The sequence below is a fragment of the Agrobacterium burrii genome (assembly GCF_017313405.1).
GTDB lineage: Bacteria > Pseudomonadota > Alphaproteobacteria > Rhizobiales > Rhizobiaceae > Agrobacterium > Agrobacterium burrii.
The window spans coordinates 343,292-398,203 of the sequence record NZ_JAFLNA010000002.1 but is presented as its reverse complement, the minus strand read 5'-3'; the positions used below and the strand labels follow the sequence as shown (position 1 = coordinate 398,203).

Annotated in this window: 59 protein-coding genes (2 of these 59 only partly in view); 29 read left to right on the top strand and 30 right to left on the bottom strand. The window is 59.8% G+C overall.

Annotation, left to right across the window (positions count from 1 at the left end; translation table 11 throughout):
• Window positions 1-183, bottom strand: the 5' end (the start) of a protein-coding gene (gene xylF, locus JZX89_RS05380) for a D-xylose ABC transporter substrate-binding protein (protein WP_149899414.1). Its footprint begins 858 nt before the window's first position; 183 of the gene's 1,041 nt are visible here — the first part of the coding sequence; the start codon lies at window positions 181-183; its stop codon lies off the left edge, out of view.
• A gap of 241 nt (window positions 184-424) precedes the next feature.
• Here xylF and JZX89_RS05375 point away from each other — a divergent pair, with 241 nt between their 5' ends.
• The gene (locus tag JZX89_RS05375; protein ID WP_207133320.1) at window positions 425-1,663 is read left to right on the top strand and encodes an ROK family transcriptional regulator; all 1,239 of its coding nucleotides are present in this window, start codon (window positions 425-427) and stop codon (window positions 1,661-1,663) included.
• A 42-nt stretch (window positions 1,664-1,705) separates the two neighbouring features.
• Here JZX89_RS05375 and JZX89_RS05370 read toward each other — a convergent pair whose 3' ends face one another.
• Entirely contained in the window at window positions 1,706-2,602 is an 897-nt protein-coding gene (locus JZX89_RS05370) for an acyl-CoA desaturase (RefSeq protein ID WP_207133319.1), read from the bottom strand.
• Between the two features lie 190 nt (window positions 2,603-2,792).
• Here JZX89_RS05370 and JZX89_RS05365 point away from each other — a divergent pair, with 190 nt between their 5' ends.
• Complete coding sequence (locus tag JZX89_RS05365; protein WP_236776607.1) at window positions 2,793-3,143, top strand: metalloregulator ArsR/SmtB family transcription factor; 351 nt, start codon at window positions 2,793-2,795, stop codon at window positions 3,141-3,143.
• A 78-nt stretch (window positions 3,144-3,221) separates the two neighbouring features.
• Here JZX89_RS05365 and JZX89_RS05360 read toward each other — a convergent pair whose 3' ends face one another.
• The 9 genes from JZX89_RS05360 to JZX89_RS05320 all read right to left on the bottom strand — a co-directional run bounded on the left by JZX89_RS05360 (window position 3,222) and on the right by JZX89_RS05320 (window position 13,692).
• A complete protein-coding gene (locus tag JZX89_RS05360) occupies window positions 3,222-4,766 on the bottom strand; it encodes a glycerol-3-phosphate dehydrogenase (protein WP_207133318.1) in 1,545 nt (514 codons plus the stop codon).
• A gap of 171 nt (window positions 4,767-4,937) precedes the next feature.
• The gene (mce, locus tag JZX89_RS05355; RefSeq protein WP_207133317.1) at window positions 4,938-5,354 is read right to left on the bottom strand and encodes a methylmalonyl-CoA epimerase; all 417 of its coding nucleotides are present in this window, start codon (window positions 5,352-5,354) and stop codon (window positions 4,938-4,940) included.
• 13 nt (window positions 5,355-5,367) lie between these two features.
• Window positions 5,368-7,509, bottom strand: a complete 2,142-nt coding sequence (scpA, locus tag JZX89_RS05350; RefSeq protein ID WP_207133316.1) for a methylmalonyl-CoA mutase — start codon at window positions 7,507-7,509, stop codon at window positions 5,368-5,370.
• Between the two features lie 133 nt (window positions 7,510-7,642).
• On the bottom strand, window positions 7,643-9,646 hold the full coding sequence (locus JZX89_RS05345) for an acetyl-CoA carboxylase biotin carboxylase subunit (RefSeq protein WP_207133315.1): 2,004 nt from the start codon (window positions 9,644-9,646) through the stop codon (window positions 7,643-7,645).
• A 4-nt stretch (window positions 9,647-9,650) separates the two neighbouring features.
• Window positions 9,651-10,052 carry a hypothetical protein gene (locus JZX89_RS05340; protein ID WP_207133314.1) on the bottom strand — a complete coding sequence of 134 codons (402 nt, stop codon included), beginning with the start codon at window positions 10,050-10,052 and terminating at the stop codon, window positions 9,651-9,653.
• Window positions 10,053-10,087: 35 nt separating this feature from the next.
• Window positions 10,088-10,648 (bottom strand): RNA 2'-phosphotransferase, encoded by a 561-nt coding sequence (locus tag JZX89_RS05335; RefSeq protein WP_207133313.1) that lies wholly within the window; start codon window positions 10,646-10,648, stop codon window positions 10,088-10,090.
• A 35-nt stretch (window positions 10,649-10,683) separates the two neighbouring features.
• Window positions 10,684-11,061 (bottom strand): hypothetical protein, encoded by a 378-nt coding sequence (locus JZX89_RS05330; protein ID WP_149899423.1) that lies wholly within the window; start codon window positions 11,059-11,061, stop codon window positions 10,684-10,686.
• Between the two features lie 99 nt (window positions 11,062-11,160).
• Complete coding sequence (gene yghU / locus JZX89_RS05325; protein ID WP_207133312.1) at window positions 11,161-12,057, bottom strand: glutathione-dependent disulfide-bond oxidoreductase; 897 nt, start codon at window positions 12,055-12,057, stop codon at window positions 11,161-11,163.
• A 102-nt stretch (window positions 12,058-12,159) separates the two neighbouring features.
• A complete protein-coding gene (locus tag JZX89_RS05320; protein WP_207133311.1) occupies window positions 12,160-13,692 on the bottom strand; it encodes an acyl-CoA carboxylase subunit beta in 1,533 nt (510 codons plus the stop codon).
• A 119-nt stretch (window positions 13,693-13,811) separates the two neighbouring features.
• Between JZX89_RS05320 and JZX89_RS05315 the strand changes: the two genes are divergently transcribed.
• On the top strand, window positions 13,812-15,230 hold the full coding sequence (locus JZX89_RS05315) for a helix-turn-helix domain-containing protein (RefSeq protein WP_207133310.1): 1,419 nt from the start codon (window positions 13,812-13,814) through the stop codon (window positions 15,228-15,230).
• Between the two features lie 14 nt (window positions 15,231-15,244).
• Here JZX89_RS05315 and JZX89_RS05310 read toward each other — a convergent pair whose 3' ends face one another.
• Window positions 15,245-15,892, bottom strand: a complete 648-nt coding sequence (locus JZX89_RS05310; protein ID WP_207133309.1) for a DNA-3-methyladenine glycosylase family protein — start codon at window positions 15,890-15,892, stop codon at window positions 15,245-15,247.
• A gap of 54 nt (window positions 15,893-15,946) precedes the next feature.
• Here JZX89_RS05310 and gluQRS point away from each other — a divergent pair, with 54 nt between their 5' ends.
• Complete coding sequence (gene gluQRS, locus JZX89_RS05305) at window positions 15,947-16,846, top strand: tRNA glutamyl-Q(34) synthetase GluQRS (RefSeq protein ID WP_207133308.1); 900 nt, start codon at window positions 15,947-15,949, stop codon at window positions 16,844-16,846.
• Here gluQRS and JZX89_RS05300 read toward each other — a convergent pair.
• Entirely contained in the window at window positions 16,814-17,731 is a 918-nt protein-coding gene (locus tag JZX89_RS05300) for a YihY/virulence factor BrkB family protein (RefSeq protein WP_149899427.1), read from the bottom strand. The two genes, gluQRS and JZX89_RS05300, sit on opposite strands and share 33 nt — an antisense overlap.
• 180 nt (window positions 17,732-17,911) lie before the next feature.
• On the opposite strand from JZX89_RS05300, the gene JZX89_RS05295 reads away from it, so the two are divergent.
• The 7 genes from JZX89_RS05295 to JZX89_RS05265 all read left to right on the top strand — a co-directional run bounded on the left by JZX89_RS05295 (window position 17,912) and on the right by JZX89_RS05265 (window position 23,221).
• Window positions 17,912-18,745, top strand: a complete 834-nt coding sequence (locus tag JZX89_RS05295; protein WP_207133307.1) for an SDR family oxidoreductase — start codon at window positions 17,912-17,914, stop codon at window positions 18,743-18,745.
• Window positions 18,746-18,762: 17 nt separating this feature from the next.
• Window positions 18,763-18,960, top strand: coding sequence for a twin transmembrane helix small protein (locus JZX89_RS05290; RefSeq protein ID WP_046799819.1), 198 nt, complete (start codon window positions 18,763-18,765; stop codon window positions 18,958-18,960).
• A 1-nt stretch (window position 18,961) separates the two neighbouring features.
• Complete coding sequence (locus tag JZX89_RS05285) at window positions 18,962-19,540, top strand: cob(I)yrinic acid a,c-diamide adenosyltransferase (RefSeq protein WP_207133306.1); 579 nt, start codon at window positions 18,962-18,964, stop codon at window positions 19,538-19,540.
• Window positions 19,541-19,565: 25 nt separating this feature from the next.
• Window positions 19,566-20,339 carry a rhomboid family intramembrane serine protease gene (locus JZX89_RS05280; RefSeq protein ID WP_207133305.1) on the top strand — a complete coding sequence of 258 codons (774 nt, stop codon included), beginning with the start codon at window positions 19,566-19,568 and terminating at the stop codon, window positions 20,337-20,339.
• A 183-nt stretch (window positions 20,340-20,522) separates the two neighbouring features.
• The gene (locus tag JZX89_RS05275) at window positions 20,523-21,269 is read left to right on the top strand and encodes an electron transfer flavoprotein subunit beta/FixA family protein (RefSeq protein ID WP_149899431.1); all 747 of its coding nucleotides are present in this window, start codon (window positions 20,523-20,525) and stop codon (window positions 21,267-21,269) included.
• A gap of 25 nt (window positions 21,270-21,294) precedes the next feature.
• Window positions 21,295-22,224 carry an electron transfer flavoprotein subunit alpha/FixB family protein gene (locus JZX89_RS05270; protein WP_174373805.1) on the top strand — a complete coding sequence of 310 codons (930 nt, stop codon included), beginning with the start codon at window positions 21,295-21,297 and terminating at the stop codon, window positions 22,222-22,224.
• A 115-nt stretch (window positions 22,225-22,339) separates the two neighbouring features.
• A complete protein-coding gene (locus JZX89_RS05265) occupies window positions 22,340-23,221 on the top strand; it encodes a 3-hydroxybutyryl-CoA dehydrogenase (RefSeq protein WP_207133304.1) in 882 nt (293 codons plus the stop codon).
• Between the two features lie 60 nt (window positions 23,222-23,281).
• On the opposite strand, the gene tlpA is transcribed toward JZX89_RS05265, so the two are convergent.
• Window positions 23,282-23,950 carry a thiol:disulfide interchange protein TlpA gene (gene tlpA, locus JZX89_RS05260; protein ID WP_207133303.1) on the bottom strand — a complete coding sequence of 223 codons (669 nt, stop codon included), beginning with the start codon at window positions 23,948-23,950 and terminating at the stop codon, window positions 23,282-23,284.
• 24 nt (window positions 23,951-23,974) lie between these two features.
• Between tlpA and argH the strand changes: the two genes are divergently transcribed.
• The 4 genes from argH to JZX89_RS05240 all read left to right on the top strand — a co-directional run bounded on the left by argH (window position 23,975) and on the right by JZX89_RS05240 (window position 29,834).
• Window positions 23,975-25,375, top strand: a complete 1,401-nt coding sequence (gene argH / locus JZX89_RS05255) for an argininosuccinate lyase (RefSeq protein ID WP_174010063.1) — start codon at window positions 23,975-23,977, stop codon at window positions 25,373-25,375.
• Window positions 25,376-25,469: 94 nt separating this feature from the next.
• Entirely contained in the window at window positions 25,470-25,673 is a 204-nt protein-coding gene (gene lptM, locus JZX89_RS05250; RefSeq protein ID WP_207133302.1) for an LPS translocon maturation chaperone LptM, read from the top strand.
• A 13-nt stretch (window positions 25,674-25,686) separates the two neighbouring features.
• Window positions 25,687-26,955: a diaminopimelate decarboxylase gene (gene lysA, locus JZX89_RS05245; protein ID WP_207133301.1), complete on the top strand. Its 1,269-nt coding sequence runs from the start codon at window positions 25,687-25,689 to the stop codon at window positions 26,953-26,955.
• A gap of 179 nt (window positions 26,956-27,134) precedes the next feature.
• Entirely contained in the window at window positions 27,135-29,834 is a 2,700-nt protein-coding gene (locus tag JZX89_RS05240) for a TIGR02302 family protein (RefSeq protein WP_207133300.1), read from the top strand.
• Between the two features lie 267 nt (window positions 29,835-30,101).
• On the opposite strand, the gene JZX89_RS05235 is transcribed toward JZX89_RS05240, so the two are convergent.
• From JZX89_RS05235 to JZX89_RS05225, 3 genes are all read right to left on the bottom strand, one after another.
• On the bottom strand, window positions 30,102-30,461 hold the full coding sequence (locus tag JZX89_RS05235; protein WP_046799828.1) for a response regulator: 360 nt from the start codon (window positions 30,459-30,461) through the stop codon (window positions 30,102-30,104).
• A gap of 141 nt (window positions 30,462-30,602) precedes the next feature.
• Entirely contained in the window at window positions 30,603-31,145 is a 543-nt protein-coding gene (hpt, locus tag JZX89_RS05230; protein WP_080813768.1) for a hypoxanthine phosphoribosyltransferase, read from the bottom strand.
• 70 nt (window positions 31,146-31,215) lie between these two features.
• Window positions 31,216-31,884 (bottom strand): DUF3426 domain-containing protein, encoded by a 669-nt coding sequence (locus JZX89_RS05225; protein WP_149899439.1) that lies wholly within the window; start codon window positions 31,882-31,884, stop codon window positions 31,216-31,218.
• Window positions 31,885-32,085: 201 nt separating this feature from the next.
• Between JZX89_RS05225 and ftsE the strand changes: the two genes are divergently transcribed.
• From ftsE to JZX89_RS05205, 4 genes are all read left to right on the top strand, one after another.
• Window positions 32,086-32,745: a cell division ATP-binding protein FtsE gene (gene ftsE / locus JZX89_RS05220; RefSeq protein WP_006310381.1), complete on the top strand. Its 660-nt coding sequence runs from the start codon at window positions 32,086-32,088 to the stop codon at window positions 32,743-32,745.
• Complete coding sequence (locus tag JZX89_RS05215) at window positions 32,738-33,745, top strand: cell division protein FtsX (RefSeq protein WP_174373812.1); 1,008 nt, start codon at window positions 32,738-32,740, stop codon at window positions 33,743-33,745. The genes ftsE and JZX89_RS05215 overlap by 8 nt, the downstream gene beginning before the upstream one ends.
• Window positions 33,746-33,857: 112 nt before the next feature.
• A complete protein-coding gene (locus JZX89_RS05210; protein ID WP_153514474.1) occupies window positions 33,858-34,589 on the top strand; it encodes a YdcF family protein in 732 nt (243 codons plus the stop codon).
• A 114-nt stretch (window positions 34,590-34,703) separates the two neighbouring features.
• Window positions 34,704-35,504, top strand: a complete 801-nt coding sequence (locus JZX89_RS05205) for a lysophospholipid acyltransferase family protein (protein ID WP_174373814.1) — start codon at window positions 34,704-34,706, stop codon at window positions 35,502-35,504.
• Here the strand turns inward: JZX89_RS05205 and JZX89_RS05200 are convergent.
• Complete coding sequence (locus tag JZX89_RS05200) at window positions 35,501-36,028, bottom strand: gamma-glutamylcyclotransferase (protein ID WP_207133299.1); 528 nt, start codon at window positions 36,026-36,028, stop codon at window positions 35,501-35,503. The genes JZX89_RS05205 and JZX89_RS05200 overlap by 4 nt on opposite strands.
• Before the next feature lie 49 nt (window positions 36,029-36,077).
• Here JZX89_RS05200 and JZX89_RS05195 point away from each other — a divergent pair, with 49 nt between their 5' ends.
• Window positions 36,078-37,079, top strand: coding sequence for a DUF2125 domain-containing protein (locus JZX89_RS05195; RefSeq protein WP_149899444.1), 1,002 nt, complete (start codon window positions 36,078-36,080; stop codon window positions 37,077-37,079).
• On the opposite strand, the gene JZX89_RS05190 is transcribed toward JZX89_RS05195, so the two are convergent.
• From JZX89_RS05190 to JZX89_RS05170, 5 genes are all read right to left on the bottom strand, one after another.
• Window positions 37,076-37,495: a GNAT family N-acetyltransferase gene (locus tag JZX89_RS05190; RefSeq protein WP_149899731.1), complete on the bottom strand. Its 420-nt coding sequence runs from the start codon at window positions 37,493-37,495 to the stop codon at window positions 37,076-37,078. The two genes, JZX89_RS05195 and JZX89_RS05190, sit on opposite strands and share 4 nt — an antisense overlap.
• Window positions 37,496-37,504: 9 nt before the next feature.
• A complete protein-coding gene (locus tag JZX89_RS05185; protein ID WP_207133298.1) occupies window positions 37,505-38,434 on the bottom strand; it encodes a prephenate/arogenate dehydrogenase family protein in 930 nt (309 codons plus the stop codon).
• Window positions 38,434-39,540, bottom strand: a complete 1,107-nt coding sequence (gene hisC / locus JZX89_RS05180; RefSeq protein WP_207133297.1) for a histidinol-phosphate transaminase — start codon at window positions 39,538-39,540, stop codon at window positions 38,434-38,436. Before hisC (JZX89_RS05180) ends, JZX89_RS05185 begins: the two co-directional genes overlap by 1 nt.
• A 151-nt stretch (window positions 39,541-39,691) precedes the next feature.
• On the bottom strand, window positions 39,692-40,798 hold the full coding sequence (gene hisC / locus JZX89_RS05175) for a histidinol-phosphate transaminase (RefSeq protein WP_207133296.1): 1,107 nt from the start codon (window positions 40,796-40,798) through the stop codon (window positions 39,692-39,694).
• 85 nt (window positions 40,799-40,883) lie between these two features.
• Window positions 40,884-41,645, bottom strand: coding sequence for a class I SAM-dependent methyltransferase (locus JZX89_RS05170; RefSeq protein ID WP_153514469.1), 762 nt, complete (start codon window positions 41,643-41,645; stop codon window positions 40,884-40,886).
• 119 nt (window positions 41,646-41,764) lie between these two features.
• Here JZX89_RS05170 and gloB point away from each other — a divergent pair, with 119 nt between their 5' ends.
• Together gloB and JZX89_RS05160 are read left to right on the top strand one after the other, a co-directional pair.
• Window positions 41,765-42,535: a hydroxyacylglutathione hydrolase gene (gene gloB / locus JZX89_RS05165; protein ID WP_207133546.1), complete on the top strand. Its 771-nt coding sequence runs from the start codon at window positions 41,765-41,767 to the stop codon at window positions 42,533-42,535.
• Window positions 42,535-42,975: a cupin domain-containing protein gene (locus JZX89_RS05160; protein ID WP_207133295.1), complete on the top strand. Its 441-nt coding sequence runs from the start codon at window positions 42,535-42,537 to the stop codon at window positions 42,973-42,975. Before gloB ends, JZX89_RS05160 begins: the two co-directional genes overlap by 1 nt.
• A gap of 194 nt (window positions 42,976-43,169) precedes the next feature.
• Here the strand turns inward: JZX89_RS05160 and JZX89_RS05155 are convergent, their stop codons facing one another.
• The gene (locus JZX89_RS05155; protein WP_207133294.1) at window positions 43,170-43,943 is read right to left on the bottom strand and encodes a DUF3108 domain-containing protein; all 774 of its coding nucleotides are present in this window, start codon (window positions 43,941-43,943) and stop codon (window positions 43,170-43,172) included.
• A gap of 251 nt (window positions 43,944-44,194) precedes the next feature.
• Between JZX89_RS05155 and rpmB the strand changes: the two genes are divergently transcribed.
• The 3 genes from rpmB to JZX89_RS05140 all read left to right on the top strand — a co-directional run bounded on the left by rpmB (window position 44,195) and on the right by JZX89_RS05140 (window position 45,682).
• On the top strand, window positions 44,195-44,485 hold the full coding sequence (gene rpmB / locus JZX89_RS05150) for a 50S ribosomal protein L28 (RefSeq protein WP_149899450.1): 291 nt from the start codon (window positions 44,195-44,197) through the stop codon (window positions 44,483-44,485).
• Window positions 44,486-44,594: 109 nt separating this feature from the next.
• Window positions 44,595-45,233 carry a queuosine precursor transporter gene (locus JZX89_RS05145; RefSeq protein WP_149899451.1) on the top strand — a complete coding sequence of 213 codons (639 nt, stop codon included), beginning with the start codon at window positions 44,595-44,597 and terminating at the stop codon, window positions 45,231-45,233.
• Window positions 45,234-45,346: 113 nt separating this feature from the next.
• Window positions 45,347-45,682, top strand: coding sequence for a pentapeptide repeat-containing protein (locus tag JZX89_RS05140; RefSeq protein WP_207133293.1), 336 nt, complete (start codon window positions 45,347-45,349; stop codon window positions 45,680-45,682).
• Window positions 45,683-45,685: 3 nt separating this feature from the next.
• On the opposite strand, the gene JZX89_RS05135 is transcribed toward JZX89_RS05140, so the two are convergent.
• From JZX89_RS05135 to JZX89_RS05120, 4 genes are all read right to left on the bottom strand, one after another.
• A complete protein-coding gene (locus tag JZX89_RS05135; RefSeq protein ID WP_207133292.1) occupies window positions 45,686-46,711 on the bottom strand; it encodes an esterase-like activity of phytase family protein in 1,026 nt (341 codons plus the stop codon).
• Entirely contained in the window at window positions 46,701-48,605 is a 1,905-nt protein-coding gene (gene cobT / locus JZX89_RS05130; RefSeq protein WP_207133291.1) for a cobaltochelatase subunit CobT, read from the bottom strand. The genes JZX89_RS05135 and cobT overlap by 11 nt, the downstream gene beginning before the upstream one ends.
• Before the next feature lie 106 nt (window positions 48,606-48,711).
• Window positions 48,712-49,701, bottom strand: a complete 990-nt coding sequence (gene cobS / locus JZX89_RS05125; RefSeq protein WP_149899455.1) for a cobaltochelatase subunit CobS — start codon at window positions 49,699-49,701, stop codon at window positions 48,712-48,714.
• Window positions 49,702-49,769: 68 nt separating this feature from the next.
• Window positions 49,770-50,402, bottom strand: coding sequence for a J domain-containing protein (locus JZX89_RS05120; protein WP_149899456.1), 633 nt, complete (start codon window positions 50,400-50,402; stop codon window positions 49,770-49,772).
• Between the two features lie 115 nt (window positions 50,403-50,517).
• Between JZX89_RS05120 and JZX89_RS05115 the strand changes: the two genes are divergently transcribed.
• A complete protein-coding gene (locus JZX89_RS05115; protein WP_207133290.1) occupies window positions 50,518-50,799 on the top strand; it encodes a BolA family protein in 282 nt (93 codons plus the stop codon).
• A 244-nt stretch (window positions 50,800-51,043) separates the two neighbouring features.
• On the opposite strand, the gene aroB is transcribed toward JZX89_RS05115, so the two are convergent.
• Together aroB and JZX89_RS05105 are read right to left on the bottom strand one after the other, a co-directional pair.
• Window positions 51,044-52,177 carry a 3-dehydroquinate synthase gene (aroB, locus tag JZX89_RS05110; RefSeq protein WP_207133289.1) on the bottom strand — a complete coding sequence of 378 codons (1,134 nt, stop codon included), beginning with the start codon at window positions 52,175-52,177 and terminating at the stop codon, window positions 51,044-51,046.
• Entirely contained in the window at window positions 52,174-52,764 is a 591-nt protein-coding gene (locus JZX89_RS05105; protein WP_207133288.1) for a shikimate kinase, read from the bottom strand. Before JZX89_RS05105 ends, aroB begins: the two co-directional genes overlap by 4 nt.
• A gap of 188 nt (window positions 52,765-52,952) precedes the next feature.
• Here JZX89_RS05105 and JZX89_RS05100 point away from each other — a divergent pair, with 188 nt between their 5' ends.
• The 3 genes from JZX89_RS05100 to JZX89_RS05090 all read left to right on the top strand — a co-directional run.
• The gene (locus JZX89_RS05100; protein ID WP_149899460.1) at window positions 52,953-53,126 is read left to right on the top strand and encodes a histidine kinase; all 174 of its coding nucleotides are present in this window, start codon (window positions 52,953-52,955) and stop codon (window positions 53,124-53,126) included.
• Window positions 53,123-54,106: a site-specific tyrosine recombinase XerD gene (gene xerD, locus JZX89_RS05095; RefSeq protein ID WP_207133287.1), complete on the top strand. Its 984-nt coding sequence runs from the start codon at window positions 53,123-53,125 to the stop codon at window positions 54,104-54,106. Before JZX89_RS05100 ends, xerD begins: the two co-directional genes overlap by 4 nt.
• 63 nt (window positions 54,107-54,169) lie before the next feature.
• On the top strand, window positions 54,170-54,912 hold the 5' portion of the coding sequence (locus tag JZX89_RS05090) for an acetyl-CoA carboxylase carboxyltransferase subunit alpha (protein WP_142841505.1). It continues 211 nt past the right edge of the window; the window shows 743 of its 954 coding nt (coding positions 1-743); the start codon lies at window positions 54,170-54,172; its stop codon lies beyond the right edge, outside the window.

Below are 54,912 nucleotides of genomic sequence, written 5' to 3'. Positions count from 1 at the left end.
GGCGGAAATGTATTTCGCGCCGGCCTTATCGAGTGCTGCCTTGATGGCCGCCTCATCCGTCTTCCAGCGCTCTTCCTGGAAGTTCGACCAGGACACGCCAACGACGAGATCAGCCGCGATGGCCGCAGTATGCAGGGAAACGAGTACAGCCGTACCCGCCAAAAGCTTGGCAAATGAATTCATGATGTCCTCCCGGTAAGGGCGAAGCCTGCACCTCCATGCAGGGAAAACGCCCGGAAAAAGCTGTCGGCCTTTGTGGTTTCACAATTTTCTCGACAGTCGAGAAAATTAATGTCAGAGATTCCGAATGCTGTCAACAACGGCTGCGGGCAGCATCAGGGTGCCTTGATCTTGCTCGCGGCATGCGCCATCAGACGAGGTGAGCACGACAGGAAAAAGCCGTTCAGGGAGCAGGCCCCAGCCCATGTCCGCCATTGCAAGTACGGAACTGGTGCGCCAGAAAAACAGCCTGTCGGTGATGGCGGCCCTGCGCCTGCACGGCAGCCTTTCCCACACGGACATGTCTTCCTTCACCGGGCTCGCCTCGGCCACCGTCTCCGCCATCACCACGGAGCTTGAGCGCGCCGGCCTCATTCTGCGCAAGGAACAGCTCGCCGCCGCCGGTCGCGGGCGGCCACGCATTCTCTTTGCGCCACGCGGCGCATTCTGCCACGTCGCCATCGTCATCATCTCCTCCGACAGCGTGCAATATTCGCTGGTCGATTATGCCGGCAAGCTGGTGGATCGCTTCACCGAACAGAGATTAGCTGCCGAGAGAGGCAGATTCGGCGGGGCGATCCTTGCTGGTATCGCACGACTTGCGGACCGCTCGCGCATCGACCGTCACGATATTCTTCAGGTGTCGATCAGCAGCAAGGGGCTGGTGGATGCGGCAGCGGCAACGCTCGTCTGGTCGCCGGTACTCGGCAATGAAAGGATCGATTTCCGGCAACTGCTTTCCGGGGACCACCGCATCCGCGTGACACTGAACAACGAAACCCTGCTCGCCGCCAAGGCAATCTGGATGCGTGAGCAGGCGAAGACAGATGAGAACGCGCCACCGGAGGCGCTCGTCACCCTGTCACTCGGCCACAGCATCGGCCTCGGCATTGCCCGCTCCGCAGGCGGCACGATCGATGTCAGCGCCCCCAATTTCGGCCATATGCTGCACCTGGCCGATGGCGCCTTGTGCCGCTGCGGCACCAAGGGCTGTATCGAAGCCTATTCCGGGTTCTACGCCATCCTACGCTCAGCCTTCGAAGCACCGCCGCAAGCCGAACCGGCGAAATTCGTGCCGATTGCGGAGGTGGACAAGATCGCCGCATCCGCCCGCGCCGGTGCACGCATGGCGCGCCTTGCTTTCCGCACCGCCGGGCTGGCGCTCGGTAACGGTCTTTCACGACTTTTCAGCCTGCATGGCCATATGCCGGTTTTTATCACCGGACCCGGCACACGCTATTACGATCTTCTGGAAAGCGGCCTGCATGACGGCCTTGCGCAATCGCAGGCGGTACGTTTCGGCGGCATGCCTAAAATAGGCATCGCGCCCGACGAACCAGAACTGGTGTTCGAGGGGCATATGGAACACGCGCTTTCCACCGCCGACGATTATGTATTAAGCGCCGAAAACCTCCAGAAACCGGCAAGGAACTCTGGCAACTGATTGAGACCTAACGCGCTTCCGCGATAATACACAGCCACCTCCCTAAAGGCGGCGCAGGCCTTCGCGATGCATCGTATTTTCCGGCAATTTAACTCCGCTGGCGATCCCAAGCCACATCAGCAACTGGATAAAATTCCAGCCGAGATCAACTTGTCCCGGCTCCAGCCCAAGCCGGGCCGACTCAGGAAAGGCATGGTGGTTGCCGTGAAAGGACTCGCCGAAAGTGACCACTGCTGCTGTGGGAATATTGTAGCCCTGCACGGCGACATTATCGACTGCCCATCCCTGATGTCCTCCGCGATGTGCGAAATGGCCAACAAGCCAATGCCCAATCAATGAAACCGAAATGCGCACCGCAGTGCCCCACACCACCCAGCTCCAGCCACCGAGGAGATAAAACAACAACATCAAGGAGAGTTGCTGCGCCATCCAGCTCCGCTCCAGGAACTGGTAAAACCCGTCATTCGCAACCTCCGGCTCAATAACGAACGTTGGCGGATGCTTCAGTATGACTGCGCAATGCATCTGCCACCAAGCATCAACGAAAAAGGAACGCCGGTGCGCGTAAAGATCATGGCACTTCGTCTGTCGTTGAGCCCAATCGCGGATGTCATGGGCGTAAATCATGCCAAACGGCCCAGCCATGCCGACCAGCGTGCCAAGATAGACCAGCAGGCGCTCAACAGCCTTGCCGGTGCGGAACGAGCGGTGGATCAGCAGCCGGTGCATCCCCACTGAATGCCCGGCGCAGATGGTGATCACGGTCATGACAACGAACAGAGTGAAACTGCTCCAGGAAAATGTCAGCGGTCCGAGCATCACCGCCGCCGCTATCATTGACCCGGTCCAGAGCGACTTTGCTGGCATCCAGCATACCCGCCCTTCGCTTGCATCGGAAAGCGGTTGCGAGATCATGCGTCCTGTGGAAACCACCATCACAATATCCTTTCCATGCCGTGCGCACGCTTGCCTCGCCAGCCACCAAATGATATTTATTTAGTCTATAAGCTAATTACCTTTGTAATTGATTTTTATAATTAGGCAATTAGCTAATTAACTCAAGCGCCGATATTTGTGAATTGCCAATGAAAGGCAGGACGATGTGACTGGGCAGGAAAATGATTCCAACATGCTGGCAGAACAGGTAACGACTCCGCCCATGCAGCTTGTCTTCGAGGCACTTGCGTCCGCCCCACGCCGCAAAATCCTGGCCTATCTCTCCCATACGGACCTTACGGCCGGGGAAATTGCTGCACGCTTTGACATGTCAAAGCCTTCCATCTCACAGCATCTAAATGTGTTGGAAACCGCCGGTTTGATCTCCGGCAAGCGCGAAGGCCAGTTCATTCGCTATTCGCTGACACCGAACAAGCTGGTGAACACACTCAACAGCTTCGTTCAGGACGTCTGCCCCGTTGGCCGACCGCTTAAGAAGGAAAGCAAGGGGTTGGCGAAACTGAAGTCGGATGAGACGACGTGAAAGCTCGATTGCGAACCGTTGAAGGCCTCCCCGAAGCCGGCGAGACATTCGGGGAACTGACGGGCAATTGCTGAAGGCTCAGGCCCGCTCCGCCACGGCTGCAGTTTCTTCCTCGGCGCCCGTCAAAAGCCGGACGAATTCATCCAGACCGGCCGCCTGTTCCTTGCTGAGCAACAGGCCCTGCTTCGTGCGCCGCCAGAGAATATCCTCGGCCGTGCAGGCCCATTCCTGCTGTACCAGAAAGCGAACCTCGCATTCGTAAAGCGTGCCGCCGAAATGGCGGCCGAGGCCGGGCACATCGGTGGCCGGGCCGAGCAGATCTACCGCTTTGGTGCCGTAATTTCTGACGAGACGTTCCGCATGGCGGCGGTCAAGAAAGGAATAGCGGTCGATCAGCCCTCTCACTTGATTTTCATAGCGCTCCACACCGAAATCGCCGCCGGGCAGGTGGGAGCCAGCCGTCCACGGCTTGCCCTTCTCGCCGATTGCCGTGCCGATCTTTTCCAGCGCATGTTCCGCCAGCCGCCGATAGGTGGTCAACTTGCCGCCGAAAATGTTGAGAAGCGGCGCTTCGCCTTCGCCTTCTTCCACCTTCAGCACATAGTCGCGTGTGGCTTCCTGCGCTTTCGAGGCGCCGTCATCGAAGAGCGGCCGCACGCCCGAATAGGTCCAGACGATGTCTTCCGGCTTTACCGCTTCGCTGAAATAGTCACTTGCCGCATTGCAGAGATAGGAAATCTCTTCCTCCGAGATGCGAACCTTGGCGGGGTCGCCCTGATAATCACGGTCCGTTGTGCCTATCAGCGTGAAATCCCGCTCATAGGGAATGGCGAAGATGATGCGGTTGTCCGGGTTCTGGAAGAAATAGGCGCGCGGATCGGAGAACTTCTTGCGCACGATGATGTGGCTGCCCTGCACGAGGCGGACATTGTGAACATCCTTACGGCCAAAGACGCCGGACAGCACAGTGTCCACCCATGGGCCGGCAGCATTGACCAGCATGCGCGACCGGTGCGTGGCGGAATGTCCGGTTTTTTCGTCCAGCGTCTCGATGAGCCAGAGGCCGCCTTCACGTTTTGCGGAGACGACCCGCATGCGGTTCATGATCGTGGCGCCACGATCCGCCGCGTCGCGGGCGTTCAGGACCACGAAACGGGCATCGTCGACCCAACCGTCGGAATATTCGAAAGCCTTGGCGAAAACCGGTTTCAATGGCTTGCCGGCCGGGTCTTGCCGTAGATCGAGCGTGCGGGTCGCTGGCAGGAGCTTGCGGCCGCCGAGATTGTCATAAAGAAACAGGCCGAGCCGGACCATCCAAGCCGGGCGTATACCGCCTTTCTGGATGGGCAGAACGAAGCGCATCGGCCAGATGACATGCGGCGCCATGGCCCAAAGGATTTCCCGCTCCATCAGGGATTCGCGCACCAGACGAAACTCGTAATGTTCGAGATAACGCAGACCGCCGTGAATGAGCTTGGTGGCAGCCGAAGACGTGCCGGAGGCAAAATCGCCCTTTTCCGCAAGCGCCACGGAATAACCCCTGCCCACCGCATCGCGGGCAATGCCGCAGCCATTGATGCCGCCACCGATGACAAAAAGATCGAAAATGGTCTCGCCGGACATAGAGCCTCCACGACAGCGCAGGGGATCGTATCCCCATCGTTGAAAGACAATTGCCATAAAAACGAAAACAAAACGAATGTCAAAAGAAAACAAACGAAACACGTTTTGGCAAAAGCGGTCGGCGGCTGCTCACCGTTCACCGCATGGCCAGCGTCTTAGGTGCTCTGTGTTTCAGCCGTGTGTCGGGGTAACCTGCTCGAGCTCATAGAGCACGCCGCCCATGTCTTTCGGGTGCAGGAAAAGAACGGGATTGCCATGCGCGCCGATCTTCGGCTCGCCATCACCCAGAACACGGATGCCTTTTTTGACGAGATCGTCGCGCACTACCAGAATATCCGGCACCTCGAAGCACAGATGATGAGTGCCGCCAGCCGGGTTCCTGTCGAGGAAGGCGGTGATTGGCGAATTTTCCCCGAACGGATGAAGGAGTTCGATCTTGGTATTGTCAGCCTGAATGAACACCACGGTCACGCCATGTTCGGGCAGGGATTGCGGCTCCGAGACATCTGCGCCCAGCGCCCTGTAACGGGCAATGGCGGCATCCAGATCCGGCACCGCGATGGCGACGTGGTTCAATCTTCCGAACATGGGTGTCTTTCCCTCATGCGTTGCGCCTGATGCCTTCCAGCAGGTCGAGGACCTTGTTGGCGGCATCCATGACATTGGTGCCCGGTCCGAAGATTGCCGAAACCCCGTGGTCGAGCAGGAATTGGTAATCCTGCCGCGGAATGACGCCGCCGACGACGACGATAATATCGCCCGCACCCTTCTGTTTCAGCGCCTCGACCAGCTGCGGCGCCAGCGTCTTGTGGCCAGCTGCGAGCGACGACATGCCGACCACATGCACTTTGCTTTTAACGGCAAGATCGGCCGCCTCAGTGGGTGTCTGAAACAGCGGCCCCGCCAGCACGTCGAAACCGATATCACCGAAGGCGGAGGCGATGACCTTCGCACCGCGATCATGCCCGTCCTGCCCAAGCTTGGCGACCATGATGCGCGGTTTGGTGCCGATCCTTTCCGCAACGCCGGAAAGTCGGGCGGCGAGCGTGGCCAGCTCCGGCTCGTCTTTATAGGCCTCGCCGTAAATATCGCTCACCACCTCCGGCACGGCGGCGTGATCGCCGAAGGCCAGGCGCAGCGCATCGGAAATCTCGCCGACCGTGGCGCGGGCGCGGGCGGCAATGACGGCGGCTTCGAGAATATTACCTTTACCGCTGCGCGCGACCTCGGACAGTGCGGCCAGCGCCTTGGAAACATCCCCGCCATCCCGGCGGCGTTTGGTGTCCTCAAGCCGGCGGATTTGCGCGGCGCGCACGGCGGCGTTGTCGATATCGAGGACGTCGATATCCTCTTCCGTCTCCAGCCGGTAGCGGTTGACCCCGACGATGACCTCTTCCCCTTTGTCCACCGCTGCCTGTCGGCGTGTCGCGGCCTCCTCGATCAGCCGCTTCGGCAGCCCCTCCGTCACGGCCTTGGTCATGCCGCCAAGCGCCTCGACTTCCTCGATCAGCGCCCAGGCCTTTTGCGCCAGCTCATCGGTCAGGCTTTCGACGTAATAGGAGCCGGCCAGCGGATCGACGACTTTTGTGACGCCGGTTTCATGCTGGAGGATAAGCTGGGTATTGCGGGCGATGCGGGCAGAAAACTCAGTCGGCAGGGCAATCGCTTCATCGAAGGAATTGGTGTGCAGCGACTGCGTGCCACCAAGCACGGCGGACATGGCCTCAAAGGCGGTGCGGACGATGTTGTTATAGGGATCCTGCTCCTGCAAGGACACGCCGGAGGTCTGGCAATGGGTGCGCAGCATCAGCGACGAGGCCTTTTGCGGCTTGAACTCTTCCATAATGCGCGACCAGAGGAAGCGGGCGGCGCGCAGCTTCGCCGCTTCCATGAAGAAATTCATGCCGATGGCGAAAAAGAACGACAGGCGACCGGCGAAATCATCGACATTCAGCCCTTTCGCAAGCGCGGCCCGAACATATTCCCGGCCATCCGCCAGCGTGAAGGCAAGCTCCTGCACCAGCGTCGCGCCGGCTTCCTGCATGTGATAACCGGAGATCGAGATGGAGTTGAATTTAGGCATCTCTTTCGCGGTATATTCGATGATATCGGCGATGATCCGCATCGAAGGTTCGGGCGGATAGATATAGGTATTGCGGACCATGAACTCCTTGAGGATATCGTTCTGGATGGTGCCGGAAAGTTTTTCGCGGGAAACGCCCTGTTCCTCGCCAGCGACGATGAAATTGGCGAGCACGGGAATGACCGCACCATTCATGGTCATCGATACCGAGACTTTTTCGAGCGGGATGCCGTCGAACAGGATTTTCATGTCCTCGACGCTGTCAATCGCCACGCCAGCCTTGCCGACATCGCCTTCTACCCGCGGATGGTCGCTATCGTAACCACGATGGGTGGCAAGATCGAAGGCGACGGACACGCCCTGCTGGCCGGCGGCGAGCGCCTTGCGGTAAAAAGCGTTCGAGGCTTCCGCCGTGGAAAAACCGGCATATTGACGGATGGTCCAGGGCCGCCCGGCATACATGGTGGCACGCGGGCCGCGCGTGAACGGCGCAAAGCCCGGCAGGCTTTCGAGATGGGAAACCTGTTGCAGATCGTCGGCCGTATAGAGCGGCTTCACCTCGATGCCTTCAGGCGTGTGCCAGACGAGTGTTTCCGGTGACCGCTTCAGCTCCTTTTCGGCAAGCTGCAGCCAATCCCGCACCGTTTTTTCACCCGACATGCATCTCTCCCCTTCTGCATTTCATTTTAGTACTGTGACGGGTGATCGTGACAAAAATCGAACGATCCGCCCGCAGGTCCGACCTCGTAAACCGCTCCGGCCCACATGCGTTCCGGAAAAACGGCAGCGGCCATCACTCGAATTCAAGGATCACCTCATCCACGGCAAGGCTATCGCCCGGTTTCGCCGAAACCTTCGCGACGCGGCCGCGTTTTTCCGCACGCAGGATGTTTTCCATCTTCATGGCCTCCACCGTTGCCAGCGCCTGACCGGCCTCCACCTCGTCGCCTTCGCTCACCGTGACGCCGGTGATGACGCCCGGCATGGGGCAGAGCAGCAGTTTCGAAGTATCCGGCGGCAGTTTTTCCGGCATCAGCAGCGCCAGTTCCGCCACGCGTGGGCTGCGTACGCGGGCGACAACATCCATGCCCCGCCAGCGAAGACGGATCGCGGCCCCGGCAAGATCGACCTTGGCGGCGATCACCTCGCCCGCCACCGTGAACAGCCCCAGCCTCTGGCCGGGAAGCCAGCCGGTATCGACTGTCAACGCCGCACCGTCCTCAAAACGGATCGCAGTGCCATTCGCGCCGGTTTCAACGCCGACCCGGTGACGGGAAGGGCCAAACGACACGACCCAGTCCTGACCGACGATGCGGCGATGATTGCCGATGGTGCCGGAAATTTCCACCGCGCGGTTCTGCAGCCGCTGCTGAATAATAGCCGCAATGGCGGAAAGTTTTCGCGCAGCGGCGTCATCCGGCTCGACGCCGGAAAAGCCTTCCGGAAATTCTTCCGCGATAAAGCCCGTCGTCAGGCGCCCGGCGCGAAAACGCTCATGCTGCATGACGGCCGACAGGAACGGCAGGTTGTGGCCGATACCCTCCACCTCGAAAAGGTCCAGCGCCTCTCCCATGGCGTCGATTGCCGTTTCGCGGTCCTTGCCCCAGCTGCACAGCTTGGCGATCATCGGATCGTAATACATCGATATCTCGCCGCCTTCGAAAACGCCGGTATCGTTGCGAATGACGGTGCCGTTTTCCTGCTTGCCTTCCTGCGGCGGGCGATACCGCGTCAAACGGCCGATGGAGGGCAGGAAGTTGCGATAGGGGTCTTCGGCGTAAAGCCGGCTTTCGATCGCCCAGCCGTTCAGCTTCACATCCGCCTGCCCGAAGGACAGCTTTTCACCAGACGCGACACGGATCATCTGCTCGACTAAATCAATGCCGGTGACGAGTTCCGTGACCGGATGCTCCACCTGCAGGCGGGTATTCATTTCCAGAAAATAGAAATTACGGTTGCCATCGACGATGAATTCCACCGTTCCGGCCGAATGGTAGCCGACAGCTCTTGCCAGCGCGACGGCCTCTTCGCCCATGGCTTTTCGTGTCGCCTCATCCAGAAATGGCGACGGCGCTTCCTCGATAACTTTCTGGTTGCGGCGCTGGATCGAGCATTCGCGCTCACCGAGATAAAGAATGTTGCCGTGCTTGTCGCCAAGCACCTGAATTTCGATATGGCGCGGCTGGGTGACGAATTTCTCGATGAAGATGCGATCATCGCCAAAAGAGGATTTCGCCTCGTTCTTCGAGGACTGGAAACCCTCACGTGCCTCGGCGTCGTTAAAGGCGATGCGCATGCCCTTGCCACCACCGCCGGCAGAGGCCTTGATCATGACAGGGTAACCGATCTGTGACGCAATCTTCACCGCCTCTTCGGCATCGCCGATCAGCCCCATATGGCCGGGAACGGTGGAAACACCCGCTTCCGCGGCGAGTTTTTTCGAAGTGATCTTGTCGCCCATCGCCTTGATGGCGCCGACGGGCGGGCCGATGAAAATGACGCCCACCTTCTCGAGCGCCTCGGCAAAGGCGGCATTTTCCGACAGGAACCCGTAACCCGGATGTACCGCATCCGCCCCGGTTTTTGCGATTGCCTCCAGGATTTTGTCGATGACGATATAGGACTGCGACGAAGGGGCCGGGCCGATATGAACGGCTTCATCCGCTTGTCTCACATGCAGCGCATTGGCATCCGCATCAGAATAGACTGCGACGGTGGCAATGCCCATTTTCTTAGCCGTCTTGATCACCCGGCAGGCGATCTCGCCGCGATTGGCGATGAGGATTTTCTTGATCATGCGGTTATTCTCCCCTCGCATCGTCATCATCGTCGCGAAATTTTTTCTCATAGGGCATCAGCAAGATCGCGGAGGCAGCGGCCGCGGCACCGAACAACGATGCGATGGGCACGACGACCAGCAGCACGGGCACGACAGGATTTGCGGCACGGCCGATCCGCGCGCCCAAACCGCCAATATCGAGAAAGATCAGTGCCGCACCGACGCAGATACCGATCAAAACACCAACCGCCGCATTGAACGCCATGAAGTGCAGCATCTGCCGATGATCCTGCCGCGCGGCCTCCGGTGTCAGCCTGGGTTTCAGGTTACGGTTGCCGGATGCCCTACCGGAGCCAGGAAGACGCCGCTGCCGCAGCCAGCGATGCAGCCAATCCATATCAATCTGAAATATGCCGACACCCATTTTGCCTCCCTCCTCCATTATCAAACTTCACCCCGTCACCTGTCGCTTTCCGCTAAGGAATCCGCAGACACGGTCAGATACGAAAAAGGTACGGCATCCGTCAGCCAAACGCCGTTATCGGCCAGGTAGAAACGGCAACCATCCGCAAACATCTGAGCGGCATCGACAACAAGGACCACAGGCTTTCCATGCCGTTGTCCGATGGCAAGCGCGGTCGCCCGGTCAACGGAAAGATGAACCTGTTGCCTTTGCCCCGGGTGCAGGCCTTCCCGCAGGATGGGTTCGAGAAAACGGGTCGCCGTACCGTGAAACAATTGCGGCGGCGGCTCAACAGGCGGTTGGCCAAGATCGACCTTCACGGAATGCCCCTGCGCCGCCCGGATGCGGCGACCGTCTTCCGAGAGCGTGAAGCGTTTCTTGTCGCTTTCTGCGACGACCGCAAGCAAGCCTGCCTCATCGAGCGGCGTGCCACTCGCATTGGCTTTTGCCAGCAGGTCTGCGACATCCGCCCAACCCTGATTATCCAGAGTGAGGTCAATACTTTCAGGCGCATGGCGCAGAACATAACTCAGGAACTTGCTGGTAGCCGTCGACATCGAATTTCATTCCCCGCTGGCGGATGACAGCACCCTCAAATCTCGAAAAAATTCTCAAACGATTCCGGGAAATTCTGCCGGGCGACGCGTTCGTCGATGACAAGCATCGCCTGATAGGACAACGGATCGAAATTCTTCTCCGCTGGCAAGACCTCACGGCCGAACAGCAGGCTGAGGCGGGCAGCGTCGAGATTGCCGCGCTCAAACGGTTCCGGACCGAAATGGTGCCAGAGCGAATGCAGGAAAGCGGCGTCGATGCGGTGTTCCTTGGAGTCGTCGCGCGCCCGGCGGGGTATCATCTTGACAGGCGTTACCCCTTTGGGGTTGGCGCGGCGGATGGTGAACTGGACGCCCGTGCTTGGCATGCCGGAGGGAAACCCCTTGTGTTTGGTCATTTCGGGCAGGTTCGCCATCTCTAGTCCTTCCAGAAGCATTTCCAGTAAAATGCGTAAATTCAAATAATGAGAGCGCTTCCAAGGTTTCAGTAAAACCAGAAGCGCTCCAGCTTTTCGTTATGCCTTGCCGATCTTGTCCTGCGTCTTCGTCTCGAAGTCGGAGGCATCGTGGCGTTCATGCAGTTGTTCGGACGGATCGCCCGAGGTCTTGTTGACGATCACGCCGCGTTTTACCGCCGGGCGTTCGCCGATTTCAAGCGTCCAGCGCATGACGTTCTTATAGCCGTCTGCTTCAAGGAAAGCACCGGCATCGCCATACGCCTGACCGAGAGCGATCTTGCCATACCACGGCCAGACGGCCATGTCGGCAATCGTGTATTCGTCACCGGCCAGATAACGGTTTTCAGCGAGATGCCGGTCCAGCACGTCCAGCTGGCGTTTAACTTCCATGGCATAACGGTCGATGGCGTATTTGATCTTCACCGGCGCATAGGCATAGAAATGCCCGAAACCGCCGCCGAGGAAGGGGGCGGAGCCCATCTGCCAGAAAAGCCAGTTCAGCGCCTGCGTGCGGGCATTACCCTCTTTGGGCAGGAAAGCGCCGAATTTTTCCGCGAGATAAACGAGGATCGAACCGCTTTCGAAAACCCGCGTCGGCTCTGATGTCGAATGATCCATCAGCGCCGGGATTTTGGAATTCGGGTTGACGGCGACAAAACCGGAACCGAACTGGTCGCCTTCGCCGATCTTGATCAGCCACGCATCATATTCGGCGCCCTTGTGGCCGGCGGCCAGCAATTCTTCCAGCATAATGGAAACCTTCTGGCCATTCGGCGTCGCCAGCGAATAAAGCTGCAACGGATGTTTGCCGACCGGCAGTTCCTTTTCATGGGTGGGACCGGCAATCGGACGGTTGATGCTGGCGAACTGGCCGCCATTACCCTTGTCCCAGGTCCAGACCTTGGGCACTTCATATCCGGCGGGGAAATTATCTGCGGAAGAATTTTCGGCCATAAAAATCAGTCCTTGTGCGTTTCGGGAGGGCATCCGAAAATCCGGGCGCCTGAACATCATTATAGTAAGGTGGCCGAAGCATTTTTCCAGCCCCGCAGCGGATCAGAGCGGAATAGTATCGTGTTTCTTCCGGCGGGTTTCGACACTCTTGTTGCGCAGCGAGGCAAATGCACGAGCGATGCGGCGGCGCGAGGAATGCGGCATGATCACCTCATCGATGAAACCACGCTCCGCCGCCACGAAGGGATTGGCGAAACGCTCCTCATATTCCTTCGTGCGCGCGGCGATCTTCTCGGGATCGGCAAGCTCCGAACGATAGAGGATTTCCGCCGCACCCTTGGCGCCCATGACCGCGATTTCCGCCGTCGGCCAGGCGTAATTCACATCCGCACCGATATGTTTCGAAGCCATCACGTCATAAGCGCCGCCATAGGCCTTGCGCGTAATCAGCGTCACCATCGGCACCGTCGCCTCCGAATAGGCGAAGAGAAGTTTCGCGCCGTGCTTGATGACGCCGCCATATTCCTGTGCCGTTCCCGGCAGAAAGCCCGGCACATCCACCAGCGTCAGCAGCGGAATGTTGAAGGCATCGCAGAAACGCACGAAACGGGCGGCCTTGCGCGAGCTGTCGATATCGAGGCAACCGGCCAGCACCATCGGCTGGTTGGCGACAACCCCCACCGTCTGGCCTTCGAGACGGATGAAGCCGGTGATGATGTTGCGGGCAAAGGCTTCCTGCAACTCGAAGAAATCCCCCTCATCGGCAAGCGCGTGGATCAGTTCCTTCATGTCATAGGGCTTGTTGGAACTGTCGGGGATCAGCGTATCGAGCCGCGCTTCCAGCCGCGCCGGATCGTCATGGAACGGGCGGACCGGCGGTTTTTCGCGGTTGTTCAGCGGCAGGAAATCGAACAGCAGCCGCACATGTTCCAGCGTTTCGATGTCATTTTCGTAAGCGCCGTCAGCGACGGAGGATTTTTTCGTATGGGTAGAGGCCCCACCCAGCTCTTCAGCCGTGACGATTTCGTTCGTCACCGTCTTCACTACATCCGGCCCGGTGACGAACATGTAAGAGGTGTCGCGCACCATGAAGATGAAATCCGTCATGGCAGGCGAATAGACCGCACCACCGGCACATGGCCCCATGATAACGGAGATTTGCGGCACGACGCCGGAGGCGACGACATTGCGCTTGAAGACGTCGGCATAACCGCCGAGCGAAGCGACGCCTTCCTGAATACGCGCGCCGCCGCTGTCGTTAAGCCCAATCACCGGCGCACCGTTCCTGACCGCCATATCCATGATCTTGCAGATCTTCTGGGCGTGGGTTTCCGAGAGCGAACCGCCAAGCACGGTGAAATCCTGGGAAAACACATAGACCTGCCGGCCATTGATGGTGCCCCAGCCGGTAACGACGCCGTCGCCGGCGATCTTCTGGCCCGCCATGCCGAAATCCACCGCCCGGTGGGTGACATACATGTCGTATTCTTCGAAGGAGCCCTCATCCAAAAGCACGTCGATGCGCTCGCGCGCCGTCAGCTTGCCCTTGGCATGCTGCGCCTCGATGCGCTTGACGCCACCGCCGAGCCGCGCCTCTTCCCGCCGCGTTTCCAACTGCTCCAGAATGCCGGGCATGTTTCCTCCATGCGTTGTTATTACGATCCATAGCCCAGAAAATAGTCGTCCAGAAGCCTTGATCGTGCGCGTATGCGTGCCATAAATATTTGCAATATTAAATTTTGCAAAGTTGCAACATGGCGACGGAAAAACTCTTCATCGGCCGCAAGGTTCGCGGCCTTCGCGAAAATGTCCGCGCCACGCAGGCACAATTTGCCGAACGGCTGGGCATCTCCGCAAGTTACCTGAACCAGATCGAGAATAACCAGCGCCCGGTTTCGGCCAGCGTTCTGGTGACGCTGGTGGAGAAATTCCAGCTGGACATGGCGGAACTGGCGACCGGCGAAAACGACCGGCTGGTTTCCGCCGTGCGCGAGGCGCTGAAAGACCCGCTGTTCATGAATTACGAACCGGGGCTTCAGGAATTGAAGCTGATTGCCCAGAACGCGCCGGGTTTTGCCCATGCACTGCTGCGCGCCCATCAGGCTTACCGGCAGAACAGCGAACAGCTGGTGCAGCTGGACGACCGACTTGGCCGAGGAACCGCGCAGGTGGAAAGAACCCCCTATGAGGAGGTGCGCGATTTCTTCCACTTCGTCGACAATTACGTCGCCGAGATCGATCTTCTGGCCGAGCAGCTGGCGGAAGAACTGGAAATAGAAGGCGGCGAGACCTACGGAATTCTCGCCGCGCATCTCAGGAACCGTTACGGCATCCACATCACAAGAACCGAGGCGGCGGGCGGCCTGATCCGGCATTTCGACCCTGCCGGCAAAACCCTCGCCCTCAGCTCCTACATGGCCGCACCGACCCGCAGCTTTCAGCTGGCGTTGCAGATCGCCCAGCTTCACGCCGGCGCTTCGATAGACAGGCTGCTGGCCGACGCCGGTTTCCGCAATACGGAAGCGGCCGAAATCTGTCGTATCGGGCTGCACAATTATTTCGCCGCAGCCCTCATCCTGCCCTATGGCCCATTCCACCGGGCGGCGCAGGAGCTTCGCCACGATCTCGAGCTTCTGGCGGTGCGTTTCGGCGCGAGCCTCGAACAGGTGGCGCACAGGCTCAGCACGCTGCAACGGCCGGGCATGAAAGGCGTACCGATCTTTTTCGCCAAGATCGACCGGGCCGGCAACATCACCAAACGCCACAGCGCCACACGGCTGCAATTTGCCCGGTTCGGTGCGGCCTGTCCGCTGTGGAATATCCATCAGGCTTTCGAAAGCTCCGACAGGATCGTGCGGCAGCTGGCGGAAACGCCCGACGGCGTGCGCTATCTTTCCATTGCCACCCAGATCGAGAAGGCCGGCGCCGGTTTCAATACCGAGAGGCCGCGTTATGCGATTGCACTCGGCTGCGAAATTTCCCACGCGCAGAATTTCGTTTATGCCGATACGCTCGATCTTGGCAATTCAGGCTCCTTCAAACCCATCGGTATTTCGTGTCGGGTCTGCGAAAGGGTGGATTGCGTGCAGCGCGCCGTACCGCCGCTGAAACGCAAACTGCAATTCGACCACCTTTCGCGCGGCGCATTGCCCTACAGCATCGCAGATTTTTAGCCTTCAAAGCCCGCTCATGGCAGCGGCACCATGGCGCGGCGCATGATGTTGGCATAATAGCCCCAGAAAAGCCGGGCGGCGACGGAGCGCCACGGCGACCAGAGTGTCGCCCGCTCCGCCAACCATTTCGCTTCCGGCCTCACTTCCAGATCAAGCGCATGCGCCACTGCCGATCTCAGCGCCACATCCCCCACCGGAAAAATATCCGGATGCCCGCCGCAGAACATCAGATAGACCTCTGCCGTCCATGGGCCGATACCACGAAGCGCTACCAGTTCAGAAAGGGCAGTTCCCGGCTCCTTGCGCACCACGCCGTCCAGATCGATCTGCGCTTCCGTGACGGCACGCGCCAGCCCTTCCAGCGTCGTCGCCTTGGCACGGGAAAGGCCGAAAGTGGCGCGCAGCTCCTCCGGTGCGGCCAGATAATTTTCCGCCGTGACCACCCCGTCGGTGCCGGCAAGGACACGCGCCCAGATGGCATTGGCGCTGGCGCGTGACACCATCTGCGAGACGATGATATGGGCAAGGCCGGCAAAGCCGGGCTCATGAATGCGCAGTTCCAGCGGGCCGGCTTTTTCGATGACGAGGCCGAGCGCAGGATCGAGGCGGGCCAGATGCTCCAGCCCTTCGTTGATATCATCCATTCTGGTAATGATTTTCATCTTCGCATTCCGTATCCGCCCCGCACGCAGCCGGCTGGCGGGGTGCTTTAAAACATGGCAGAAGAAACCATGCCTTCGCCTCTCCGTCAAAAACCGGTTTACCGCTTTGCGCCAAGCCCCAACGGCCTGCTGCATCTCGGCCATGCGCTTTCCGCCTTCCTGAACCATGATATGGCGCAGGACAATGGCGGCCTCTTTCTGCTGCGTATCGAGGATATCGACCAGACGCGCTGCACGCCGGAACTGGAGCAGGCGATCTATGATGATCTCGGCTGGCTGGAGCTGGGCTGGGAAAAACCTGTCAGGCGTCAATCGGACCATTTCGATGCTTATCGGGTGGCGCTGGACAGACTGATCGACGCCGGCCTTGCCTACCCTGCCTTTCTGAGCCGTGGAGAAACCAGAGCGATCGTCAGGGCCTTCGAGGCCGATGGCAGGCTCTGGCCTCGCGATCCGGATGGCGCACCGCTTTATCCATCCGTGGACCGCGAAAGGCCTGAGGCGGAACGGGCAGCGCTGCTTGCCTCCGGTCGGCAGCATGCCTGGCGGCTTGACATGAAAAAGGCGATCCGCGCCGCCGATAACCCCCTGTTCTGGCAGGAGAGCGGCGATGGCGAGACGGGGCAAGTCGAGGCCCTGCCAGCGATGTGGGGCGATGTCGTGCTGTCGCGTTCCGACGCGCCCTCGAGCTATCATCTTTCCGTTGTGGTGGATGATGCGCTGCAGGGCATCACCAACGTGGTGCGCGGCATGGACCTGTTCCACTCAACCGCCATCCACCGGCTGCTGCAGCACCTGCTGGACCTGCAGCAACCCACCTATCATCATCACCGGCTGATCCTCGGCGCGGATGGGCGCAAGCTTTCAAAAAGTGAAGGTAGCACCGGGCTTTCCGCCCTTCGCGCGGACGGGGTGACACCCTCAGATATCCGCCGGTTTGTCGGCCTCCTCTAACGCCCGCTCACGGCGAGCACCGTTGCTGCCGATATTGCGGCGGATGATCTGCCGCACCTTGTATTTCATGAGCGCGGCATTGACCTCCGCACCGAGCATGAAGATGACGCCGACCATATAAAGAAACACCAGAACCACCATGACAGAGGCGAGACCCGCATAGGTGGCCGCATAATTGGCAAAGGTGGAGAGATAATAGGCAAAGATCGCCGCACCGATGACCCAGAAGATCATCGTCAGCAGGATACCCGGCCAGACGTCCCAGATGCGCCGCTTTCCGGCCGGAAGCCACAGATGCGCCGCCACCAGCCCCGCCGTCAGCACGACGATGGTGCCGTAAAGGCCGAGGTTGGAGACTGTGTTCAGTATATCCGTCAACCACGGAAACCGCTGTTCGGCAAAGGAGGTGGCGACCGGCACGGCAACGAGCACGATGCTGATGCCGGTGAAGACCACCACCGCAATCAGCACATAAAGCAGGCTGAGCAGGCGGGTGATGTACCACCAGCGCGTTTCGGTGACGCGATAGGCGCGGTTCAGCGAAATTCTCAGCGCCTCGACGCCGTTGGAGGCGAAATAGGCGGCGGCCAGCACCGAGATCGTCAGCAGCCCGCCGCGCGGAATGGTGAGCACCTGCTGCACCTGCGCGGCAAGCGGCCCGGCAATCGCCTCCGGCCAGGTATCGAAAATCAGATGCACCGCCGTTTCGGAAAACTGGTCGGCCCCCAGAAAACCGGCCAGAGCCGTGCCGAAGATCAGGAACGGGAAAAGCGCGAGCAGAATGGAGAGCGCCATATGGCTCGCCATCGCCCAGCCGTCGTCCTCGGCGAAATGGGAATAGGCATCGAAGGCAACCTTGCCTGCCAGGCGCACTGCGGCAACCATGTCACCTCCATTCATCGGCATTTCATTTGTAACTTCGAGCCGAATATGGGAAATCAGCTTTGCTTTGTACAGCGCGCAAACCCGTCTTTCGGTTCCCGCCGGGGCACGAATTTTGCGCAATTCAATTTTCGCGGGCCGGACCATCGGGCCAGAACACCATTCGGCTTCCCGGAGCGGCAGATGTCTGAAAAACCCGTCATCATCATCACCGGATGTTCCTCGGGCATCGGCGCTTATTGCGCCGGCGCGCTCCACCGGGACGGCTGGCGGGTCTTTGCCACCGTGCGCCGCATCGTCGACATGGCCGCGCTTGAAAATCAGGGTATCGAAACCCTGATCATGGACTACACCAAACCCGAGACCATTGCCGCGCTGGTGGATACCGTCGCAGCCCGGACCGGCGGCCGCATCGACGCCCTGTTCAACAACGGCGCCTATGGCCAGCCCGGTGCGGTGGAAGATCTGCCGGTGGAGGCGCTGCGGGCGCAGTTCGAAACCAATGTCTTCGGCTGGCACGATCTCACACGGCGGGTCATTCCCTTCATGCGCAAACGTGGTTCAGGCCGTATCGTGCATTGCTCCTCCATTCTCGGCCTCGTACCCTATCGGTATCGTGGCGCCTACACCGCCTCGAAATTCGCGATCGAGGGGCTGGGCGTGACCCTGCGCATGGAACTTCAGGGCAGTGGCATCCATGTGAGCCTGATCGAACCCGGTCCGATCGCCTCGAAATTCACGGCGACGGCGCTTGCCCATGTCAGGGACAAGATCGATCTGGAAAATTCAGCCCATGCGGTGGAATATAAACGCCAGCTGGCGCGCATGGATGGCTCAGGCCCAGTCAACCGCCACAAGCTTGGCCCCGAGGCCGTTTATGCCGTGCTGAAACACGCCCTGACCGCCGCGAAGCCAAAACCGCATTATCCCGTCACCGTTCCAGCCAAACAGGGGCTGTTGCTGAAACGGCTCTTGCCTGCCGGACTGTTCTATCGTCTGCTGCGCAGATTCGATTGAGGAGGAGTAACCCCTAAATGTCCGGCTTCACCAGTGTTCTGGCCCTTATCGTCATGGGCCTTGTCGTCATCGTGCTGATACGTGGCCTTTTCAACATGCTGAAGGGACAGGACGCCAACCGGTCCAACAAGCTGATGCAGCTTCGTCTATTGTTGCAAGCCATAGCCATCGTGCTGATCATGCTGACGCTCTGGCTCACCGGCGGCGGCCGCTGACATGGTCAAGCTGAACAAGATCTACACCCGCACTGGCGACAAGGGCACGACGGCGCTGGTTTCCGGCCCGCGCCGCCTGAAGCACGATCTGCGCGTCGAGGCCTATGGCACGGTGGACGAGACCAATTCGGCCATCGGCGTGGTACGACTGCACACGGGTGGGCTCGAAAAGCTCGACGCCATGCTGTTCCGCATCCAGAACGACCTCTTCGATCTCGGTGCCGATCTCGCCACACCGGACAATGGCGAGCCGCTGTCCTACGAGCCACTGCGCATCGTCGAAAGCCAGGTTACCCGGCTCGAAAACGAAATCGACGAAATCAACGTCGCGCTTGACCCGCTCACTTCCTTCGTGCTGCCCGGCGGCACCGCGGCAGCGGCCAATCTGCATATGGCGCGCACGATCTGCCGCCGGGCGGAAAGGCTGATGGTGGCGCTTTCTGTCACCGAAAACGAGATCGTCAGCCCGGCGGCCATCAAATATGCCAACCGCCTGTCCGACTTCCTGTTCGTGGCCGCCCGTTTCGCCAATGACACAGGCAAGGCCGATATTTTATGGGTTCCCGGCAAGAACCGCTGACAACTGTTCCATCAAAGGGCATTCGATGTTCATACCGCTGCACGATGCGAATTCCCTCAAACATATCCGAGTGCAATATGTCACGATCGGCCTGATCGTGGTCAATGTGCTGGTCTGGCTGTTTACCGGCGTGCTGGCCAGCGACGTGCAGGCCAATGCCGCCGCACTCGGCCTCGGCTTCATTCCCGCCGTGGTGTTCGACTACGCCTATCTCGAGCCGGCCCTGCAGGTAGTGCCTGATGATCTGACCGTCGTCACCTATGCGTTCCTGCATCTCGATTTCTGGCATCTGGCCGGCAACATGCTGTTCCTCTGGGTCTTCGGCGACAATGTCGAGGACGCGCTCGGCCATTTCCGCTTCCTGATTTTTTATCTCGCCTGCGCCATCGCCGGTGCGCTGCTGCACGGTTTTGTCGGCCCCACCTCTGAGGGACCGCTGATCGGCGCGTCGGGTGCGGTTTCCGGTGTCGTCGCGGCGTATTTCCTGCTGCATCCAAAGGTGCGTGTCTGGGTGCTGGTCTTCATGCGTATTCCGCTGCCCCTGCCCGCCTTCATTCCGCTGGCGCTGTGGATTGGCCAGCAGTTCCTGATGCTGGCGCTCGGGCTGGACGAAAACGTCTCTTGGGGCGCGCATGTGGGCGGCATATTGGCAGGTGCCGTCATGGTGCTTTTCATGCGCAGGCCGGGCGTTCCGCTGTTCGACCGCACCATTGTTCCGCCAAGGGCGGCGCAGTTCAAGAATCCGTCGCAAACGGCAGGGTTGTCGCAAATCGAACGAGGCTATGACGGGGGCGGATAAGCCCATGACGAAGAGATGAAGTATTTACGTGAACGTCAACGTAAGATATGCCTTACGTGCATGTGATAATGAACATTGCTCCGTTGTATTTGCGGGAAAAATGCTTATCCATGTCGCCAACCTGTTTTTGGAGGTCCGCGCGGTCTATTCACCAAGCGGACAGGAGTTTGAGGAAAGCCGCCGATGAAAATCCTTGTCCCCGTTAAACGAGTCGTCGATTACAACGTGAAAATCCGCGTGAAATCGGATGGTTCGGGCGTTGAGCTTGCGAATGTGAAGATGTCGATGAACCCGTTCGACGAAATCTCGGTGGAAGAGGCGCTTCGTTTGAAAGAGGCCGGCAAGGCCGAAGAGGTTGTGGTCGTTTCCATCGGCCCGGCCAAGGCGGAAGAAACGCTGCGCACGGCGCTTGCCATGGGCGCTGACCGCGCCATCCTGATCGAGACCGACGAAGCGGTGGAGCCGCTCGCCGTCGCCAAGCTGCTGAAGGGCGTGGCGGAGGCCGAACAGCCCGGTCTCGTCATCGTCGGCAAACAGGCGATTGACGACGATTCGAACCAGACCGGCCAGATGCTGGCAGCCCTTCTCGGCTGGGGCCAGGGCACCTTTGCCTCCAAGGTTGTGCCGTCCGACGGCAAGGTTGCCGTGACGCGTGAAGTTGATGGCGGCCTGCAGACCGTGGAGCTGAAGCTTCCCGCCGTCGTCACCACCGATCTTCGTTTGAACGAGCCGCGTTATGCTTCGCTGCCGAACATCATGAAGGCGAAGAAGAAGCCGCTCGACAAAAAGGCACCGGCCGATTTCGGCGTCGACGTTTCGCCACGCCTGAAGGTGCTGAAGACCGAGGAGCCTGCGGGCCGCAAGGCCGGCATCAAGGTCGGCTCGGTTGCCGAGCTGGTCGAAAAGCTCAAAGCTGACGGCGTCCTCTAAGGTTTCGGAAAAGGGAGATTATATTATGGCCATTCTTCTTCTGGCAGAACACGACAACGCAACCCTTTCCGACCTGACGGGCAAGACGCTGACGGCAGCAACCCAGATCGGCGGCGACGTCCACGTACTGGTCGCCGGCTCCGGCGCGAAGGGCGCTGCGGATGCGGCTGCGAAACTATCCGGCGTATCCAAGGTACTGCTCGCTGATGACGCCTCCTATGCCAATTCGCTGGCAGAACCGCTGGCGGCGCTGATCATCTCGCTTGCACCTTCCTATGATGTCATCCTCGCACCTGCCACCGCATCTGCCAAGAACGTGCTGCCGCGTGTGGCAGCGCTTCTCGACGTGGCGCAGGTCTCGGAAATCATCGAGGTGGTCTCCGCTGACACCTTCAAGCGCCCGATTTATGCCGGCAACGCCATCCAGACGGTGCAGGCGACTGACGCCAAAAAGGTCATCACCGTGCGCCCAACCGCTTTTGCGGCAGCAGCCGAAGGCGGTTCGGCAGCGGTTGAAACCATCGGTGCGGCCGAAAACCCCGGCCTTTCCAGCTTCGTTTCCGATGCGCTGGCCTCGTCCGACCGTCCGGAACTGACCTCTGCCAAGATCATTATCTCGGGCGGCCGCGCGCTTGGCTCCTCGGAAAAGTTCAAGGAAGTCATCCTGCCCGTCGCCGACAAGCTGGGGGCCGCCGTTGGCGCGAGCCGTGCGGCAGTCGATGCCGGTTATGCGCCGAACGACTGGCAGGTGGGTCAGACCGGCAAGGTGGTTGCGCCGCAGCTTTATATTGCTGCCGGCATTTCGGGCGCCATCCAGCATCTGGCTGGTATGAAGGACTCGAAGGTCATCGTCGCCATCAACAAGGATGAGGAAGCACCGATCTTCCAGGTTGCCGATTACGGCCTCGTCGCTGATCTGTTCGTGGCCCTGCCAGAGCTCGAAAAGGCACTGTAATTTTAAGCAACTGGGCAAGGCGGCGCGTTTTTTGAACGCGCCGCCTTCTCTTTTCCGGCCAGATGCGTAACATCGCCGCCAATGACGCAGACCAAGCCACACAGGAGAACTACATATGACCGCCCCCTTTAAGAATATCGGTATCATCGGAGCCGGTCAGATGGGGTGCGGCATTGCGCATGTTTCCGCCTTGGCGGGCTACAAAGTCCATATTTACGACCTCTCCAAGGAGGGCATCGAAGCCGGGCTTGCCACGATAAACGGTAACCTCGCCCGCCAGGTGACCAACGGCAAACTATCCGACGACGCCCGCAAGCAGGCGCTGGCGCTGATCAGCGGATCGACTGACGTCAACGATCTCGCGCCGATGGATATCGTCATCGAGGCAGCGACCGAGAACGAGGAGATCAAGCGAAAGATTTATGCGCAGGTCTGCCCGGTCCTGAAACCGGAGGCGCTGCTCGCCACGAATACCTCGTCGCTTTCCATCACCCGCCTTGCATCTGCGACCGACCGTCCCGAACAGTTCATGGGTATCCACTTCATGAACCCGGTGCCGGTCATGAAGCTGGTGGAACTGGTGCGCGGCATCGCCACCAACGAAAAAACCTTCGACGCGGCCAAGGACTATGTGCGGACACTGGAAAAGGCGATCACCGTCGCCGAAGATTTCCCGGCCTTCATCGTCAACCGCATCCTGCTGCCGATGATCAACGAGGCGATCTATACGCTTTACGAAGGCGTCGGTTCGGTGGAAGCCATCGACACCGCCATGCGGCTCGGTGCCAACCACCCGATGGGTCCGCTGCAGCTTGCCGACTTCATCGGTCTCGACACCTGTTTGTCGATCATGCAGGTGCTGCATGACGGGCTGGCCGACAGCAAATACCGCCCCTGCCCGCTGCTGGTTAAATATGTCGAGGCCGGCTGGCTCGGCCGCAAATCCGGCCGCGGCTTTTACGACTATCGCGGCGAGACGCCGGTTCCGACGCGCTAAGCGGGCATCTCCCCGGACGCTGGATGAGGGAGGGAAACCCCTCCCGCCACGTTTTACGAACTATCTGGCCTTCACCGCCGATACCAGCGCCTTGGCATCTTCGCTATCCCACGCCGCGGGGCCATTCATGGCAGCGAGAAGGCAGCCGTTTTCGTCGAGCAGCATGGTCGCGGGCAGGCCGAAGGCGAGGCCTTCCTTTTTCAGCGTGTTGAACACACCCATGGAACTGTCGCGGTAAAGCTTCAGCGCATCGATCTTGTATTCGTCCATGAAGACTCTCGGCTTTTCGTCCGCGCCGATGTCGATATTGACGGTGACCACCTCGAAATCATTGCCGCCTTTTTCTTTCTCAAGCGCGTTCAGCGCCGGCATCTCTTCCCGGCATGGCACACACCACGTAGCCCAGAGGTTCAGAAGAACCGCCTTGCCCTTGAGATCGGCAAGCGTCATATCCTGTGCCTCCGGGCCCTTGAAGGACAGCGGGACGACACGCGGCCTGTCCGCGGCCGACATGGCGGCCACCTGCCCCTTCAGAAAAGGTTTCAGCGAGGCGATGCGGTTTGCAGCACCCTCACATAAACCGGCGTCAGCGACCGCTGCCCCTTGAACCGGGCTCTCAGACCCAATATGCCTGAACCAGACCGCGCCCGCGCCAAACACGACACCGGCAACGGCAGCAATTGCAACCAATTTGGCGGATGGAAGCCTGAACGGCCTTTTTTCTGTCATCGAATACTCCAGGGCACTGCGAACATGGCTGACGGCACAGATCAGAAATCCTCCAACCAGATGTGGGGCGGACGTTTTGCTTCCGGGCCATCAGCCATCATGGAAGAGATAAATGCCTCCATCGGCTTCGACAAGAAGCTTTACGCCCAGGACATCCGCGGCTCTATGGCGCATGCCACCATGTTGGCATCTAAAGGCATTATTTCGACGGAAGATAAAGACAAGATCATCGAGGGGCTGAACACGATCCTGTCAGAGATCGAAGCCGGCACCTTCGAATTTTCGCGCAAGCTCGAAGATATTCACATGAACATCGAGGCGCGGCTTGCCACCCTCATCGGCACCGCCGCCGGCCGCCTGCACACCGCCCGTTCGCGCAACGACCAGGTGGCGCTCGATTTCCGCCTCTGGGTCAAGGAAGAATTGCAGAAGACGGAGGGCATGCTGACCGCCCTCATCGCCGCCTTCCTCGACCGCGCCGAAGAAAACGCCGATACCGTGATGCCCGGCTTCACCCATTTGCAGACGGCTCAGCCCGTCACTTTTGGCCACCATTGCATGGCCTATGTGGAAATGTTCGGCCGTGACCGCGCCCGCGTGCGCCACGCCATCGAGCATATGGACGAAAGCCCGATCGGCGCAGCCGCCCTTGCCGGCACCGGCTATCCCATCGACCGCCACATGACGGCGAAGGCGCTCGGCTTCCGCGAACCGACCCGCAATTCCATCGACACCGTGTCCGACCGTGATTTCGCGCTGGAATTCCTGTCGATCGCCTCGATCTGCGCCACACATCTGTCGCGTCTCGCCGAAGAGATCGTCATCTGGTCGACGCCGCAATTCGGCTTCATCCGCCTGTCGGACGCCTTCTCCACCGGCTCGTCGATCATGCCGCAGAAGAAGAACCCGGATGCCGCCGAACTGGTGCGCGCCAAGACCGGCCGCATCAACGGCTCGCTGGTCGCCCTTCTGACTGTCATGAAGGGCCTGCCGCTCGCCTATTCCAAGGACATGCAGGAAGACAAAGAACAGGTTTTCGACTCCGCAGAAAGCCTGGAACTGGCGATTGCCGCCATGACCGGCATGATCCGCGACCTTGAAGTGCGCAAAGACCGCATGCGTGCGGCGGCTGGTTCGGGCTATTCCACAGCCACCGATCTCGCCGACTGGCTGGTGCGCGAGGCGGGCCTGCCCTTCCGCGACGCGCACCATGTGACCGGCAATGCCGTGGCGCTGGCGGAAAAGAAGGGCTGTGATCTGGCCGATCTTTCGCTCGAGGAGTTGCAGGCCATCCACCCCGATATCACCAACGGTATTTTCGACGTTCTCTCGGTCGAGGCATCGGTCGCCAGCCGCACAAGCTTTGGCGGCACCGCTCCTTCGGAAGTGAGGAAGCAGATTGCCTGGTGGCGTGGACGTAACTGATAAATTCACGTTACGCTGCGATCACAAGAAACAGGGTGCACAAGCGCCCTGTTTTTCGTTATCAGAGAGGCACATATTTCCTTTGGACAGGCTCATGCTTTCAAAAACCGCGCGCAAACTCATCGTTCCCATCGGCATGACGCTCGCCGTCAGCCTCGTTCTCAGCGCCTGCGGGCGAAAGGGCGACATTGATCCGCCGAGCACGCCGGTTGAAATGCGCAACAAGCGCAATGCCGACGGAACGGAGACGAAGCCGGTAACGGCAGAACGACCGTTCATCCTCGACAAGCTTCTCTGACGGGTAAAAAGCCGTGAACCATTTTGGCTATATCGACGGCGTGCTGCACGCCGAAAACGTGCCCGTGCCCGAGATCGCCAAGGCGGTCGGCACGCCATTCTATGTCTATTCGACTGCGACGCTGGAGCGCCACTACAAGGTGTTCTCAGGCGCTTTCGCGGATGTGGACGCCATGGTCTGTTACGCCATGAAGGCCAATTCCAACCAGGCGGTGCTGAAGACCCTGGCAAAGCTCGGCGCTGGTATCGACGTCGTCTCCGGCGGCGAATTGCGCCGCGCGCTTGCCGCCGGTGTGCCGGCAAGCCGCATCATGTTTTCCGGCGTCGGCAAAACGGTCGCGGAAATGGATTACGCGCTGGAAGCGGGCATCTACTGTTTCAATATCGAATCCGAGCCGGAACTGGAAGTCCTCAACCTGCGCGCCGTCAAAGCCGGCAAGCGAGCGCATGTCTCCTTCCGTATCAATCCGGATGTGGATGCGGGCACCCACGCCAAGATTTCCACTGGCAAGAAGGAAAACAAGTTCGGCATTTCCTATGAGCGGGCGCGGGCGGTTTACGCCCATGCAGCCACTTTGCCCGGCATCCAAGTCACCGGCATCGACATGCATATCGGCAGCCAGATCACCGAATTGCAGCCTTTCGAGGATGCCTTCCGGCTGCTGCGCGAACTCGTCGAGGCGCTGCGCGGGGATGGTCATGCGATCAGCCACGTCGATATTGGCGGTGGTCTCGGCATTCCCTATCGCGAGGACAACAATCCGCCGCCGCTGCCGGATGCCTATGCGCATATCGTCAAGAACGAGCTGAAAAGCCTCAACTGCAAGATCATTACCGAACCGGGCCGCCTGATCGTCGGCAATGCCGGCATTCTGGTGACGGAAGTCATCTATGTGAAGGATGGCGGTGACAAGACTTTCGTAATCGTCGACGGCGCGATGAACGATCTTATCCGTCCGACGCTTTACGAGGCCTATCACGGCATTCGCCCGGTGGTGCAGCCGTCCGAGGACGCGCCACGTATCAAGGCCGATATTGTAGGCCCGGTCTGCGAAACCGGCGACTATCTGGCGCTGGATCGTGAAATGGCGCCCCCTGAGCCGGGCGATCTGATCGCCGTCAGCTCCGCCGGGGCCTATGGCGCGGTGCAGGCAGGCACTTACAACTCGCGCCTCTTGGTGCCGGAAGTGCTTGTCAAGGGTGACAAGTTCCACGTCATCCGCCCGCGCGGCACCTATGAAGAGCTGATCGCCCTCGATTCCGTGCCGGCCTGGCTCGACTGAACCGGTTTCATATCCGGTTTGGCCGATCACAATTGAGCGAAGCTGCCTAAAAAATGGGGGTGAGGGCCTAGCTGCCCTCGTCTTCGCCACAAACAATGTTATCCTTACCTTTCGTAATCCAAACAGCTCGCCGTTCCGGGAATGGCGTTTGACGTGGCCAGAACCGGGAGAACGGATTGATGACCACAGCCGGTAAGGACAGCACAGGCAGAAAGCGCCCGACCGGCGCATTCGCGCAACGGCCAGACCTTGCCCGCCGGGTTGCGGCCAAGCGCTTCTTCGCGAAAATCGTGCTGTTTTCCGAAAAAATGGCCCCGAAAATGTTGTGGCCGCTGTCCATCGCCGCCGTGTTTCTGGCGCTCGCCTGGTTCGGCCTTTACCGGCACATGCCGGATTTTCTGCGCCTCGGCATCGTTTTTGTTCTGGTCTTCGCTTTCATCACCACGATCCTGCCGATCCTGCGGCTGAAATGGCCGACCGACAATGACGCCTCCCGTCTGCTGGAAGAACGCAACGGCATGGCGCACCAGCCGGTTGGCGTGCAGGAAGACGAGCCGGCCTTCGATACCCCCTTTTCCCGCACATTGTGGAAAGAACATCAGATCCGCATGGCGGAGCGTATCGCCGCGCTCAATGCCGGGCTGCCGAAGCCCGATATCGCCCGCTATGACCGCCTGGCGCTGCGTGCCATTCCGGCACTGCTTCTGGTCACCGCCTTCGGTTTTTCCTATTCCAATGGTGCGGGCACGGTTGCCGATGCCTTCCGCAGCCGGCCAGCCGTCGGTCCACTTAATCCCGATATCCGTCTCGATGCCTGGGTCACGCCGCCCGCCTATACCGGCCGCGCGCCGATTTTCCTGACCGGACGGGACGCGACCAACCGCGATGCGGTTTCCGTACCGCAATCCTCCAGGCTGACGATCCGTATGACCGGCGGTGATGGCGGTGAGGAAGTGACTTTCGAACCCGAAATGGCCGGCGCGCTACAAAAGCTTGCGCCAGACGCTGCGCGCGCCGACAGCGCAAGCGGCGACGTCGCTGTCCAGACGCCAGCCCGCTCTGCGGATCAACCCATTGCGCCGCGCACTTTCGCCATGGATGTCACCGAAAGCGGCATGATCAGTGCCAATGGCGAACAATGGGTGTTCAACGTCATTCCCGACCAGTCACCCAGCATCGCCTTCGATAATATGCCGCGCCGCGCCGTCAACGGTGCGCTGGAAGTGGGTTTCACCGCCAAGGATGACTATGGCATCAAGGAAGCCCATGCCATCATCGAGCCGCTTGGCGTGGCGGAAGGTGCCACAGCACTTTACCCACCGCCGGAATTCAAGCTCGATCTGCCGCGGCAGAATAATCGCGAGATCAAGAGCCTGACCAGCCGCAACCTGACCGAACATCCGATGGCCGGCAAACGCGTACGCATCACGCTGGTGGCGACCGACGGTGCCGGACAGACCGGCCGCAGCCCCGCGCATGAAATGGTGCTGCCGGGCCGCAATTTCTCCGAACCGTTGGCGGCTTCCATTGCCGAACAGCGGCAGATTTTCTCGCTCGATACACGTCAGATGCCGAAGGCGATCGCCTATAATGAGGCGGTGGGCCTGCGCCCGGAAGAGACCATTCCCAACACCACGCACTATCTGCTGCTGCAATCGGCGCAGACCCGCATGCGGCTTGCCTATAATGAGGAAATGCTGAAGGACACGGCCGATTACCTCTGGGAGATCGCGCTCGGCATCGAGGATGGCGATCTTTCGCAGGCGGAAAAGCGCATGCGCGAGGCGCAGACCGCACTGTCCGAAGCGCTACAGCGTAATGCCTCCGACGAGGAAGTGGCCAAGCTGATGCAGGAGCTGCGCGAGGCGATGCAGCAGTTCATGAGCGAGCTTGCGCAGCGCATGCAGAACGCGCCGCAAGCCAACATGAATCAACAGGCGCAGAACGTATTGCGCCAGCGCGATCTGGAAAACATGATGAACCAGATCGAGAACCTTGCCCGTTCCGGCAATCGCGATGCCGCGCAGGAAATGCTCTCGCAGCTGCAGCGCATGATGAATAATCTGCAGGCTGGCCGCCCACAACGTCAGGGCCAGCAGGGACAGCAGCAGAGCAGCAAGATGCGTCAGCAGATCGACAAGCTCGGCGAAATTCTCCAACAGCAGCAGAAGCTGATGGACGAGACCTTCAAGCTCGATCAGGCTCTTCGAGATCGCATGCAGCGCGGCGACCCGCAGCAGGGTGGCGAAGGCGAAGACGAGCAGCAGATGGGCGAAAACGACCAGCAGCCGCAGCAGGGCCAGCAAGGCGAACAGGGTCAAAATGGTCAGCAGGGCGGACAACAGCCGAGCGACCAGATGACCGCTGAACAGTTACGCGAGGCGCTGAAAAATCTGCGGGCGCAGCAGGATGCGCTCGGCAAGCAGCTCGGCGAATTGCAGCAGGGCCTTCGCGATCTTGGCATGGAACCGGGCGAAAACTTCGGCAAGGCGCAGCAGGAAATGCAGGGCGCCGGCGAGGCGCTGGGCAAGAGCCAGGGCGAACAGGCGGTCGAAGGTCAGGGCAATGCGCTGAACGCGCTGCGCCAGGGCGCGCAGGACATGATGGGCCAGATCATGCAGGCCATGCGCCAGCAGGGCCAACAGCCCGGACAGGGGCAGGAAGGCATGGCGGGCCAGGGCGGACAGAACGGCCGCGACCCGCTTGGACGCCCCCGCAGTACCACCGGCCCGGATTTCGGCGATCAGGTGAAAGTGCCTGATGAAATCGACGTGCAGCGCGCCCGCGAAATTCTCGAAGCGATCCGTGAAAAGCTCGGTAACAACCCGCCCGGTGAAATCGAGCGGCGTTATCTGGAACGGTTGCTGGATATTCGATGAGGGTTGGCGGCGACCCGACCCGTCATTTTAGCCGCATCGCTTTTTTACCTGGACCCCTCAGCAATGTCATGAGGCGGGCCACAAGCCAGCTAAACATTCGACGTCATCCTCGGCCTTGTGCCGAGGATCTGCCAACTCTTCGTAAAATCGATACGTCGCAGATGCCCGGGACAGGCCCGAGCATGACGGAGGAGAGAGTTGACAACTCCGCAACAAAAAAGGGCGGTTCCACGACCGCCCTTTTCCAAATCTCTGCAATCCTGTCGTTCAGGCAGCCAGCGCCCGCGCAACAGCCTTGCGAATATCCGGCAGCGCAAAGGGCTTGGAAACCACGTCCACAATCTTCGTCGCCAGATCATCAGCGCGTTCGCGCTGTTCGGCATAACCGGTCATCAGCAGGATGCGCATGGCCGGGAAGCGTTCGGCGGCGCGGTGCGCCAGCTCGATGCCATCCATGACCGGCATGCGGATATCCGAAAGAAGAAGATCGAAACTGGTCTCCTGAAGCTTCTCCAGCCCCTGCTCGCCGTCAGCCGCCTCATGGGTCTCGTGACCGTCGAGACGCAGCGCGCGGGCGACAAAAGCCCGCAATGCATCCTCGTCTTCGGTAATCAGAATTTTCGCCATTAATCATTGCTCCTGGGCATCATTTCCAGCCATGAGCAACATCGCAGGCTCCTCTTTTCAAGAGGTAAACACCCAGACCTTCGCTGGGTGAATGGTTAATGAGGCGTCTCCGTCCTGTGCCGTTCCGGCACGACGAAAAGCTCAGGCGTCGCCGGTCACGACGCCGACGAAGGGCAATTCGCGGAAGGCATAAGCGACATCCATGCCGTAACCCACGACGAAATAGTCAGGACATTCAAAGCCGACATAATCGGCCTCCAGATCTTCCTTGCGCTTGACTTTCTTGTCGAGCAGCACAGCAATGGTGACGTTGCGCGCGCCACGCTCGAAAAGCAGTTCCTTGGCGAAACGCAGTGTGCGGCCGGATTCGAGAATATCGTCGATCAGAAGCACATCGCGGTCCTTCACGTCGCTGTCGATATCCTTGACGATCCGCACCCCTTGCGAGACCGTGCCGGCGCCATAGCTCGACAGCGTGATGAATTCGACTTCGGGAGCAAGACCACTATCATGCAGCGCGCGGATAAGATCGGCCGCGAAAATAAACGATCCCTTGAGCACGGCGATGACCAGCAAATCCTTGGTCGGGCCGCCGGCAATGTGCTTGGCCATATCCCGATTGCGCTCGGCAATCTGCTCGGCGGTGTAAAGCGGCTCGATGTTCTTTCCACGGACGACGGGCATTCTTTCTCCTGTGCTGCGCCTTGCCGATTTTACCTTTCAGTAAAAATACGAAGATCACGCGTTAGCACAGTCAACGTCCGGACGCACCCGCCTCGACGAAGGAAAGCTTGATCTCTGGCGTTTTTCCACCGGGATGGCGCAATTTTGCAGAAAATCCGTGGCTGAAACCGGGCTGCATCTCCCTCACCGGCGGCTCGATGACCATGCTGGCCACCAGTTGCCCCTTGGCAACGAAGAGATCGGCGCGAAGTGCCGGCACCTCTTCGAGGGCAGTGCCGTTATTTTCCACAATGCCGCTGATAAGCAGGATATCCATGCCGCCCGCCTCCTGCGGTGTAACGGTCACATGGGAAATGGCAAGCGGGTTTGCCGTGGCAACGGCCTGCTTTTCCGGCACGACCACCGACAGGCCACCCGAGCAGACGAAAACAAAAATGGCGAGACCCGCAACCAGCGCCGAATAGGCATCCGCCGACAGGCGCGACAATCTGCGATCCACCCAGCCGATGAAGGCGAGGCCAACCGTACCGATGGTGACGGGTGGTTTTGCCATCTGCCGGCGTGGCGCACCGCGATTGTCGTTTCCGGGCTGACGCGCACGGTTTTCCTTGATGGTGACAAATTCCGCGTCTACCACGTCGTGGCCCGGATTTGCCGTCCGCGTCGTCCGGCGCGCCGGGGTTTCCGGCATCAAGAGGTCGAAATCGAATGCCGCTTGCCGGCGAGATGAACGGAACATAGCCATAGAATTCCTTGGGTGAGGTTTTCCGGCCCGCAAAACTGGGCATTGCAACGAATCCTGCCAAGTTTTAAATTTAATTGGTTAATGCTTCGCAAAAACGCCTCGCGCAGGCCACCGGAACCGGGTTAAACCGTGACATCCGGGCCTTACGCGCCAGCGGTTCGCGAACCACCACAAAACGAAGAGACTGGAAGTCCTTTGATCCATTTCGAAAATGTCGGGTTGCGTTACGGCATGGGACCCGAGATCCTGAGAGACATGACCTTCGACATTCCCAAGGGGTCGTTCCAGTTTCTGACCGGCCCTTCGGGTGCGGGCAAGACCTCGCTGCTGCGCATGCTGTTGATGTCGCTGCAGCCCACCCGCGGCCATATCCGCATGTTCAACCGCGATGTGTCGCGTATTCCACGCAGCGAGTTGCCGATGCTGCGCCGCCGTGTCGGCATCGTCTTTCAGGATTTTCGCCTGCTCGATCATCTGACGACCTATGAGAATGTCGCCCTGCCGCTGCGCGTGCGCGGCAAGGAAGAAAGCGCATACCGCAACGACGTGATCGAGCTTCTGAAATGGGTTGGGCTTGGCGAGCGCATCAACGTGCTGCCGGCCATCCTGTCCGGTGGCGAAAAGCAGCGCGCCGCCATTGCCCGCGCCCTGATGGACCAGCCGGAAATTCTGCTGGCCGACGAGCCGACCGGTAACGTCGATCCGCCCATGGCCAAACGCCTTCTCAACCTCTTCCTTGAACTCAACCGGCTGGGTACGGCTGTCGTCATCGCAACCCATGATTTCGCGCTGATGGACCAGATCGACGCGCGCCGGATGATCCTGACCGAAGGGCGGCTCGACATCTATGAATGAGATCACCCGCAAACAATTGACGCCAGAAGCGGCCCAGCCGAAGCGCCCGCCCATGCGCATCCGCCCCATGGCACCCATCCTGCCGCCGTCGAACATTCAGGGCAACGCGCTGATGGTGGTGATCGCCATCATGGCCTTTCTCGCCTGCCTGACACTTGGCGCCGTCTCCATGGTGCGCGCCACAGCCGCCACCTGGCAGAGCCAGATTTCCCGCGAGATCACCATCCAGATCAAGCCCGAGGACGGGCTGGACATGAATGCGGCACTTACCAAGGCGCGCAATCTGGCGCTCACCTTCGTCGGCACGCGGGATGGCACGATCCTCGACGATGCAGCCACTGCGCGCCTGCTCGAACCATGGCTCGGCAGCGGTCTCGATCTTTCCGAGCTGCCCATACCGCGCCTCGTCGTCATCACCATCGACGAAAATAACCCGCCCGATTTTCAGGCGATGCGGGACATGCTGAAGGCCGAGCTGCCGCAGGCATTTCTGGACGACCACCGCACATGGGTGGACAGGCTGGTCTCCATGGCCAGAACCACGGTCATGATCGGCCTCGGCGTTCTGATCCTCGTTTTCACCGCCATGGTGTTGACGGTGGTGTTTGCGACGCGCGGGGCGCTTTCCGGCAATCGGCATATCGTCGAGGTGCTGCATTTCGTGGGGGCGGAAAGCAGCTTTGTGGCGCGGGAATTCCAGAAACACTTCCTGAAGATCAGCCTTAAAGGGGCAGCGGCGGGCGGCGCTCTAGCCGCAGCGGTTTTCCTTGCTGCCGGTTTCTGGCAATCGAGCACGGTCGCCACGCCGCAGAGCGATCAGGCAAGCGCGCTTTTCGGCTCCTTTTCAGTTGGTCTCGGCGGCTATATCGGCATCGCCACAACGATGATCGTCATCGCGCTTCTCACCACCATCACGGCGCGCGTGACCGTCATCCGAACCATCGACGATATCGACCGCGTCCGCTCCGATCCGTCGAAAAGTGACGGCCTCACATCGTGACCTTACGCCCCAAATCCCGTTGCAAACTGAAACGGTCACAAGCCGGATGTAACCTGCGGACGGTAGACAAAAATGCCTGTTCCTTGCCTTAATCGGCGAGTATTCAGGAGGAATGTTTGTGAGTCGAACAGACCAGGATCAGACGGCGACGCGACCGGCCAGAAAGGGCCTGTTGTCGCGGCGGGGTCCGTTGCGCCGTTTTATTCGCGGTATCATCCTGATTTGCGTCATTCTTTTCGGTATTTTTTTAGGTGGCTTCCTGTGGTTCGCCGATTCCGTCGCCTCCATGCGCCCGCCGGAAGGCACGAAGGGCGATGCCATCATCGTTCTGACCGGCGGCTATCAGCGAATCGAACAGGCGGTCGGCCTGCTACGTGATGGCGTGGGCAAACGTTTGCTGATTTCCGGCGTCAACCCCGCCACCACCCGCACGCAGATCCGCAAGATGACGCAAGGCTCATCCGACATGTTTTCCTGCTGCGTGGATATGGGTTACAAGGCCATGGACACGATCGGCAATGCCAACGAAGCGGCAAGCTGGATACGCGATCACAACTACTCCTCGATCGTCGTCGTCACCAATAATTATCATATGCACCGCAGCCTGCATGAATTGCGCAGCGCCAGCCCGCAGACGCGATTTATCGCCTATCCCGTCATCAGCGCCGATCTCGCCCGCACGAACTGGTTCGTGGAGCCGGATGTGGTCAGAACCATGCTCTACGAATATTTAAAGTTCGTGGCGGCAGCTGGACGCGACCTGACCGGCTTCGGCAAGGGCGATGGCCTGCGCAAGGCCGCCGCCGATCATTCCATGCCGAAGGTGGCGACCGCTTCTCCATGAACGGCAAGAAACGCGCTTGCTGCGGGACCTTGTTTTCGTGTAGGCGTCTGGCATCGGCATCCGGCATCGAGGCCATCAGAGCTTCGGAACGGCTGCGCCCCGGGAAGGTTGTTGATGCTCAAGCTGCGCTCTTTTCTTTTCAATACGCTGTTTTATCTCAACCTGATTGTCCGCATGATCGTGCTGACGCCGATCTATTTCATCCTGCCGCGCAAAATCGCCTTCGAAATTCCCAAGAACTGGGCGCGGTCCAACCATTGGCTGATGAAAAACATCGTCGGCACCACCTTCGAGATCGAAGGGCTGGAGAACATCCCGGAAACCGGCTGCATTTTCGCGCCCAAGCATCAATCCTTCTGGGATACCTATGCACTGCTGCCCAATCTGCCGGACCCCGTCTACATTCTGAAACGGGAATTGATGTGGATTCCGCTGTTCGGCTGGTATGTGATGAAACAGCGGATGATCCCGGTCAACCGCGCCGCACGTGGCAAGGTCATGCTGAAGGTGATGGAGCGGGCGAAAGAGGAAATGGCGGCAGGCCGCGAACTCATCATCTACCCCGAAGGCACACGCCGTCCGCCCGGCGCCGAACCCGAGTACCGTTACGGTATCGCCCGGCTCTACCGTGACCTGCAGGTGCCAGTCATTCCCGTCGCCATGCATCCCGGCCTCTTCTGGCCACGCCGTTCGACCATGCGTTATCCCGGCCATTTCAAGGTGCGTATCCTGCCGGCCATCGAGCCGGGGCTGGACCCCGACGTGTTTTTCAAGCGATTGATCGAGGTGACGGAAAAAGCGAGCGACGAGTTGCTGCTGGAAACCGCGCGCAACAATCCGCACCTGCCGCTGCCGCCAACCGCCATCAAGCGCATCGCCGAACTTCAGGGCACGGAAACGACCTCCGCCGACTAAACCGCAAGTGTGCCGACATTGGCGGCGATGCTTTCCAGCAGAGAGTCACGAATGCCCATATCCTGCAGATGCTGCACGGTATTGAAGACGTAATCGGTGTTGGGACCCGAGCGGCCCGATGCGGCGGCAATGATCGTGGCCGCCTCTGCGACCCCCAGCCCGCCGATATATTGCTCATGCGCGGGATCGGCCACATAAGTCACGGCATTGCCGCGCCGTCCATCGGAAAGAGCGATGGCGACGACACGCTCCTTGTAGACATTCGTTACCAGCTCGCGCTCACGCAGGTAAGCCATCACCGGCTCGTGGTCCTTCGCCTCGACCCGGAAGGCGACACCAAGGCAGGAGCCGCCACGCTCCAGACCCAGCACGAGACCGGGCTTTTCCGTGGTGCCTCTGTAAAAATTGGAACTGATGCAGAGCGAGCGACGATAACCGTGCAACCGCGCCTGCTGCCTTTCCGCGAAGGCAAAGCCGGGGTTCCACATCAACGAACCGTAGCCAAAGACCCAAAAATCGTCCATATCCCAAGCCAAATCTAAATTCCCTGAAGTCTGTTCATCGGAGATCAATATGGCAGCGTCAAGCCAATCCGGCACCGCCAAAAAATTCCTCTGGCTTGCCATCGCCATCCTTGTGGTCATCGGACTTTATACGGCCGGATGGTTTTATGCCGCCGACAGGCTGAAACAGACGGTACTGAACGTCATTTCACCCTCGCAGGCGAGGAATGTCAGCGGCGAATGCGGCGATATCGCCTTCCGCGGTTATCCCTTCCGCATCGGCCTTTTCTGCTCCAAAGTGACCGTGGACGACAGCGGCAACGGCGTTTCAGCGTCTTTCGGCGAACTTCGCTCGGCGGCACAGGTCTATAATCCCGGCCATATTGTCTGGGAACTCGATTCGCCGGCGGAAATCCGCTCCGCCCATGGCCTGACCGTTTCAGCCTCCTGGCAGAACATGCAGTCGAGCATCGTCACCAAGCTGAAGGGCATCGACCGCACCTCACTGGTGATCGACGGTCTCAAGGCGCAGGCGGTTTCCTCCGTCACCGGCCAGACGATTGATTTCGATGCCGTCAAGACGGAAATGCACCTGCGCCAGAACGGCGCCGATCTTGATGGCGCAATCACGCTGACCGACTCGGCAACCGTCATCAAGGATTGGCCGCAGGTTCTTCCCCGCCTCGATGCCATCATCGATGTGACGCTCGCGGGTAAGGCGGGCATGGTGGACGGCAGCGACACGTCAGGCCTTTATGGCACAAGCGGCGAGCTTCGCCGGCTGTTGGCCGATATTGGCGACGGCCGCACCATGCGCATCAGCGGCCCTTTCTCCTTCGACAATGAAGGCTATCTATCCGGTCAGTTCAAGCTGGAGATCGAAAAGCTCGGCGCATGGTCGGACAATGCCAAGCAGGCGTTTCCACAGCTGCAATCCACCATCGATACGGCCCGCAAACTGCTCGGCGCGCTCGCCGGCGGCGGAGACAGGGCATCGGTCGATCTCGTGGTGGACCGCGGCCGCGCCACCGTCAGCGGCTTCATCCCGCTGGGCAAGATACCGCCGATTTAACAGAGAGGTTTTGTGAAAAATACCTCAGCGGCATCCTGAATCTCCGCAAAGTTCAGGATGCCCGCTTCTTGATATCCATTGCGACGATGCCACCTCTGTGGTTCCTCTTCATCCTGCTGGCTCGAGGTCATCACCAGAGATGCCCCTTGCTCACGCATTTGAGTTTCCCAAAAACCCGTAAGCGCTGCGCCGACTCCATGCCGGCGAAATTCAGGAATGACGCGGATCATGTCCATATAGGGAATCTTTCCCCAGAACATTGAGAAGCGCAGAAAGCCGACTAAAACCAAATCTTTTTTTGCGACGAGATATTCGCGGTGTCCAACGCACCGCCGCAACCAAGCCTCATCAATCCATTTGTCTTCACGCAGGAGCCAATCGATATCGCCATCCATCGCTGCCGATATCGATATCATGCCAGCCACCTATTTCTTCTGGTCCAGCGCATGACGCCCGAAGTCGGGCGTATCAACGTCCTGACCAGCCTCAATGATGGAGCGGCGGATGGAGCGTGTGCGGGAGAACAACTCAAACAACTTGTCGCCCTCGCCCCAGCGGATCGCTCTTTGCAGCGACGCAAGGTCCTCGGAAAACCGCGCCAGCATTTCGAGAATGGCATCCTTGTTGTGCAGGCAGACGTCACGCCACATGGTCGGATCGGAGGCGGCGAGACGGGTAAAGTCGCGGAAGCCGGAGGCGGAATATTTGATGACTTCCGATTCGGTCACCGTCTCCAGATCGTCCGCCGTGCCGACGATATTGTAAGCGATGATATGCGGCAGATGCGAGACGATCGCCAGAACCTTGTCGTGATGTTCGGCATCCATTTCATCGACTCGCGAGCCTAGCGCCCGCCAGAAATCCTTCAGCTTTTCCAGCACCTCGTCGTCCGTGCCCGGCAGCGGCGTGAAGATGCACCAGCGCTCACGGAACAGACCAGCGAAACCGGCATCCGGGCCGGATTTTTCCGTGCCTGCCAGCGGATGGCCGGGAATGAAATGCACATTTTCAGGCATATGCGGCGCCATCTGGGCGATAACCGAGGCCTTGGTGGAGCCGACATCGGTGACGATGGCGCCCGGTTTCAGATGCGGCGCAATCTGCTGCGCCACGCTCTCCGACGCGCCGACCGGCACCGAAACAATGACGAGATCGGCATCCTTCACCGCTTCCGCCGCCGAGACGGAATAGTCCGTGCCAAGCGCCAGTTCCTCCGCCCGTTTCAGCGTGTCTTCGCTGCGGGTGGAAATCGTCACATTGCGGGCAAGCCCCAGTTCCCTGACATCGCGGGCAATCGACGAGCCGATCAGGCCGATGCCGATCAGCGCGATGCGTTCAAACATGATCTCGCCCATCACGCCTGCCCCATGAACTCGGTAAGTGCGGCGATAACGCCGAGATTGGCTTCTTCCGAGCCGACGGTCATTCGCAGCGCATTCGGGAAACCGTAACCACGCACTGCACGCAGGATGTAACCGCGTCGGCTCAGGAACTCATCCGCATCCGTTGCCCGCCTGCCATCCTGATCGGGGAAATGGATCAGGACGAAATTGGCAACAGACGGCGTGATTTCGAGGCCGAGACCGGTGAAGGCGGTCGTGAGCTTGTCCATCCACAGCGCATTATGCGCCACGGCCTGTTCGACAAAGCCCTGATCGCGGATTGCAGCGGCACCGGCAGCGATGGCCGGCGCGCTCATGTTGAACGGGCCGCGAACGCGGTTCAACGCATCGATGACGGCGGCCGGACCATACATCCAGCCGACGCGCAGCGCGGCCAGACCATAGACCTTGGAGAAGGTGCGGGTCATCACCACGTTGCGGTTGCCGGATACCAGCTCAAGCCCCGCTTCGTAATCATTCCTGCGCACATATTCGGCGTAAGCCGCATCCAGCACCAGCACGACATGTTTCGGCAGACCGGCCTGCAGGCGGCGGATTTCCGCAACCGGCACATAGGTGCCGGTGGGATTACCGGGATTGGCGATGAAAACCATCTTCGTCCTCGGCGTGACGGCGGCAAGCACGGCGTCCACATCCACCGCGCAATCCTTTTCCTTCACCGTCACCGGCGTCGCGCCCGCACCCATGATCTGGATCTTGTAGACGAGGAAACCGTGCTCGGTGATGATCGCCTCATCCCCCGCACCCAGATAGACATGGCAAAGCAGGCCCAGAAGCTCATCCGAGCCATTGCCGCACATGATGTTCGCGATGTTGAGGCCGTGCACGTCGGCAATCGCCTGACGCAACGCTATCGCCTGACCGTCGGGATAGATTTCCAGATGGCTGGCGGCCGCACCGAAAGCTTCGATCGCCTTCGGGCTCGGACCGAGCGGTGTTTCGTTGGAGGAGAGCTTATAAACCTTCGCAACGCCGTCCACATGTTCCTTACCCGGAACATAAGCGGCGATATCCAGAATACCTGGACGCGGAACAGGTTGGTTAAGCTCTGCACTCATTTGATCGACCTTTGGAAAAACGCCGGAGAACCCGGCAAAAGCAATGCCGGAGGCATTAGACCGGAATGGCAGTTTTGTCGAGTGTCAGCGCGGCTTTCCCTGTGTTGCGGCGGCACGAGTCAGTGCGATACGCTCGAACGTGGTCTGTGCATCAGGCTTGCCCCATGAACTCGGTGAGGGCCGCGATGACGCCGAGATTGGCCTCCTCCGAGCCGACGGTCATTCTGAGCGCATTGGGGAAAGCGTAACTGCGCACCGCGCGCAGAATATAACCGCGGCGGCTTAAAAACGCATCCGCATCCCCTGCGCGCCGGCCCTCGCGATCAGGGAAATGGATTAGCAGGAAATTGGCGACGGACGGCGTGACGGTAAGGCCGAGCGCAGTGAACGCATGGGTCAGCTTATCGCGCCAGAGCAGATTGTGCTCGATGGTCGTTTCCACAAAAGCCTGATCGCGGATAGCCGCTGCTCCCGCCGCAATGGCCGGCGCGCTCATGTTGAACGGGCCGCGAACGCGGTTCAGTGCATCAACGACACCCGCAGGGCCGTACATCCAGCCGATGCGCAGTGCCGCAAGACCATAGGCTTTGGAAAGCGTGCGTGTCATCACCACGTTGCGGTTGCCGGATACCAACTCGAGGCCGGTTTCGTAGTCGTTGCGGCGTACATATTCGGCATAGGCAGCATCGATCACCAGAAGAACACGCTCCGGCAGGCTCGCCTGCAGGCGGCGGGTTTCCGCAACCGGAAGATACGTGCCAGTGGGGTTGCCGGGATTGGCGACGAACACCATCTTCGTCTTCTGCGTCACCGCTGATAAAATGGCGTCTACATCGATGATGCAATCCTTTTCCTTCACCGTGACCGGTGTCGCTCCCGCTGCGATGATCTGGATTTTGTAGAGAAGAAAGGCGTGCTCGGTCACGATCGCCTCGTCGCCCGCGCCAAGATAGGCCCTGCAAAGCAGTTCCAGCAACTCGCCGGAACCGTTACCGCAGATAATATTGGCGAGGTTGAGACCATGGACCTCCGCGATTGCGGAGCGCAGCGCGGCGGCCTGGCCATCCGGATAGATTTCCAGATGGCTGGCAGCTGTGCCGAAAGCCTCTATCGCCCTTGGGCTCGGACCGAACGGCGTTTCGTTGGCGGAAAGCTTATAAATTTTCGCAACATCATCCACATGTTCCTTACCGGGAACATAAGCGACAATGTCGAGAATACCCGGACGCGGAACGGGTTGGTTAAGCTCTGCGCTCATTTTTATCGACCTTTGAAAAGACGTCGGAGAACCCGGCAAAAAGCAATGCCAAAGGCCTAGAATGGAATGGCCGCTTTGTCGAGGGTCAGCGCGGCTTTCCCGGTTTTGCAGCAGTGCGGGTGGTGGGTACCCCCTGCGGCGCGAGAACCGGCACAAAAACCCGGCGCGAGGCGCGCTGGGTGACTGGCAATCCCTGATAGAGACGCTTCTGGGCTTCAACCACGATGACGCCGGAAAACAGCGGCCAGAGCCTGCGGCCGGTGAGTTCGAGGTAACGGCGGAATTTCAGCACGGGCCGGCTGGTAGTGGGCGGAAAGAACAGTGCTTCGGCCGAAGCCCCCGGCGTGAAATTGGTTTCCCGCAGAAGCGCCGTCAGTTGTCCGCGTGAGTAGGGCCGCCCGGAACCGAAAGGCGTGTGCTCCATGCGCGCCCAGACCCCGCGCCGGTTCGGCACCACGATGACCAGACGGCCACCCGGCGCCAGCACCCGCCACAGTTCCTTCAAACTCTCGCGTGGATTTTCGGCAAATTCCAGCGCATGCACCATCAGGACCCGGTCTATCGACGAATCGGGCAGCGGCAATTCCTCGTCAAACACCAGCGCGGTGGAGGAAAGTTCGCCAGCCGGCCAGTTCACCGCCCCCTGCCCCGCCGGCATGAAGGCGAAAGTGCGCTCCGTATCGTGGCGGAACCGCTCCAGAAACGGCACGGCATAACCGAGGCCGACCAGCCGTTCCTCCGGCAAGGGCGGCCATAGCGTCGAAAGCGCCATGGTAATCGCCTGCTCGGCGGAGCGGCCAAGCGGAGAATGATAGAATTCGCGCAGATCGACGATATCGGTATTCATGGGCGAGAATGTAGCATCAGGCGGTTGGACTTCAAGGCGTCTGCCCCTACATTGGAAGTCAGTTGGGAAAGTCAGGCGGGCGAATGCGCCGGTTTTGGCCGGCAAATGGAGAGGATATGATGAAACCTTTGGAAATAGATGTCTTTCTTTGCCGCAGCGACAATTTCGGGGTTCTTCTGCATGATCCTGAAAGTGGGGCAACCGCTGCCATCGATGCGCCGGAGGAAGGGCCGATCCTGCATGCTCTCGATGGCCACGGCTGGAAACTCACCCATATCTTCACAACCCACCACCACCAGGATCACGTGGAAGCCAATCTGGCGCTGAAGGACAAATTCCGCTGCGAAGTGCACGGGCCCTACGATGAGGCGATTGCGATACCAGGCCTTGATCGCTCGCAGGCCGATGGCGACGAGTTCGAATTCGCCGGACGCCGTGTTCAGGTCATCGCCACACCCGGCCACACGGCGGGCCACATCTGTTATTATTTGCCGGATGATGGTTTGCTATTTGCCGCCGATACGCTGTTCGCCATGGGCTGCGGCCGCCTGTTCGAGCGCCCCGCGGCGGATATGTGGCACTCCTTCCAGAAACTGATGGCCCTGCCGGATGAGACGCGCGTCTATTTCGGCCACGAATATACGCTTTCGAATGCCCGTTTTGCGCTGACCGTTGATCCCGACAATGCAGTGCTGAGCGAACGCGCGGCGCGTGTCGAGACGGCGCGGAAGGCCAATGAGTTCACCATTCCCACCACCATCGGGCTCGAAAAGCAGACCAATCCCTATATGCGGGTGACGGACGCCGGCATTCGCAGACATCTTGGCCTTGAAGGGGCCGCCGATGCCGACGTCTTTGCGGAAATTCGCACGCGCAAGGACAATTTCTGATGGGCGCCGATCTGTCTGCGGAAGCGATCATTCGCGAATTGGGGCTGGAACCGCATCCCGAAGGCGGTTTTTACCACCAGATTTTTCGCGACAGGGCAGGCGGCGAGCGTGGCCACTCGACGGCGATTTATTATCTGCTGGAAAAGGGTGTGCGTTCGCACTGGCATCGGGTCACCGACGCGGTGGAGGTCTGGCATTATTACGCCGGCGCGCCGATCGCGCTGCATCTTTCGGACGACGGCCGGGAAGTGCAGACCTTCACGCTCGGCCCTGACATTCTTGAAGGCGAGCGCCCGCAGGTGATCGTGCCGGCCAATTGCTGGCAATCGGCGGAAAGCCTCGGTGATTTTACTCTGGTCGGCTGCACCGTGTCGCCGGGCTTTGCTTTTTCGAGCTTCGTTATGGCTGAACCCGGCTGGTCGCCGGGTGATGCGCCATAGACGCCAGAACAATGCCGGTGGAGTGAACCTATGCCACTTGTTTCTTCGCCCCGAGGGGGAGAAGTCCGCGGCTGCGGGATGAGGGGGCAAGCTTCACGGTATACGGAGAGGGTTCCCCCTCATCCGACCCTTCGGGCCACCTTCTCCCCGGCGGGGAGAAGAAACGCGCGGCAACGCCGTGCTATCAATCCCGGTCAGCCCCCGTATTTCGTCGCGGTAATATAGACCTGGCCCACCCGCGTTGGAATGATGGCGTAGACCGGCGCATAAACATCCATATTGTTCGACTTGGCGAACCAGATCTCCATCGAGATGGATTTCAGATATTCGATATCCTTGCGTCCCTGCCGGTAGCCTGACTTCGGCACGTAACGCGCCTTGCAGACGATGGCATCGCCACTGAAGCCGTTGGTCTTGAAGGGCTTGGTGCCGCTGGGGCTCAAAACGAGATCGAGCCGCGATTCGCCATCATAGATCGGCAGACGCGTCGGGCAGATGCGGCCGCCGGCGGGAATGATGAGGCCGGAAATCGGATCGAGAACCGAGCGCAGGTCACGGTCCTTTACGCCCACCCAGTTGTCCGGCCGGGCCTTCTGTTCCGGTTTCACCGTCGTCGAGGTGACATTGCCGTTGCGGTAGACGACGTCATAGGTCCGTACCCGCTTGCCGTCCTTGTAGACCAGCGAATATTCGTTCGCCTGCAGCCTATGGCCGCGCTTGGCGCCGGAAACCGTCGTCTTGCCGGAAATATCCTTGAGAATACTGGCAAGGCCGGCGGCGCTGAAGGAACCGGAGATCGAATAATTCGGTCCGTCCATGCGAGTCGAAAAACTTGCCCGCGCAATCGGCAGAATGCCGAGATTGATGCTGTATTCGCTTGTATGGCGTGCTTCGGCGGCGAGCGAGGGGGAAACGCCCGCAAACGCCATGGTCGCGGCCATGAAAATGCTTTTTCCTCTGGCAATCATTTCGATATCACCTTAAAAGAGGCGCGGAAGCGGCCTTATCAGGCGATGATATACGCTGACTTGTGGCAATAAAAAAGCGGACGACGGTTGAAAACGCCGGAATTTCCTTTCATTTGATCGCGAGCGGCTTGACTGTTAAGTCTCGTCTGACTATAGAACCGCAACTTTCCAATCAAGGCCAGTTGGATTGCCTCTCCGGTTTTGCCGGTGGCGAGCCAGTGGCGAAACAGACGAACGAAATAGGTGTACCCATGTCCCGTGTATGCGAATTGACCGGCAAGGGCGTCCAGACGGGCAACAACGTCAGCCACGCCAACAACAGGACCAAGCGCCGGTTCCTTCCGAACCTCTGCCAGGTCACGTTGATCTCCGATGCTCTCGGCCAGCGCTTCCGCCTGCGTGTTTCCGCAGCTGCTCTGCGTTCCGTTGAACACCGTGGCGGCCTCGATGCTTTCCTTCTGAAGTCCGGCGAAAATGATCTGAGCATGCGCGCTCGTCTCCTGCGCCGCCAGATCGCCAAGAAGACGGCTGAAGCTGCTTAATAGCGGTTTCGACATCATCGATATTCAGAAGGCTTGAATGGCTTTTGCCGCTCAGGCCTTTTGTCTGTCTAAATTCGCTCCAACTGGTGGCATCACCCAGGATAAAAAAATGCTGACCCTGCGCTATACGCTGATCTACGTTCTACTGATGACACTGGTGGTCGTCGCTTCCAATATTCTGGTGCAATACCCGCTTTCCGGATCGCTGTTCGGCGTCAATCTGGGCGATCTGTTGACCTGGGGCGCCTTTACCTATCCGGTCGCCTTCCTCGTCACCGACCTGACAAACCGCCAGTTCGGCCCCTCGGTCGCGCGGCGCGTCGTGCTCGCGGGCTTTGTCGTTGGGGTAACGCTGTCCTTCTGGACTTCCATTCCGCGTATCGCTGTCGCTTCCGGCACCGCCTATCTCATCGGCCAGCTGCTCGATATTTCGGTCTTCAACCGCCTGCGCCGCCAGCGCTGGTGGCATGCGCCGCTTGCCGGCTCGATGCTGGGTTCGGTACTGGATACGGCACTGTTCTTCTCCATCGCCTTTGCCGCGAGTTTCGCCTTTGTCGGCCCCAATGATGCCTTCGCCATCGAAAACGCACCCATACTCGGCGTGCTTACCCTTGAAGCGCCGCGTTGGATTTCCTGGGCATTGGGCGATCTTTCGGTGAAAATCCTTGTCGGCCTGGTCATGCTTCTGCCTTACGGCGCGCTGATGAACACGCTGAAGCCGATGCCGGGCACAGTCAAATCGGGCTGACATTATCCGCCAGCCGCATTTGAAGCTGTGCAGGCGTGGATCAAATCACGCTTGCAAACCGGCGGACCGCGTTGCAGTCTGCCGTCCGTGGTGCAGCACGGAGGCGGATCGGCATGCAGATCAAGGATGTTATCGACATTGTGGATGCGACGAGCGCGACGCTTTCGGGCTCAAGCTTTGATGACGTCAATCTGTCGGGAACGGTCTTCAACAATGTCAATCTGGCAGGCACACGCTTCAACGACATCAACTTTTCCGGTGCGTCGTTTGCGGATAGCAACATGTCCGGCTGGTCGATCGATGACGTCAATTTTACCGGACTGAAGCTGAGCAACACAAATCTGTCCGGCGCGCAGATAACGGCATGCCGAATGACAGGCATGAAGATCGACGGCATTCCGGTCGAGGATCTCCTCGCTGCCTACAAGGCGGCACAGGAGAAGGCCTGATATTCACTCCACCAGCTTGAATTCCAGCATCAGATTGCGCTGGAGAAACGAGTGGTTGTCATCAGACACGATGATGAGGCGCGTCGAGCCATCCGGCCCCTTCACCACATCCATGCCTTCCATATTGTCGATCTGGTAGGCCATGCCCGCTTCCATGAGGATTTCACCATCCACCACGGCCCCTGGCCGGATATCGGCTCCACGGATGCGGCGGATGCGCATGCCGACACCTTCGGCGAAATTAAAGCGCCGCTCAAGAAGCAGCAGATCGCCGTTCGGCAGGAAAGCGCCATCAGTCACATCGAATGACGGATGATGGGTGACCGCGAATGTGCCCTTCAGCGGGCCTTCCAGGATGGCCGCGAGAAGATTGCCGTCCGCATCGATACTTTTTTCAGCGACGACGACCAGAGCGCCGGCGAGCGGCGAATCGGCTGGCGATACCGCCAAGGCCTCCATGCCGCCGTTGTGGCGCAGTTCATTATTGGGAATGAGATGTGGCAGGCGACTGAGCGGCTTGGACGTCGCAAAGCCCGGATCCGGATAGATATCGATCCTGTGCCGCTGCTCGTAGCTGACGAACACCTTGCCGTCGCGCAGCGCCAGCCCTTCCGCATCCATTTCCATCTTGCGCGGCGGCTCGCGGCCACTCATGTCCAGCATGGGGGTGATGCGGGCATCGGCAAGCCCGGACAGCGCGCCAGCCGCACCACGCGTGATCCTGCCCGTCAGCCAGTGGCCGGTATCCAGCACCGCGATAAATTCCTCACCATCGGGACGGAAGCGGATGGAGGATATCGCCCCGAACAGCTTTTCCGGGGCGCTCATCACCATGCCGCCGATAAATTCCAGCTTGCCGAAACGTTTTGCGCTGGTGCCGACCTCAAAACCCGACAGCAGACGAACGCTCACCGGTACATCGACGGTCGAGGCGCCGATGGGAATGGGAAACAGAGAAGCCGCCGCAAGAACCGTAGCGACCGCCAGAGACCTGCAGGAAAAGGACACCCGGCCCCGCTTATCCGGCACGGCGGACCCTGTGGGACGAACCGGAAGCACTGCTCGTATCCTCGAAGAGAGCAGCGAGCTGCTCGGTCATCGCGCCGGCAAGCTCATCCGCATCAACGATGGTCACGGCGCGGCGGTAATAACGGGTCACGTCATGGCCGATGCCGATTGCCAGCAGTTCTACCGGCGAGCGCGTCTCGATCTGTTCGATGACCGCACGCAGATGCCGTTCCAGATAGTTGCCCGGATTAACTGACAGGGTCGAATCATCCACCGGCGCACCGTCGGAGATCATCATCATAATCTTGCGTTGCTCGGGGCGGCCGATCAGGCGGTTATGCGCCCACATCAGCGCTTCGCCGTCGATGTTTTCCTTGAGCAGGCCTTCGCGCATCATCAGGCCGAGATTGCGCCGTGAGCGCCGCCATGGGGCATCCGCAGACTTGTAGATGATATGGCGCAAATCGTTGAGGCGGCCCGGCGAGGCGGGCTTGCCATTGGCGAGCCATTGCTCGCGCGATTGTCCGCCCTTCCACGCCTTGGTGGTGAAGCCGAGAATTTCGACCTTCACGCCCGACCGTTCCAGCGTGCGCGCCAGAATATCGGCGCAGGTGGCTGCAACCGTGATCGGACGGCCGCGCATCGAACCGGAATTGTCGATGACCAGCGAAACCACCGTGTCGCGGAACTTGGTGTCACGTTCCTTCTTGAAGGAGAGCGGCTGCATGGGATCGATGATGAGCCTGACCAGACGGGCCGGATCGAGATAACCCTCTTCCAGATCGAAATCCCAGGAGCGGTTCTGCTGCGCCATCAGGCGGCGCTGCAGCCGGTTCGCCAGACGCCCGACGGCACCCTGCAGATGGGCGAGCTGCTTGTCGAGGAAGGCGCGCAGGCGGTCCAGCTCGGCATCGTCGCACAGTTCTTCGGCGCGGATTTCCTCGTCGAATTCCTCGGTAAAGATGCGGTAGTCGACCTTCTCGTTAAAATCGTCGAAGGGGCTATTGGGGCGACGCGTCTCACCGGGCGTTTCGGAATCCTCGTCGAGGTCGTCGGACATTTCCTCGTCCGACATCTCGGCGCCGTCCATCTCGCCTTCTTCCATTTCCTCCTGCGAGGCCTCGTTTTCATCGGCAGGCGTCGCATCGGAGCCGGCCTCTTCCTCGACCTGCTCTTCCTCGGTCTCGTTGGTGCGCGGCTGATCCTCGTTGGATTCCGCCTCCTGGCTTTCCGGGTCGTTATCCTCGTCGCCGAAATCCTCCGCCATCTGCATGGAGGTCAGCATCTTGCGCACCAGCCGCGAAAACGCCTTCTGGTCGGTAATGACGCGGGAAAGATCGTTGAGGTCGCCTGCCGCCTTGTCCTCGATGAAGTCGCGCCAGAGATCGAGAACCTTGCCGGCGCTCGCCGGCGGCTTTTCGCCGGTCAGTTTCTCACGCACCAGAAGCGCGACCGCCTCCGCGAGCGGTGCGTCATCCTTATTGTTGATGCCGGAGAAATTGGCCTTGGCGTATTTTTCCGTATTCATCGCCTGAATGTTGGACGCCATGCCCGGCATGCGCAGCGCGCCGATGGATTCCACCCGCGCCTGTTCGACGGCATCGAAAACCAGCTGCGCTTCGGCGCCCTGCGGCGACATCAGCGCATGCGTATCCGCATCATGGCAGGCAAGCCGCAGCGCCATGGAATCACCGAGACCACGCGTGATGGCGATCTCCTGCGCCGTGGGTTTCTTGGAAATTTCCGGCAGGCGCATGCGCTCACCGGCAAGGCCCGGCCGCTCATTGGCGAAGACGACCTCGACCTCAGCATCACCGGCAACGGATCGCACGCACCCGGCAATCGCCTGACGCAACGGCTCCGTATCAACAGCCGTACCCGGTTTTGCTCTGGAATTGTCGCCGCGCGCTGCCATTGTCTTTCCTGTCATTTGTAGACACGTGGGAGCCGCCCATCAAAGGATGCGCGGCCCGCCGGCGTCTTCAAGTCATCGGTGATTTCTCCGGACGAACCGGGGAATATCAGGCGCTGAGAACGATGTTCGCAGCGCTTTCCTTCAGCTCGACGCCGAAAGCCCGCTGATATTGCTCGGCCACCAGCGTGCGCTCCAGCTCGTCGCACTTGTTGAGGAAGGTCACGCGGAAGGCAAAGGCGAGATCGCCGAAGATTTCCGCATTTTCCGCCCAGGTAATGACGGTACGCGGGCTCATGACCGTGGACAAGTCGCCATTGACGAAGGCCGAACGGGTGAGATCCGCCACCCGCACCATCTTGGAGACGTTTTCGCGGCCCTTCGGATTATCGAAGCTCTTCACCTTGGCGGCAACGATGTTCACTTCCTGCTCATGCGGCAGGTAGTTCAGCGTGGTAACGATGGACCAGCGGTCCATCTGCGCCTGGTTGATCTGCTGCGTGCCGTGGTAAAGGCCGGTCGTATCACCGAGGCCGACCGTGTTGGCGGTCGCGAAAATACGGAAGGCCGGGTGAGGACGGATGACGCGGCTCTGGTCGAGCAGGGTCAGGCGGCCGGAGGATTCCAGTACGCGCTGGATAACGAACATCACATCCGGGCGGCCGGCATCATATTCGTCGAAGACCAGCGCGACATTGTGCTGGTAGGCCCAGGGCAGAATGCCGTCCTTGAATTCGGTAACCTGCTTGCCGTCCTTCAGGACGATGGCGTCCTTGCCGACGAGATCGATACGGCTGACATGGCTGTCGAGGTTGACGCGCACACAGGGCCAGTTGAGGCGGGCAGCCACCTGCTCGATATGGGTAGATTTACCCGTGCCGTGGAAACCGGAAACCATGACACGTCGGTTGTGAGCAAAACCGGCTAGGATCGCGAGGGTCGTATCGCGGTCGAAAAGATAGTCGGGATCGAGGTCAGGCACATAGGCGTCGCCCTGGGAATAGGCGGGAACCCGCAGATCCGTATCAATGCCGAAAACCTCCCGCACGGACACTGTCGTGTCGGGCAGGTTGGAAATATCAAGGTCGATTTTGCTCATCACGTCTCCAAGGCGGGCGGCAGCCACCCGGCCACATCATCAATCAGGCGGTAAACACGTAAGTTGGCTTAGCAGAAACCTGACTGCTTTAACAATTGATATGCTTGAACAACAGCCCGAAAACGTTCTTCCGAACCGCGATCGCCACCATTAGCATCAGGATGGTGCTTTTTGACAAGCTCCTTATAGCGCCTTTTTATGTCTTCCTGCTTCGCATTGGCCGCAAGACCGAGCGTATCGAAAGCTTTCGCCTCCAGCGTCTTCAGCTTGCGGTCCTTTTGCAGGCGCTCTCCGCCAGCCTTTGCGCCGCCGGCAAAACCGCCGGTGAAGCCGAAAGGATCACGGATACGGGCATTGCCGGCCGCGCCGGATCGCAGCGTGGAGTGAAGGGGGCTGTCGCGCGCCGTCTTGTTGACGCCGACCGTCCAGGTCGGGCGATGGCCGGTGATCGCCTCCTTCTGGTAACGGGCGATCTCGCCGTCTGACAGGCCGGAGAAATAATTATAGCCCTTGTTGTATTCCTTCACATGCTCAAAACAGAACAGGAAGAATTGCCCCTCGGCATTGCGGCCGACGGGTGCGCGGTGAACGCCCGGTTTATCGCATCCATCCCACTGGCAGGTGGGAGCCTGAACCTCAGGTTCCCGCTCCCTTTTCCGGCGCGTGCGGATGCGGTCGAAATATTTCGAATCCAGTTTCATGATGTCCTGATTATGGAGTGCTAAAAGCCGCACAACAAGAATTGACAAAGCGGAATGTTGCTGGCTTTTAGGTAACCCCCTTTGAAGACCAGCCAACAGGAATGGAGCCCTTCGCATGTCCCTGCGAGAACGTATAGAAACGAAGCTGCGTGAGAGCTTTTCACCAGAGCGTCTGAAAGTCGTTGATGAAAGCCAGATGCATGCCGGCCACCAGCCGGATATGACCGGCACGGGCGAGACACATATGCGTGTTCAGATAGTATCGGAAAGCTTCTCCGGCAAGTCTCGTGTCGAGCGCCACCGGGCGATCAATGCCGTTTTGAAGCCGGAACTCGACGCGGGGCTGCATGCGCTGGCAATAGAGGTAGCGGCACCGGGGGAGACGGTGCGGTTCTGATTAGGGCTGCCATCCAAGCCGAGAGCAAGCCCCCTCATCCGGCCCTCCGGGCCACCTTCTCCCCGATGGGGAGAAGAAACCGTGCGGCAGCGTTTTGCTCAAGACGTTGACCTCAATGCCGCTGAACCAACGCTTCTCGTATGGCATTGCCATTGCAGCTTGTTCTTCTCCCCGGCCGGGGAGAAGTGCCGGAGCGAAGCGAGGCGATGAGGGGGTGTCCTCGCCGTTCTCGCCATAAATCACGTCACCCCGGATGCTTTTCCGACAGGAACGACTGCACCTCCGAGGCCGCCACATCATCGGCCACGAAGGACTGGCCGATGCCGTGGGTGAGGATGAAGGTGAGCTTGCCGCCCTTGACCTTCTTGTCCTGCGCAATCGCCGTCATCAATGTCTCGACCGGCGGCAATTCGCCGGGGATATCCTTCATCGTCGTGGGTAGACCGACCGCCTTCAGATGCGCTTCGACGCGCGCCGCATCATCAGGGCTTGCAAGGTTCATGCGAGCGGAGAACTGGTGCGCCAGCACCATGCCGATCGCCACACCTTCACCGTGCACCAGCCGCTTGCTGTCGTAATTGGTCGCCGCCTCCAGCGCGTGGCCGAATGTATGGCCAAGGTTCAGAAGGGCGCGCACGCCGTTTTCTTTCTCGTCCGCCACCACCACATCGGCTTTCGCCTGGCAGCTGGTCGCAATCGCCTGGATGCGGGCGGGGCCGCCGGTGCGGATTTCATCCCAGTTCTTCTCGAGCCAGAAGAAGAAATCCGGCTTGTCGATCAGGCCATATTTCACCACTTCGGCGTAACCGGCGCGGAATTCCCGCGGGCTCAACGTATCGAGTATCGCCGTATCCGCCAGCACCAGATCTGGCTGGTGGAAAACGCCGATGAGGTTCTTGCCGTGGCGGCTATTGATGCCGGTCTTGCCGCCGACGGAGGAATCGACCTGCGCCAGAAGCGACGTCGGTATCTGCACGAAACGCACGCCGCGGCGCACGATGCCTGCGGCAAAACCCGCCAGATCGCCGATCACGCCGCCGCCGAGTGCGATGACCGCATCGTTGCGCTCCACGCGTGCGGAGAGAACCGCATCGCAGACGGTGACCAGATGCTCAAAGCTCTTGGTCTTTTCACCCGCCGGCAGGGTCAGCGAAACCGCCTCGATACCGTCCGTCTGCAGGCCGTCCATCAGACCTTCGAGGTAAAGCGGCGCAACATGCTCATCTGTGATGATCGCCGCGCGCCGGCCCTTCAGCCGTGCCGAAATCTCGCCACCTGCCCTGCCAATCAGCCCCGGTCCGATCAGAATATCATAGGCGCGCTCGCCGAGCGGCACATGGACAAGACGTTCATCGGCGTGGATTTCGGAAGGCGTCATGATGGTCGGTCTTTCTGTTCGATGCCGGCGATGGCGGCCAGCACTTCGGTCACGATGATTTCCTTGCGGACATCACGGGATTCGATGGTGAGATCCGCTTCGGCATAGACCGGGTAACGTTTCTCCATCAGCGCCGCCAGCGTGGCCTTGGGATTTTCGGTCTTGAGAAGCGGACGATGATCGCGCTTGTTGACCCTTTCCCACAAAACCTCGAGATCGGCCTTCAACCACAGCGAGATACTGCCGCGCGAAATGTGACGCCTGGTATTATCGTTGATGAAGGCGCCGCCGCCGGTGGAGATGACCTTGGGACCACCGCGCAAAAGCCGCTTGATGACCCGTGTTTCCAGCGCCCGGAACTCTTCCTCACCATAGGTGGCGAAAAGTTCTGATATCGTCATGCGTGAGACACGCTCGATTTCAACATCCGTGTCGATGAATTGCACTTTAAGCTGCTGTGCAACCATGCGACCTATCGCAGACTTTCCAGCCCCCATCAGCCCGACAAAGACGATGTTGCGCCTCCCGAGCTTTGCCCGTGCTTGCTCCCCGAGTGTGGCCGGGACGGATAAATTCGTTTCATTCATAAATTTGAAAGCCCGTTTGGCATGGATATCTGCAAATGTTTACGAAGCGTCAAGCCAAATTGCTGCCTGAATGGCGTTGAATCACAATCATCGCCGCATGCGGCACGGAGCGAAAGCCGGCTTTTTGATCTTGCCGCCGCTTTCGCCGCACCGCATATAAGTTCGACAGCCACCTTCACGGAGCCGCCATGCCCACCCTCTTCCGCTTCACGATGATACTGGCGACCATCGCGGGGCTGATCTATGGCGGCATGGTGCTGCTTGTCATGGTCGTGAAGCCGCGCGACCGCGAGGTGACGGTGCGCATTCCGTCCGAACGTCTGAACCCAGCCGCGGCAGAGCCGGCAAGGCGCACTCCATGAGCGGACAAGCGGGTGGCCGTGACGGCGCGCGGCTTGAAAGTTTTCTGGAAATGATGAGCGCCGAGCGGGGTGCTGCCGCCAACACGCTCTCCTCTTACGAACACGACCTTACCGATCTGCGCGAGTTCCTTTGCGGCCGTGGCCAGTCCTTGACCGAGGCCGCCACCCCAGATCTTTCCGCCTATCTGACCCATCTTTCCGCGCAAGGCTTCGCCGCCACCTCGCAGGCGCGACGCTTGTCATCGATGCGGCAGTTCTATCGTTTCCTCTATTCGGAGGGACTGCGCAGCGACGATCCGACCGGCATCATCGACGCCCCCAAAAAGGGTCTCAGCCTGCCAAAAACGATGAGCGTTGCCGAGGTGACGAAACTGCTGCGCATCGCCGCGGAGGAAGCAGCCACCCCAGGCCCCGGCCAGCTTGCCCGCATCCGCATGCATCTGCTGCTGGAGCTGCTTTATGCCACCGGCATGCGCGTCAGCGAACTCGTCTCCCTGCCGGTCAAGGTGCTGCGCCAGGAGGGCCGCTTCCTGATGATCCGCGGCAAGGGCAACAAGGACCGCATGGTGCTTCTGTCCCGCGCCGCGATCGAGGCCATGGAAAAATACGACGCCGCCAGAAAGGCGCTCGCGCCCGAGAAGGCTAAGGCAGGGAAAAAAGCCGACGCACCGGAAAGCCCATGGCTGTTTCCTTCAAGCAGCAAGGAAGGTCATCTGCCACGACAAGTCTTCGCCCGCGACCTCAAAGATATTGCCATCCGTGCCGGCCTTACCCCTTCGGCGGTGTCACCGCACGTCCTGCGTCATGCCTTTGCCAGCCACCTTTTGCAGAACGGTGCGGACCTGCGCGCCGTACAGGAGCTGCTCGGCCATTCCGACATTTCCACGACACAAATCTATACGCATGTGCTGGAAGAACGCCTGCAAGAACTGGTACAAACACATCACCCCCTTGCCAAACAGGGCAAAAACCTTGATTAGAGCGACCGGAACCGCCGGATAATCCGGTTCAAACCTTGCGCAAAACGATCGGAAACGGATCTCATGCACAATTATCTCGACTTCGAAAAACCTATCTCGGACCTTGAAGGCAAGATCATCGAGCTGAAGAAGCTTGCCGATGAAGACGAGAGCATAGACACCTCGGAGGAGATCAACCGCCTGGAATCGCGCGTCAACGATGCGATGCAGGACATCTATTCCAAGCTGAACGCCTGGCAGAAAACGCAGGTTGCGCGTCACCCGCAGCGCCCGCATTTCGTCGATTACGCCAAAGCGCTGTTCACCGATTTCACGCCGCTTGCCGGCGACCGCAAATTTTCCGAAGACGCCGCCATTCAGGCGGGCCTTGCCCGCTTCAACGGCCAGCCCGTCGCCATCATCGGCCAGGAAAAGGGTAACGATACCAAAAGTCGCCTGAAGCACAATTTCGGCAGCGCGCGTCCGGAAGGTTACCGCAAGGCGATCCGCGTGCTCGAACTGGCCGACCGTTTCTCGCTGCCGGTTGTCACCCTCATCGATACCGCAGGCGCCTATCCCGGCGTTGGCGCAGAAGAACGCGGCCAGGCCGAAGCCATCGCCCGCTCGACGGAAATGTGCCTTAACGTCAAGGTACCGATCGTCTCCGTCGTCATCGGCGAAGGCGGTTCGGGCGGCGCGATCGCCATCGCTACCGGCAACCGCGTCTATATGCTCGAACATTCGATCTATTCGGTGATTTCGCCGGAAGGTGCTGCCTCCATTCTCTGGCGTGATTCGACCCGCGCCAAGGAAGCCGCAACCAACAT

Excerpts from the sequence above, each read along its gene's own strand:
- JZX89_RS05375 (WP_207133320.1), top strand. The coding sequence starts at position 425 with ATGTCCGCCATTGCAAGTACGGAACTGGTGCGCCAGAAAAACAGCCTG.
- JZX89_RS05365 (WP_236776607.1), top strand. The coding sequence starts at position 2,793 with ATGCTGGCAGAACAGGTAACGACTCCGCCCATGCAGCTTGTCTTCGAG.
- JZX89_RS05360 (WP_207133318.1), bottom strand. The coding sequence starts at position 4,766 with ATGTCCGGCGAGACCATTTTCGATCTTTTTGTCATCGGTGGCGGCATC.
- mce (WP_207133317.1), bottom strand. The coding sequence starts at position 5,354 with ATGTTCGGAAGATTGAACCACGTCGCCATCGCGGTGCCGGATCTGGAT.
- scpA (WP_207133316.1), bottom strand. The coding sequence starts at position 7,509 with ATGTCGGGTGAAAAAACGGTGCGGGATTGGCTGCAGCTTGCCGAAAAG.
- JZX89_RS05345 (WP_207133315.1), bottom strand. The coding sequence starts at position 9,646 with ATGATCAAGAAAATCCTCATCGCCAATCGCGGCGAGATCGCCTGCCGG.
- JZX89_RS05340 (WP_207133314.1), bottom strand. The coding sequence starts at position 10,052 with ATGGGTGTCGGCATATTTCAGATTGATATGGATTGGCTGCATCGCTGG.
- JZX89_RS05335 (WP_207133313.1), bottom strand. The coding sequence starts at position 10,648 with ATGTCGACGGCTACCAGCAAGTTCCTGAGTTATGTTCTGCGCCATGCG.
- JZX89_RS05330 (WP_149899423.1), bottom strand. The coding sequence starts at position 11,061 with ATGGCGAACCTGCCCGAAATGACCAAACACAAGGGGTTTCCCTCCGGC.
- yghU (WP_207133312.1), bottom strand. The coding sequence starts at position 12,057 with ATGGCCGAAAATTCTTCCGCAGATAATTTCCCCGCCGGATATGAAGTG.
- JZX89_RS05320 (WP_207133311.1), bottom strand. The coding sequence starts at position 13,692 with ATGCCCGGCATTCTGGAGCAGTTGGAAACGCGGCGGGAAGAGGCGCGG.
- JZX89_RS05315 (WP_207133310.1), top strand. The coding sequence starts at position 13,812 with ATGGCGACGGAAAAACTCTTCATCGGCCGCAAGGTTCGCGGCCTTCGC.
- JZX89_RS05310 (WP_207133309.1), bottom strand. The coding sequence starts at position 15,892 with ATGAAAATCATTACCAGAATGGATGATATCAACGAAGGGCTGGAGCAT.
- gluQRS (WP_207133308.1), top strand. The coding sequence starts at position 15,947 with ATGGCAGAAGAAACCATGCCTTCGCCTCTCCGTCAAAAACCGGTTTAC.
- JZX89_RS05300 (WP_149899427.1), bottom strand. The coding sequence starts at position 17,731 with ATGGTTGCCGCAGTGCGCCTGGCAGGCAAGGTTGCCTTCGATGCCTAT.
- JZX89_RS05295 (WP_207133307.1), top strand. The coding sequence starts at position 17,912 with ATGTCTGAAAAACCCGTCATCATCATCACCGGATGTTCCTCGGGCATC.
- JZX89_RS05290 (WP_046799819.1), top strand. The coding sequence starts at position 18,763 with ATGTCCGGCTTCACCAGTGTTCTGGCCCTTATCGTCATGGGCCTTGTC.
- JZX89_RS05285 (WP_207133306.1), top strand. The coding sequence starts at position 18,962 with ATGGTCAAGCTGAACAAGATCTACACCCGCACTGGCGACAAGGGCACG.
- JZX89_RS05280 (WP_207133305.1), top strand. The coding sequence starts at position 19,566 with ATGTTCATACCGCTGCACGATGCGAATTCCCTCAAACATATCCGAGTG.
- JZX89_RS05275 (WP_149899431.1), top strand. The coding sequence starts at position 20,523 with ATGAAAATCCTTGTCCCCGTTAAACGAGTCGTCGATTACAACGTGAAA.
- JZX89_RS05270 (WP_174373805.1), top strand. The coding sequence starts at position 21,295 with ATGGCCATTCTTCTTCTGGCAGAACACGACAACGCAACCCTTTCCGAC.
- JZX89_RS05265 (WP_207133304.1), top strand. The coding sequence starts at position 22,340 with ATGACCGCCCCCTTTAAGAATATCGGTATCATCGGAGCCGGTCAGATG.
- tlpA (WP_207133303.1), bottom strand. The coding sequence starts at position 23,950 with ATGACAGAAAAAAGGCCGTTCAGGCTTCCATCCGCCAAATTGGTTGCA.
- argH (WP_174010063.1), top strand. The coding sequence starts at position 23,975 with ATGGCTGACGGCACAGATCAGAAATCCTCCAACCAGATGTGGGGCGGA.
- lptM (WP_207133302.1), top strand. The coding sequence starts at position 25,470 with ATGCTTTCAAAAACCGCGCGCAAACTCATCGTTCCCATCGGCATGACG.
- JZX89_RS05240 (WP_207133300.1), top strand. The coding sequence starts at position 27,135 with ATGACCACAGCCGGTAAGGACAGCACAGGCAGAAAGCGCCCGACCGGC.
- JZX89_RS05235 (WP_046799828.1), bottom strand. The coding sequence starts at position 30,461 with ATGGCGAAAATTCTGATTACCGAAGACGAGGATGCATTGCGGGCTTTT.
- hpt (WP_080813768.1), bottom strand. The coding sequence starts at position 31,145 with ATGCCCGTCGTCCGTGGAAAGAACATCGAGCCGCTTTACACCGCCGAG.
- JZX89_RS05225 (WP_149899439.1), bottom strand. The coding sequence starts at position 31,884 with ATGTTCCGTTCATCTCGCCGGCAAGCGGCATTCGATTTCGACCTCTTG.
- JZX89_RS05215 (WP_174373812.1), top strand. The coding sequence starts at position 32,738 with ATGAATGAGATCACCCGCAAACAATTGACGCCAGAAGCGGCCCAGCCG.
- JZX89_RS05210 (WP_153514474.1), top strand. The coding sequence starts at position 33,858 with ATGTTTGTGAGTCGAACAGACCAGGATCAGACGGCGACGCGACCGGCC.
- JZX89_RS05205 (WP_174373814.1), top strand. The coding sequence starts at position 34,704 with ATGCTCAAGCTGCGCTCTTTTCTTTTCAATACGCTGTTTTATCTCAAC.
- JZX89_RS05200 (WP_207133299.1), bottom strand. The coding sequence starts at position 36,028 with ATGGACGATTTTTGGGTCTTTGGCTACGGTTCGTTGATGTGGAACCCC.
- JZX89_RS05195 (WP_149899444.1), top strand. The coding sequence starts at position 36,078 with ATGGCAGCGTCAAGCCAATCCGGCACCGCCAAAAAATTCCTCTGGCTT.
- JZX89_RS05190 (WP_149899731.1), bottom strand. The coding sequence starts at position 37,495 with ATGATATCGATATCGGCAGCGATGGATGGCGATATCGATTGGCTCCTG.
- JZX89_RS05185 (WP_207133298.1), bottom strand. The coding sequence starts at position 38,434 with ATGGGCGAGATCATGTTTGAACGCATCGCGCTGATCGGCATCGGCCTG.
- hisC (WP_207133297.1), bottom strand. The coding sequence starts at position 39,540 with ATGAGTGCAGAGCTTAACCAACCTGTTCCGCGTCCAGGTATTCTGGAT.
- hisC (WP_207133296.1), bottom strand. The coding sequence starts at position 40,798 with ATGAGCGCAGAGCTTAACCAACCCGTTCCGCGTCCGGGTATTCTCGAC.
- JZX89_RS05170 (WP_153514469.1), bottom strand. The coding sequence starts at position 41,645 with ATGAATACCGATATCGTCGATCTGCGCGAATTCTATCATTCTCCGCTT.
- gloB (WP_207133546.1), top strand. The coding sequence starts at position 41,765 with ATGAAACCTTTGGAAATAGATGTCTTTCTTTGCCGCAGCGACAATTTC.
- JZX89_RS05160 (WP_207133295.1), top strand. The coding sequence starts at position 42,535 with ATGGGCGCCGATCTGTCTGCGGAAGCGATCATTCGCGAATTGGGGCTG.
- JZX89_RS05155 (WP_207133294.1), bottom strand. The coding sequence starts at position 43,943 with ATGATTGCCAGAGGAAAAAGCATTTTCATGGCCGCGACCATGGCGTTT.
- rpmB (WP_149899450.1), top strand. The coding sequence starts at position 44,195 with ATGTCCCGTGTATGCGAATTGACCGGCAAGGGCGTCCAGACGGGCAAC.
- JZX89_RS05145 (WP_149899451.1), top strand. The coding sequence starts at position 44,595 with ATGCTGACCCTGCGCTATACGCTGATCTACGTTCTACTGATGACACTG.
- JZX89_RS05140 (WP_207133293.1), top strand. The coding sequence starts at position 45,347 with ATGCAGATCAAGGATGTTATCGACATTGTGGATGCGACGAGCGCGACG.
- cobT (WP_207133291.1), bottom strand. The coding sequence starts at position 48,605 with ATGGCAGCGCGCGGCGACAATTCCAGAGCAAAACCGGGTACGGCTGTT.
- cobS (WP_149899455.1), bottom strand. The coding sequence starts at position 49,701 with ATGAGCAAAATCGACCTTGATATTTCCAACCTGCCCGACACGACAGTG.
- JZX89_RS05120 (WP_149899456.1), bottom strand. The coding sequence starts at position 50,402 with ATGAAACTGGATTCGAAATATTTCGACCGCATCCGCACGCGCCGGAAA.
- JZX89_RS05115 (WP_207133290.1), top strand. The coding sequence starts at position 50,518 with ATGTCCCTGCGAGAACGTATAGAAACGAAGCTGCGTGAGAGCTTTTCA.
- aroB (WP_207133289.1), bottom strand. The coding sequence starts at position 52,177 with ATGACGCCTTCCGAAATCCACGCCGATGAACGTCTTGTCCATGTGCCG.
- JZX89_RS05105 (WP_207133288.1), bottom strand. The coding sequence starts at position 52,764 with ATGAATGAAACGAATTTATCCGTCCCGGCCACACTCGGGGAGCAAGCA.
- JZX89_RS05100 (WP_149899460.1), top strand. The coding sequence starts at position 52,953 with ATGCCCACCCTCTTCCGCTTCACGATGATACTGGCGACCATCGCGGGG.
- xerD (WP_207133287.1), top strand. The coding sequence starts at position 53,123 with ATGAGCGGACAAGCGGGTGGCCGTGACGGCGCGCGGCTTGAAAGTTTT.